Origin of the sequence: Halanaerobium sp. MA284_MarDTE_T2 (genome assembly GCF_003337245.1) — a bacterium.
Classification (GTDB): domain Bacteria; phylum Bacillota; class Halanaerobiia; order Halanaerobiales; family Halanaerobiaceae; genus QPJE01.
In genome coordinates, this window is sequence record NZ_QPJE01000010.1 from 25,872 (window position 1) to 73,243 (window position 47,372).

44 protein-coding genes and 1 pseudogene are annotated in these 47,372 nt (G+C 31.5%); 7 read left to right on the forward strand and 38 right to left on the reverse strand.

Annotated elements, in window-relative coordinates; all coding sequences use genetic code 11:
• The 3 genes from DFR78_RS12150 to DFR78_RS06275 all read left to right on the forward strand — a co-directional run.
• Positions 1–231 (forward strand): hypothetical protein (locus DFR78_RS12150; protein ID WP_233487002.1); only part of this gene is annotated, 231 nt, incomplete at its 5' end.
• Positions 232–264: 33 nt separating this feature from the next.
• Positions 265–531, forward strand: a complete 267-nt coding sequence (locus tag DFR78_RS06270; RefSeq protein WP_114457981.1) for a type II toxin-antitoxin system Phd/YefM family antitoxin — start codon at positions 265–267, stop codon at positions 529–531.
• Positions 524–841 carry a type II toxin-antitoxin system RelE/ParE family toxin gene (locus DFR78_RS06275; protein ID WP_114457987.1) on the forward strand — a complete coding sequence of 106 codons (318 nt, stop codon included), beginning with the start codon at positions 524–526 and terminating at the stop codon, positions 839–841. The genes DFR78_RS06270 and DFR78_RS06275 overlap by 8 nt, the downstream gene beginning before the upstream one ends.
• 299 nt (positions 842–1,140) lie before the next feature.
• Here DFR78_RS06275 and DFR78_RS06280 read toward each other — a convergent pair whose 3' ends face one another.
• Both DFR78_RS06280 and DFR78_RS06285 read right to left on the reverse strand, forming a co-directional pair.
• Positions 1,141–1,887, reverse strand: coding sequence for a DUF3307 domain-containing protein (locus DFR78_RS06280; RefSeq protein ID WP_114457988.1), 747 nt, complete (start codon positions 1,885–1,887; stop codon positions 1,141–1,143).
• 3 nt (positions 1,888–1,890) lie between these two features.
• A complete protein-coding gene (locus DFR78_RS06285) occupies positions 1,891–2,517 on the reverse strand; it encodes a SatD family protein (protein ID WP_114457989.1) in 627 nt (208 codons plus the stop codon).
• A gap of 332 nt (positions 2,518–2,849) precedes the next feature.
• Here DFR78_RS06285 and DFR78_RS06290 point away from each other — a divergent pair, with 332 nt between their 5' ends.
• Positions 2,850–3,074 carry an AbrB/MazE/SpoVT family DNA-binding domain-containing protein gene (locus tag DFR78_RS06290; protein ID WP_013405740.1) on the forward strand — a complete coding sequence of 75 codons (225 nt, stop codon included), beginning with the start codon at positions 2,850–2,852 and terminating at the stop codon, positions 3,072–3,074.
• A complete protein-coding gene (locus tag DFR78_RS06295; protein ID WP_114457990.1) occupies positions 3,071–3,466 on the forward strand; it encodes a type II toxin-antitoxin system death-on-curing family toxin in 396 nt (131 codons plus the stop codon). Before DFR78_RS06290 ends, DFR78_RS06295 begins: the two co-directional genes overlap by 4 nt.
• 261 nt (positions 3,467–3,727) lie before the next feature.
• Here the strand turns inward: DFR78_RS06295 and DFR78_RS06300 are convergent, their stop codons facing one another.
• The 33 genes and pseudogenes from DFR78_RS06300 to DFR78_RS06455 all read right to left on the reverse strand — a co-directional run bounded on the left by DFR78_RS06300 (position 3,728) and on the right by DFR78_RS06455 (position 38,012).
• Positions 3,728–4,462 carry a hypothetical protein gene (locus DFR78_RS06300; RefSeq protein WP_114457991.1) on the reverse strand — a complete coding sequence of 245 codons (735 nt, stop codon included), beginning with the start codon at positions 4,460–4,462 and terminating at the stop codon, positions 3,728–3,730.
• Positions 4,463–4,633: 171 nt separating this feature from the next.
• Positions 4,634–5,668: a pentapeptide repeat-containing protein gene (locus tag DFR78_RS06305; RefSeq protein WP_114457992.1), complete on the reverse strand. Its 1,035-nt coding sequence runs from the start codon at positions 5,666–5,668 to the stop codon at positions 4,634–4,636.
• 194 nt (positions 5,669–5,862) lie between these two features.
• Positions 5,863–7,230, reverse strand: a complete 1,368-nt coding sequence (locus tag DFR78_RS06310) for a hypothetical protein (RefSeq protein WP_114457993.1) — start codon at positions 7,228–7,230, stop codon at positions 5,863–5,865.
• 187 nt (positions 7,231–7,417) lie between these two features.
• On the reverse strand, positions 7,418–8,659 hold the full coding sequence (locus DFR78_RS06315) for a hypothetical protein (protein WP_114457994.1): 1,242 nt from the start codon (positions 8,657–8,659) through the stop codon (positions 7,418–7,420).
• A 268-nt stretch (positions 8,660–8,927) separates the two neighbouring features.
• Positions 8,928–10,541, reverse strand: coding sequence for a hypothetical protein (locus tag DFR78_RS06320; RefSeq protein ID WP_114457995.1), 1,614 nt, complete (start codon positions 10,539–10,541; stop codon positions 8,928–8,930).
• Positions 10,542–10,791: 250 nt separating this feature from the next.
• Positions 10,792–11,871: an endonuclease NucS domain-containing protein gene (locus tag DFR78_RS06325; RefSeq protein WP_199505569.1), complete on the reverse strand. Its 1,080-nt coding sequence runs from the start codon at positions 11,869–11,871 to the stop codon at positions 10,792–10,794.
• A gap of 164 nt (positions 11,872–12,035) precedes the next feature.
• Positions 12,036–12,869, reverse strand: coding sequence for a hypothetical protein (locus tag DFR78_RS06330; protein ID WP_114457997.1), 834 nt, complete (start codon positions 12,867–12,869; stop codon positions 12,036–12,038).
• A 163-nt stretch (positions 12,870–13,032) separates the two neighbouring features.
• Positions 13,033–13,869: a site-specific tyrosine recombinase/integron integrase gene (gene xerA, locus DFR78_RS06335; RefSeq protein WP_114457998.1), complete on the reverse strand. Its 837-nt coding sequence runs from the start codon at positions 13,867–13,869 to the stop codon at positions 13,033–13,035.
• A 32-nt stretch (positions 13,870–13,901) separates the two neighbouring features.
• Positions 13,902–14,096: a hypothetical protein gene (locus tag DFR78_RS06340; protein ID WP_114457999.1), complete on the reverse strand. Its 195-nt coding sequence runs from the start codon at positions 14,094–14,096 to the stop codon at positions 13,902–13,904.
• A gap of 254 nt (positions 14,097–14,350) precedes the next feature.
• A complete protein-coding gene (locus DFR78_RS06345; RefSeq protein ID WP_114458000.1) occupies positions 14,351–16,336 on the reverse strand; it encodes a methyl-accepting chemotaxis protein in 1,986 nt (661 codons plus the stop codon).
• Positions 16,337–16,421: 85 nt separating this feature from the next.
• Entirely contained in the window at positions 16,422–16,856 is a 435-nt protein-coding gene (locus DFR78_RS06350; protein ID WP_114458001.1) for a hypothetical protein, read from the reverse strand.
• Positions 16,857–16,899: 43 nt separating this feature from the next.
• Positions 16,900–17,913: a UDP-2,4-diacetamido-2,4,6-trideoxy-beta-L-altropyranose hydrolase gene (pseG, locus tag DFR78_RS06355; RefSeq protein WP_114458002.1), complete on the reverse strand. Its 1,014-nt coding sequence runs from the start codon at positions 17,911–17,913 to the stop codon at positions 16,900–16,902.
• A 9-nt stretch (positions 17,914–17,922) separates the two neighbouring features.
• On the reverse strand, positions 17,923–18,612 hold the full coding sequence (locus tag DFR78_RS06360; RefSeq protein ID WP_114458003.1) for a PIG-L deacetylase family protein: 690 nt from the start codon (positions 18,610–18,612) through the stop codon (positions 17,923–17,925).
• Positions 18,605–19,300: a formyltransferase family protein gene (locus DFR78_RS06365; RefSeq protein ID WP_114458004.1), complete on the reverse strand. Its 696-nt coding sequence runs from the start codon at positions 19,298–19,300 to the stop codon at positions 18,605–18,607. The genes DFR78_RS06360 and DFR78_RS06365 overlap by 8 nt, the downstream gene beginning before the upstream one ends.
• Positions 19,300–20,352: a pseudaminic acid synthase gene (pseI, locus tag DFR78_RS06370; RefSeq protein ID WP_369834935.1), complete on the reverse strand. Its 1,053-nt coding sequence runs from the start codon at positions 20,350–20,352 to the stop codon at positions 19,300–19,302. Before pseI ends, DFR78_RS06365 begins: the two co-directional genes overlap by 1 nt.
• 78 nt (positions 20,353–20,430) lie before the next feature.
• Positions 20,431–20,826, reverse strand: a pseudogene (locus tag DFR78_RS12395) (GNAT family N-acetyltransferase); the annotation flags it as partial.
• Positions 20,827–20,861: 35 nt separating this feature from the next.
• Complete coding sequence (locus tag DFR78_RS06375; RefSeq protein WP_114458006.1) at positions 20,862–21,659, reverse strand: SDR family NAD(P)-dependent oxidoreductase; 798 nt, start codon at positions 21,657–21,659, stop codon at positions 20,862–20,864.
• A gap of 19 nt (positions 21,660–21,678) precedes the next feature.
• Entirely contained in the window at positions 21,679–22,551 is an 873-nt protein-coding gene (locus DFR78_RS06380) for an aldo/keto reductase (RefSeq protein ID WP_114458007.1), read from the reverse strand.
• A gap of 3 nt (positions 22,552–22,554) precedes the next feature.
• Entirely contained in the window at positions 22,555–23,304 is a 750-nt protein-coding gene (locus tag DFR78_RS06385) for a cytidylyltransferase domain-containing protein (protein ID WP_114458008.1), read from the reverse strand.
• A 12-nt stretch (positions 23,305–23,316) separates the two neighbouring features.
• Positions 23,317–24,477 (reverse strand): UDP-4-amino-4,6-dideoxy-N-acetyl-beta-L-altrosamine transaminase, encoded by a 1,161-nt coding sequence (gene pseC / locus DFR78_RS06390; RefSeq protein WP_114458009.1) that lies wholly within the window; start codon positions 24,475–24,477, stop codon positions 23,317–23,319.
• Between the two features lie 26 nt (positions 24,478–24,503).
• Positions 24,504–25,415 carry a class I SAM-dependent methyltransferase gene (locus DFR78_RS06395; RefSeq protein WP_114458010.1) on the reverse strand — a complete coding sequence of 304 codons (912 nt, stop codon included), beginning with the start codon at positions 25,413–25,415 and terminating at the stop codon, positions 24,504–24,506.
• 44 nt (positions 25,416–25,459) lie between these two features.
• Positions 25,460–26,434 carry a UDP-N-acetylglucosamine 4,6-dehydratase (inverting) gene (gene pseB, locus DFR78_RS06400; RefSeq protein ID WP_114458027.1) on the reverse strand — a complete coding sequence of 325 codons (975 nt, stop codon included), beginning with the start codon at positions 26,432–26,434 and terminating at the stop codon, positions 25,460–25,462.
• Entirely contained in the window at positions 26,434–27,033 is a 600-nt protein-coding gene (locus DFR78_RS06405) for a hypothetical protein (protein ID WP_114458011.1), read from the reverse strand. The genes pseB and DFR78_RS06405 overlap by 1 nt, the downstream gene beginning before the upstream one ends.
• A gap of 21 nt (positions 27,034–27,054) precedes the next feature.
• A complete protein-coding gene (locus tag DFR78_RS06410) occupies positions 27,055–28,962 on the reverse strand; it encodes a 6-hydroxymethylpterin diphosphokinase MptE-like protein (protein ID WP_114458012.1) in 1,908 nt (635 codons plus the stop codon).
• A 160-nt stretch (positions 28,963–29,122) separates the two neighbouring features.
• Positions 29,123–30,547, reverse strand: coding sequence for a flagellar filament capping protein FliD (gene fliD / locus DFR78_RS06415; RefSeq protein ID WP_114458013.1), 1,425 nt, complete (start codon positions 30,545–30,547; stop codon positions 29,123–29,125).
• A gap of 15 nt (positions 30,548–30,562) precedes the next feature.
• Entirely contained in the window at positions 30,563–30,928 is a 366-nt protein-coding gene (locus DFR78_RS06420; RefSeq protein ID WP_114458014.1) for a flagellar protein FlaG, read from the reverse strand.
• Between the two features lie 86 nt (positions 30,929–31,014).
• Positions 31,015–32,061, reverse strand: a complete 1,047-nt coding sequence (locus DFR78_RS06425) for a flagellin (RefSeq protein WP_114458015.1) — start codon at positions 32,059–32,061, stop codon at positions 31,015–31,017.
• A gap of 183 nt (positions 32,062–32,244) precedes the next feature.
• A complete protein-coding gene (gene flgL / locus DFR78_RS06430) occupies positions 32,245–33,483 on the reverse strand; it encodes a flagellar hook-associated protein FlgL (RefSeq protein ID WP_114458016.1) in 1,239 nt (412 codons plus the stop codon).
• 11 nt (positions 33,484–33,494) lie between these two features.
• A complete protein-coding gene (gene flgK / locus DFR78_RS06435; protein WP_114458017.1) occupies positions 33,495–35,198 on the reverse strand; it encodes a flagellar hook-associated protein FlgK in 1,704 nt (567 codons plus the stop codon).
• A 14-nt stretch (positions 35,199–35,212) separates the two neighbouring features.
• Positions 35,213–35,704, reverse strand: coding sequence for a flagellar protein FlgN (locus DFR78_RS06440; RefSeq protein WP_114458018.1), 492 nt, complete (start codon positions 35,702–35,704; stop codon positions 35,213–35,215).
• Complete coding sequence (flgM, locus tag DFR78_RS06445) at positions 35,682–35,981, reverse strand: flagellar biosynthesis anti-sigma factor FlgM (RefSeq protein ID WP_114458019.1); 300 nt, start codon at positions 35,979–35,981, stop codon at positions 35,682–35,684. Before flgM ends, DFR78_RS06440 begins: the two co-directional genes overlap by 23 nt.
• Before the next feature lie 283 nt (positions 35,982–36,264).
• Positions 36,265–37,407, reverse strand: a complete 1,143-nt coding sequence (locus tag DFR78_RS06450) for an iron-containing alcohol dehydrogenase (RefSeq protein ID WP_114458020.1) — start codon at positions 37,405–37,407, stop codon at positions 36,265–36,267.
• 194 nt (positions 37,408–37,601) lie between these two features.
• Positions 37,602–38,012: a flagellar protein gene (locus tag DFR78_RS06455; RefSeq protein ID WP_114458021.1), complete on the reverse strand. Its 411-nt coding sequence runs from the start codon at positions 38,010–38,012 to the stop codon at positions 37,602–37,604.
• A 146-nt stretch (positions 38,013–38,158) separates the two neighbouring features.
• On the opposite strand from DFR78_RS06455, the gene DFR78_RS06460 reads away from it, so the two are divergent.
• Positions 38,159–39,172, forward strand: coding sequence for a chemotaxis response regulator protein-glutamate methylesterase (locus DFR78_RS06460; protein ID WP_114458022.1), 1,014 nt, complete (start codon positions 38,159–38,161; stop codon positions 39,170–39,172).
• Positions 39,173–39,175: 3 nt separating this feature from the next.
• A complete protein-coding gene (locus tag DFR78_RS06465; protein ID WP_114458023.1) occupies positions 39,176–39,964 on the forward strand; it encodes a protein-glutamate O-methyltransferase CheR in 789 nt (262 codons plus the stop codon).
• Between the two features lie 11 nt (positions 39,965–39,975).
• On the opposite strand, the gene uvrC is transcribed toward DFR78_RS06465, so the two are convergent.
• The 3 genes from uvrC to uvrB form a co-directional block, all read right to left on the reverse strand.
• Entirely contained in the window at positions 39,976–41,817 is a 1,842-nt protein-coding gene (gene uvrC, locus DFR78_RS06470) for an excinuclease ABC subunit UvrC (RefSeq protein WP_114458024.1), read from the reverse strand.
• A 142-nt stretch (positions 41,818–41,959) separates the two neighbouring features.
• Positions 41,960–44,770, reverse strand: coding sequence for an excinuclease ABC subunit UvrA (gene uvrA, locus DFR78_RS06475; RefSeq protein WP_114458028.1), 2,811 nt, complete (start codon positions 44,768–44,770; stop codon positions 41,960–41,962).
• Between the two features lie 110 nt (positions 44,771–44,880).
• Positions 44,881–46,896 carry an excinuclease ABC subunit UvrB gene (uvrB, locus tag DFR78_RS06480; RefSeq protein ID WP_114458025.1) on the reverse strand — a complete coding sequence of 672 codons (2,016 nt, stop codon included), beginning with the start codon at positions 46,894–46,896 and terminating at the stop codon, positions 44,881–44,883.
• Between the last annotated feature and the right edge of the window lie 476 nt (positions 46,897–47,372).

Consider the following 47,372-nt stretch of genomic DNA (forward strand, 5'->3'; position numbering starts at 1 on the left):
GCAGGCACTGGCGTAAAGCTTGCTTCAATATTTCTTGCTGCTATTATTGCAAGCTTTATGACAGAAGGAATGGCGCTAATCCCATGTTATCTGATCGTTGAGCGATTATATTTTTATTTTAAAAAAGTCATTATAATAAAATTAAAGCTAAAGAAAATAATCCCTGCAAATTATTATTTTTTTAGCTATTTATCATTATATTATGTATTTATTATCATAATTATGATATAATATTGATATAAAAACAAGAAAGGGGATGATTTTATGCCAACTATTAGACCTGTTTCTGACTTAAGAAATAACTTTAAAGAAATATCCGAAGTTTGTCATGAAAATGGAGAACCTGTTTTTTTAACGAAAAATGGTCGTGGTGATATGGTTGTTATGAGTATTGCTCAATTTGAAAAGCAACAGGCACTTTTAGAACTTTATAAAAAATTAGGAGAAGCTGAAAAAGAAAGTGAAAATAATGCTCCTACTACTTCCCATGATGATTTAATGAAGCAAATGAGGAAGAAATTAAATGAGTAGTTCACAAAAATATGAAGTTATCTATCTTCCAGCTGCCAAAAAGGATCTTAATGAAATTATTTCATATATACAAATAGAAGTTCCTGAGGCAGCATTAAACTTTTTAGACAAGATTGATGAAAATATATCACAGTTAAAAGATTTTCCTTACAAAGGTAAAAAGCCAGACGATGAAAATTTAATTTATAAAGGCTACCAGATACTTGTTATAGGAAGTTATCTTGTGTTTTATGTAGTATTTGAAAAAGATAAAATTGTTGAAATCAGAAGAATCATACATGGTAAACGAAAATATAAATTTTTATTATAGATAAGCATTATTGGTTAGCTCAATATCAGATAACGTCCCGAGTATTCCCGACGTGCCTGTGCCTCGGGCCTGTTACGATGTTTGTCTGATATTTGCTACCGGTTAAATTCATCAGTAACTCTCGCAAATACCGTAACAGAAGGCATGTCCTAAACGGGTGTGGCCCGTTCTGTGGGCGTCCACGGGAACACTGTGTTATACGACGTTAAATCCGACTTCACCCTATATTAGGTGAAATAATGATTTTCACCCTTTTAACGGTGAATTTTAATAATACACCTTATATACGGTGAAATAATTTAATTAAATAAATTTTTTAAAAATAATCCTCCTATTAAAGCAATAAATATACTGGATAAAGTACCCAGAAGATAATATTCGACAAAATGTTTTTTATCATCAAACTTTTTAAATCGTGCAATAGATTTTGCAGTAAAAATTATTCCAATAGATGAAGTCGAACCAAATGTAACTAACGTTAATATTAATGCTCTTTCAATAATTCCAATATATTTACCCATACTTATTCCTTCTGACTGGTTATCAATCTGTATATCTATTATATTTAATATTTTCTCTAACAAAACTGCGCCTGCAAATAAAACTATCAAATAAACGATTACTAATATTAATACTTCCTTTATGCTTGTATCAAAATTAAATAAATTCGAATCAAATGAATTTGACGCTGTGAAAACAGGTATCGTAAGATGATTTATAAAACGTTTCCAAACAAAAAATATGATAAGAAAATGTAACAATTGATCAGTAATAAAAGTGGCTAATTCTATTTTTGGAGAACATATAGATATTTTCCCTTTTATGTAATCTAAAACAATATGTGAAATACTTATAATCAAAGCAAATCTAAAGGCAATATTAATACCATAAAATAGTGTCAAACAAAAAGTAAAGGTAAATACTATAAGACTATGAATAAAATATCCTTTTATATTTTTATCTATCTTCAAGTTTACAACTTTATTTGACTGGAACATAAAATCGCTCATTAAATGAGAAATTATTCCTAATAAAAGTAAATTCATTTGTTAATCACCTTCTGACAGTATAAATTTTTTTATTATTTTATTAACACTTCTTTCAGCAAAATTAATTTCTTTCCATTTAGCAGCCCTACATCTTTTTTCTACATTTTGAAAAGCAATATTTAATTCCTGAGCAGCTTCTTTATATGTACCCTTTTCTTCATAATAATATATAGCTTCCCATTGGGAATCTGTCCAGTCTGATTGAAAAGTATCAATCAAATATAGTATGGTATTTATTGCTTCATCAATTTGGTTATTACTTTTAAATCTTGTCTTATATATATTATCTTTTTCAATGCTCTCCAAAGCTTCTCTTGCATAATAAAATGCAGGTCCATTCATACTCCAGGAACTTATTTCATCACTTTTTTCATCAATATTTCCAAATCCTATTCCAAAACGTATATCTAAATTTAATAATTTATATCTTATTTGCCTTATAAATTTAGGAAATGACATATGTCCTTTAAAAACAGCCTGAATTTCATCTCCTCTTGAGATTTTTAATGGAACAAGCGTGTTCTCTGGATATTTAATATTTTTGAGTCTTTCGTTTAGTATTTTATTTATATTATTATAATTTCTTGATTTGATTACATCACCAGTAATAACCGTATATTGGGACATTATTATAACCTCCGTTTTTTATATGATATTATAATAATAATAACACAAATTAAATTATGTTACCAAATAATATAAAACCAAGGACTTAATGTCGTATAACGTTACTGTGATTTGCGTTCGTGCTTGGTTCCACAGGCACTGGCGTAAAGCTTGCTTCAATATTTCTTGCTGCTATTATTGCAAGCTTTATGACAGAAGGAATGGCGCTAATCCCATGTTATCTGATCGTTTGCTTCTTTTGAACTTCTCTTTATATAATTATTTATTCTTTTTCTTTTACCTGCTTTCTTTTTAGTAATACAAATGTTATAATATAGTCGAGGTGATAAACTATGAAAACTATAAAATTAAGAAAAGTTGGTAACAGCTATGGCTTTACTATTCCTAAAGAGCTTAAAGAAAAATATAATCTTAAAGAAGGGGAAGAACTTCATATCATTGAAAATGAAGATGGTTTTACAGTAACCCCTTTTAATCCAGAATTTGAAGAATGGGCTAAAGCTTTTGATAAGACTAACCAAAAATATAAAAATACTCTTAAGGAATTAGCTAAATGAATGACATTAAATTTATACCTAAAGACATAATTCTTTTTTTCCATGAACAACTTGTTAAAATTTATGGTGGTAGTTTTGGTATTAGAGATGAAAATTTATTAGATTCAGCTCTTGAACAACCTAAAGCAACTTACCAGGGTGAATATTTGCACGATTCATTGTTAAAAATGGCAGCAGCTTATGGCTATCATCTTTGTAATAACCATCCATTTATTGATGGAAATAAAAGAATAGCTTTTGTAGCTATGGATACTTTTTTACAAAAAAATGGTCTAGAAATTACAGCTTCTGAGAAAGAAGCCTATAAAATGATGATCCAGGTATCTTCTGGTCAGTTATCAAAAAAAGAACTAACTTTATGGCTTGAAAATAATACAAATTCAATAGAATGATAAACCTTCTGAATTCATTAATCAGGAGGTTTTTTGTTTCGCAATCTACTAATCGGCAAATGTCAGATAACGTCCCTGGGATTTCCGACGTGCCTGTGCCTTTAGGCCTGGCGGAAAGCTTGCCTTTAAATTTCTTGCTGCCTGAGATTGCAAGCTTTGTGACAGAAGGCATGTCTCGAAGGGTAGGCTTGTTCTTTAGCCTAACGGCAATCCCATGTTATGCGCAGTTTCTATCTTTTTTTACTTTTTTAAAGTTCCAAATTACTCACGTTCTCTAATAATAAATTTAGTATCTTTTGTGTTCTCGTAATTACTTATATTACTTCTTCCGAATATATAAAATAGTAGTGTAATAATTATTAAAAGAATAATTTCTATAATAATAATGTCCCAAACTTTTGTTGTTAAAACAAATTTATGTTTTTTATAAATCTGATATGATGGTATAAATATTAGTACCAACCATGACAACGAAATAAAAAAACTTAATATCTGATTTATTTTTGATACAGACATTGGAAATTCACGTGTTGGTTTTAAAAAACTTATTTTATTTGAATAACGAACTGTTTTATACAATTTTCCTATAACTTCATCTTCTAAATAATCAACATGTCTTTCCCAATTATTTTGCCAAAATTTGCTTCCTTTGTTAACAAAATACCAACTATATGAGAAAACAAATCCCAGTATCCCCAAAATTAAAAGTGATGTATCTTTGCGCGTTATACTTTTACTAAGTATTGTAAAATATCCAGCAAAAGAGGCTGCAATAAATGCCCAAAAATATGTGGCTCTTTTCCAATATAATTCAATTTCAAATTTTCTTATATCAAGTGACTTTTCTAAGGCCTTCTTTTGTCTTTTTTTAAGATTTTTATTTTCGTCTTCATCCAAAAAAGTTTCATCTTTATTATTATCATTACTCTTTTCACCCAATGTTTTTTCAAAATACTCTTTTCTATTTTTAATAATGTTCTTTTTATCTGCTTTCATAATTAACCTCCTAAGAAATTGCGCATAACGTCCCGAGTATTCCCGACGTGCTCGTGCCCTAGGCCTGGCATGCCTTTTGCCACTCTTTGCAAAAGGCATGCCAGAGAGCATGTCCGAAGGATAGCCGGTCTTTGGCGTCACGGGAATACTCTGTTATCTGAAGTTGCACTTCTACCTTTCAGAAAACCAAACATTTACAAGTGTAGTTAAATATAAACCTAAAATAAACCATCCAAAAATTCCTTCAGTTACATATAATATCTTATAATCTAGAAAGAAAGAGGCTGGATAATCTCCTGAAGTGAAAAAGGCACTAACACTTGTTAAGAATGACTGACTTATACTGTTTAAATTAAAATAATAAACAAAAGAAAAAACAGTAATAATTAATATCCCAGCTCCAAATGCTCTAAAAGGTTTAATTCCATAACCAGTTAATAATTCTATTAAAAATTTTTTATATAAATAATCTATTAATCCATTATTGTTATGATTTGTTCCTGCTTGTTTTGATTTAAAAAAATATTTTCTTTCTTTATCGTAAACATTAGCTGCTTTAAATGCTTGCCGGATAGAATTATAAAAATCACTCAAAAATGAATAATTATACTCTGATTTCTTCGATCGTTTATGTGCAACAAAATATGTAACAGGTTCCTCAATATTTACTGTAGAATTAAATTTACAATCTGAAAACAAATTTTCTTCTGTAAAAAAATGTTTAAATTTTGTATTAGAAAAACTGCAGTTTATTAATTTACAGCCTTCAATAAAATCACAATTAATAAATTTACATTTTTCAAATTTTGCCCCTAACCATACATTATTATGAAAAATACAATTGTGAAAAGTAACTTTATGAAATTTGGCAAATTTAAAGGAACAACGAAAATATCCATTTTTAAATTCACTATGATAAAAATGTGAATAAGAAAAATCCATATTTTCAAAATTATCTTTTTTGGGGAAATCAATTTCTTCTCCAGTAATCGTTATCCCTCTTAAATCATACATATCATCTAAAAAGTCCTTTAATATCCCATATTCATATTCCTTTTGAAGAAAATCTTCGCCTGCACCATTTCTAATCTTTTCTAACACGAGTTTATAAGCTTCTTCGCCTCCATTTATTGGCTCCCATCTATCACTATATTTTATTCTTTCTTTAGTATTGTATAAATTTAATTGATGTATCGGAATAAACATTACTATCACCTCAAATTTTAAGTGCAATTTCAGATAACGTTACTGGGATTTGCGCTCGTGCCTGGTTCCGCAGGAACTGGCGTAAAGCTTGCGTTTTCGTATCCGTGATTAGTTTAAATGCAAGCTTTATGACAGAGGGCATGACGCCAATCACATGTTAGACGATGGAGCCCCTTTTTTTAAAAGTTGATCTATTATTCTAAATAACATTTTTTTGGATTCGCGGGAGTTGACCAATCGATATATTCGCCACTATATCCTATTATTTTTAGTAAAATTTTATCTAGCATATTTATCATAAAAAAATACTCTTCCGTTGGATCCGAAAATGGTGTACCTCCAAAATTGACTTGGCTATAAAATTTTCCTTGATGAACTAAGTGATTTCTGCTTTTTTTGAACAAATTTATTTCTTTATAATCAAAATCTAACTTTATATATTTAAATAGTTTTTTTATTAAGCTGATAAAAGATCTTCTATTTAATTGTTTCAATTTATTCTTACCGGTAAATGCTTGAATCTCATTAGAATTTAAATTCAAATCTTCTAATTTATTTTTGAAACAGATTTTTAATTCTTCCGCAATAGAATTATACATATCTTCTGATATAATATTATCTATTCCTTTATTATTATTTGAAAATGAATTAACTATCATTTCTAAAACAATAGCCACTTTTAAACCTCTTAACTCTAAAAAATCATGCATTGTTCTTGCGTCTAAATATGCATCAATTGTTCCTTTATCTAAATTAAACTCTTCACCTCTAATTAAATAATTATTATAGGTTTTATCTATAAATTCGGAAATTAGCATTGTACTATTTACATCAATAACTTCCAAAAATACATATGGTTTAGTAACATGATTAAAATGTTTAACTTTGCAAATATCCCCTTTTTTATTTATCTCTTTGCAATATACCCATTGGATTTTTGTACCACGAGCCAAAGATAATAAATAACATAAGTCATCTATTATTTTAGTAATATCATCAAAACCATTGTCATTGCTATTTTCTATCGCAATTTCAGCAGTAACATTAATTCCTTTAGATATTTTTAAATTATGAATAATATCACTGTAATTATTTTTCTTTTTAATATTTACATCTATTCCATCCTCAAGAGAAAATTTTTGTTCATGGTTAGATGTAATTCCAAATTTAAAATTAGTTATTCCAAATACATATTTATCTAATGTATATTTTTTTGTTTTAATTATTTCTATTTTTCTACTATGAAATAAATCACAATTGCCGAAAAAATCAGAGGGTATTTCTGGATTAAAAAAAACTGCATCAAATGGTGCTATAGCTTTTATGTCCCAATTCTCTTTAGTAGTTCCCAAAAATTTTTCAATTGATAGTTCTTTAGATGAATCATCAAAGTTTATATAATTATTTGAAAATGAAAAAGCTATAAGTGATTCTCCAGTTTCTAGTTGTGTAGCATAAAATTCAGCTTTGTGTTTTTTACCATCTTTAGTAAATAAGATTCCTTCACCTTCATATGAAAAATTTTTATTTCCATATGGGTCTACTTTATGACTTAAATTCATAATTCACCTCTAACTTATAAGATTTTATTGTTGGGGCTCTTTCGTCTAACGTTACTGGGATTTAAGAAGTTCATGAGGTTTAGGGCGACCGCCCTTACCAAATGAATTTGCAATGGAGCGTAGCGACATCTTTAATCCCATGTTATACGAAGTTGCTTTTTTTCAGCAAAGTATTAAAAATATAACTTTATTTTTTATATAACATATCAATCTTTTGTTCTATCGATTTATTTTTTTGGGTGCTAATTTTTTGAACTAACTTTTCTAATTCTAATAGTGGATTCATTTTATGATAAAAAATTTTTTTAGATCCTTTTTCCCATTTATGTTTATCAAATAATAACTTATCTTCATTTGCTAATGATTCTTTTGATAAAGTTTGTGCTGCTCTATTCATAAAACACTTATCCCAATTATTTCTATTGTATTTTTTATATTCAGAAATTCCCTCAGTATAATATTCCATTATATTTTCAGGTTTGTCAAAATAATCTATTGGATATTTTTTATAAGGATCATATGTATATTGTATTAAAATTTCTCTACCAAGCCTTTCTTGAATCAACTTTTTATTAGATAGATTTAAGATAACTATTGAATAACATATTATTCTAAATTCTCTTACCAAAAATTTTTCTTTTTTAAATAAATTTTCATTTTTAAAAGAATATTTTATGTCAATATTTATGAATTTTCCAAAAAGAAAACCTAAAAAAGAATTAATTTTAGTTTGTTTTCTTATTTTGGGTACTGTTTCGAATCCAAATTGTTTCCAAAGCCAATCAAAATATATATAAAAATCTGGTAAATATGATAACTGATTAAATCTATTAAAAAATTCATCTCTATTTCCGGATTTAGTATGAAATCGTCTCTCAAGAGCACTAGTAGAATTAAGTTCAAACTCCCTTATACTTAAATTTTCTAGAGATTCTTTTTCTTCTAAAGTGAATGTCTCCATTAATAATTTTTTATTTTTCTTAAATAAATCAGCTAAAATTTTTATTGATAGTATTTTAATATAATCAAACCAATAATTTTCAACATATTTTACCTTTTCCCAATCAAATTTTTTCTTAAAATTTTTTGTACAAATGTTGAATTCCTTTTTTATCCTATCAATATTTATTTCTATATTATAGTCGTTTTTTAAATAATTAGTTAAATTATGTTTAATACAATAATTAAGAATATTGAAAATTAAATATTGAATTGAATCAGACTGGTGCATTATTGCAAAAGAAGGTGGAACAAAACTTTTATATTGTTTAATATTAATCAAACAAGATCGATAAATATCATTGTAAAATCCCTTCAAAACAATGTTGCTTTTTACTGAACATTTAGGGCAATCAATATTTTCTTCATAAGGTATATAAAAAGACCCACAATTTTCACAAAAGTATTCTGTTTCTAGATGTAAAGTCAATTTTTTCCCTCCCATAAAAAAATACATTACGTCAAATCTAATAGTTTTTTAAAAGTATTAATATATTAAAAGCTATTTCGTATAACGTCCCTGGGATTTGCGCTCGTGACTGGTTCCGCAGGAACTGGCGTAAAGCTTGCGTTTTCATATCTTTGATTGGTTAATCTGCAAGCTTTATGACAGAAGGCATGACGCCAATCCCATGTTAGCCGAAGTTGTCAAGATGCAGTAGAAATAACATACAAAAATTTTATAATATCAAAATCATTTATAATTTGATATTATTATATTCTAATAATACATTTCCATAATCAATTATTGGCTTACTATTTTTATTTAATAAAGTTTGCATTATAGAAAATGAATTTAAAATATATTCTTTACCTTCTTCTGCATTTTTTAAAAGAATATTAGCTTGTTTATTAGAGTAATCACCTTCAGGTAAAATGACTCCATTTGACTTATAATTAATTACTTTTTTATTGTTTTTATTCTTTTTATCAAGGATAATGATTTTTAATTCAATTTCTTCTGGCAAATCATGATCAATATATGCACAAGTCACGAATTCTAATGTATTTAGTGAAGCTAATAATTCAATTTCATTATTATTTATCATTTTTTGTAATATTTTTGCTCTATAATCACCGTGCTTTTTATCTAATATATATAATTCTTCTAAAGCTTCTGTTTTTTTGTTTAATTTAATATATCCCCAAGCTAATTTTATTCTTGTCGAAATATCATCAGAATTATCTAAAAGATAAAGTTTTAAATCTGTTATTGTTTTATGGGTTAGTAATTTCTCTTGAGAAAAATTACTAATATATTCAAATTCACAATTTATTGAATTAATGTCATTTTCATTTAAATCTAAACGATATAAATATGAAGGGTCATCACTTGGTGAATAAGCCGGATTTTGTACTTTATTTTTTAAAGTTGGTCCTTCAAATTTTTCACATTCTTTTTTAAACTTCTTTAGAACTTCTTTATCTGGAAAAGGAAGTAGTTCATTAAATTGAGTGCTTCTTTGTATTTCATTATCAAATTTCGGTAAATTTCTGTCTTCTAAAACAGAATTAAAACGTTTAAGTTCAATCTTGATTTTATCTTGAACTATTGTATAAAGATAAACCGCAAAAGAAGAAAATTTTTCTGGAAATTCATATACTATCTCAATTTTTGGTCCGTTAATTCCAATATACTTCACATATAAATGTTTGAAATGATGCATATAAGAATAAGAACTAGGATTAAAAGTTGAAAATTTTCGTTCATCAGTTCTAATCATTGATATATCTAATTCATCACATATCAATAATAGTCCTAACAATAAATCACCTTTAATTTTTTTATTATTTACAATTAGTGGGTTTTGTTTTATTTTATTATAAACATCTTTGTAATTAGTAGAAGAATGACCAGAACATAAAGTCGATATAGCTTGTATATATCCTCTGTTTAAAGAATCAAGTCCTAATGAATATGACATTGATTTATCATCTGGAACTGGAAATTTTCTTTTTAATATTAATTCTTCTGTTTTTAATGCATGTTTCTTTCTAATTTTTTCATATTCATTATCCGTAAGATCTTCTATGCTAATTTCATCTACATTTAAATATTGCATTCCAATATCATGTAAATAAGCACTAGCTAAAAATATAAAAATTTCATCCTCATTTAAACTAAAATTATTATGCTTTGACAAATAAGAGATGATTTGATTTGCATTAGATATGATTTGCTCAGAATGTGATAACCCATGGTCTGTAAACCAAGGCAATAATGGATTTGACCATATTTTTTTAACTTTTCTTTCTATCTCGTTAATTTCATCTAAACAGCTATCATTTAATTGTTCTTTTAAGAATCCCATTTTTATAACACTTCCCTTATTCTAAGTTTAAAATATCCTTATAATTATTTTTACATGACAATTTCGGCTAACGTCCCGAGTGTTCCCGACGTGCCTGTGCCCCTCGGCCTGTTACGATGTTTGCTTAAAATTTGCTTCCGGTTTGTTTCATCAGTAACTTTTGCAAACATCGTAACAGAAGGCATGTCCCGACAGGGCTGGCTGGTTTTTAGCCAAAGCTGGAACACTCTGTTATGTGACGTTGGGTCCTCTAATTATTATCAATTAATTCTTTTACAAAATCTATATATTCATCACGGATTTTATAATTATCTTTCTCCCATGAATGATTTGGATAATCATAAGAGATAATTTGCCTTAGAAAATCATTTTTTTCCATTCCAATTTGATTTGAAATTAATGATACAAAATATCCTTTATTTTTTTCTGCATTTGGTTCATTATAATCTAAAAATGCTTGCTTTAATTCCTCTCTAGTAACCGTGCCTTTTTTTAGACATTCAGGTAAAAGGACATTTTTAATTCTTCGAGGTGTCTTTAGATCTTTTTTAAAATAATTTATTAATAATTCTTTTAATTCATCTTTATCGTAATTACCGGGTTCATCTGACATTGGAATAGTAAATTTTTTCTTTGTTCTTTGTTTCTCTACTTCTTCTGGTATAGTTGTGGTTTTACTTAATAATTCTGCTCCAGATTGAGTTTTTACATAGTGAAGAATTACCGCATTTATACTAACACTAAAATTATCTGAAAGCCACTCAATCATTCTATTTAAAGAATCTTCTATTTTAAAGCCGACAAGAAGAATCCTTTGAGTTTGGTTTATATTTAAATTTTCTAAAGTGATCTCTTCAAAAGTATCAGATAAAAAATCTTCCAAGTTCTTACCTATTTCTTCACTGAGCTGGTCTATATCCCATTCAGCAACTGCAGCCGCATAATCTATTGCTTGCGCTAATGCCTCTCTAGGAAGTTTATCTCTTTTAATTTCTATTATAACTGTATTACCGTTTTTATCTATGCCAAGTAAATCAAGAGGTCCAGAACGAGTATTAATTTGTCTTCCTATTATAGCAATTCCTTCACCAAGAATCTCGGAATTTGATAATATCCATTCTTCTAAGTCATATGACTCAGTACGCCCTTCGTCAGCTAAATTAGTATTAATTTCTTCCAGTTTTCCATTTATTATTTCCCAAGATGTAATTTTAGTAGCGATATAAGTCACCTCCAAGAATTTTATATTTGGCCCAATGTCACATAACGTTACTGGGATTTGCGCTCGTGACTGTTTCCGCAGGAACTGGCGTAAAGCTTGCTTTTCCATATCCGTGATTGGTTAGCCTGCAAGCTTTATGACAGAAGGCATGACGCCAATCCCATGTTATATGATGGAGTAGGCTGTTTTATTAATTATTTGTTATTGAGCAAAGTAATTTTGGCATATTTTCCTATATAATAAAAGTTTATCTTTTTTAAAATAAATTAAGATTAAGTATATTTCTTATCAGTTATATGAATTGAAACACTATTATTTTTTTCTCTTATTCCTACATCTAATCCGTTTTCTGTTTCACCTAAATACTTATAAGTATTTGATTTTAAACTTATTTTATCATTATCCCAATTAACAAATATTAAATTATCTATATAATGTTTTATTTTATTTATGGTATAATCATTGTCAAATAATTGAATCCTAACATTAGCTAAACTAAAATCTACAAAATCAATGTCCAATTCTCCAATTTGTGATTTACTTTCATTGAATTTAAAATATTTATTAGAAAAATTATCATACTTTTTTTCAAATGATTTATTACTAATTTTATTTAACATTTTTATTTCATCAGTTTCGGTAATATCTTTAAAACTGTTTCTTGGTAAATATGAAAATAAATCGTTCATTGAATTAATATTTTTAAATTCATTTATGAAAACATCAAGTATTTTATTAATAGTAATATTGTCATTTTTATTTTTTCTTAATTCACTTTTAAAATTTTTTGTTAAAGCATCTATATCGGTTGAATCAAATTTATTAACACTTTTTGTTTTATTCGAACTATATCCTAGCTTTTTAAAAATGAAATATACTATAGCATTTGCAAGAAAATGCCAAATAAATAATAAAAAGAATACAAACAATAGTAAAAAAGTTATACTAATAAAGTTAATCAAAATACCTGTTAAAATAAATTCGATCCAGAAAAGAACTTTTAATATACCACTTTTTTTCAAACTGCCATGTCCAATATTAATAATTCTACGAACTAAATCTACTATTAAAACTAAAAAAATAATAATTTCTGGTACAAAATTCATTTTTACCTCCCTATAGATTTGTATTAATAAAATATTTTATATTTTAAATAATAACCATAAATTAGCCTACTCTTTCATATAACTCTTTTCTTTACGTATAAAAATTCATAAATATATTTACTCTTTAAATCTTCACGACTGTTATTTCATTAAGATATCCATTCTATAAATTATCAAAAGGATTGGTGATTTCAATAAAATTCTTATTACTTACATGAGTATAAATTTCAGTTGTAGTAGAACTTTTATGACCCAGCAGGTTCTGTATATATCTCAAATCAACTCCCTGTTCCAGCAGATGGGTAGCAAAAGAATGTCTCAAAGAATGAATACCAACATCTTTATTTATTCCTGCTTTTTTACAGGCTCTCTTAAAAACTTTCTGTGCACTTCTTTTTGATAAATGCCTATCCTTATTCTGACCTGGGAAAAGCCATTTTTTATCATATTTATGTACCTGAAAAGCTTTTAGATAAAATTTCAACTTTACTAAAACGTTTTGAGATAATAATGTATACCTATCCTTATATCCCTTTGCAGAGCGGATATAAATCAGCATTCTATCTGTATCAATATCAGATATTTTTAATCTCACAACTTCACTTACTCTCAAACCCCCCGAATAGGTTAAAATTAAAATAAGCTGATGTTTTAAATTACCAACAGATGCAATAATCTCTTTAATCTCTTTTTTATTCAATACCTTGGGCAGCTTCTTTTTCTTTTTGGGTCGAAATAATTTTTTATTAATTCCATCCAGTTCTAAAATTAAATTATTGAACATTTTAAAAGCACTGATAAACTGGTTGGCAAAAGAATGAGTATTCTCTTTTTCTTCTATGAGGTATAAAATATAATCATTAAGATCATCCATTTTTATAGAAAATAAATTTTTCTGAATATAAATTATAAATCTTCTATTATGATTAATATAAGCTTTGATAGTACTTCTGGTATAACCTTTCAATTTTAGCTTTTTTTCAAATAAAAAAGGCAACAACTTAAATAAAAAAGTTATTGCCCATAGTTCAACTAAACGCGCACATTTATATATTGTCCGCGGTTAATACCAGCTGCCTGTTGAACAGCCTCTGTGTTTTCTTCCATTCCTTCTAACAGTTTGCTTACTACTGCTGCATCCTGACCCATTGCTTTCTGCATTGACATCATGCTCAATGCCTGCTGTACACTTGCAATCTGATCCTGCATAGCAGAATTGACATTCATTTGCTCAACTCCTTTTTTTACAATTATAATTTATTATAGCGTGAACCTCTTCTCCTAAATCACATATTTAGATGGAGTTTTCTTGGCTGATTTAGATATAGAAAACCACTGTTTAAAAAACCTTTACTGACAATTTCATCAGCTCTTATTATTATTGTCGTTTAAATAGCTATTTTATTAAACACCTTCAGCTTTGATTTAAGACAATAAAATTAAGAATAATCAAACTTAAACCTATTTACAAGTTTATACAACTATATTTCAAATTGATCTACAGCTATTTTAAGTTCTTCCGCATATTCTGCCAACTTTTCCGCAGAAAAAACAATCTCCTTTGTAGCTGCAATCTGTTCCTGACTGGCAGCGGCAACTTCCTCAGAGTTACTAGCTGAAGTTTCACTTACTGCTGCAATATCATTAACACCTCTTTCTACATAATCACTATTTTCTTTCATTTTATTAGAATCATCTGCTACTTGATTAATTAGAGTCAATAAGTCTTCAGCAGATCTTTCAATTTTACTGAATACTTCTCCAGTTTCTTTAACCATCTCAACATTTTCTTCTATATTTTTTTGCCCTTCTTCATTATTTTCTATTACATCAGCTACGCTATTTTGAATAGATTGAATCAGTTTGTTAATTTTTTCAGTTGCACCTGCTGATTCTTCTGCCAATTCTCTAATTTCATCTGCAACAACCGAAAATCCACGACCTGCTTCTCCTGCCCTAGCAGCTTCTATTGCAGCATTTAAGGCAAGTAAATTAGTTTGATCTGCAATTTGATTAATCAAATCAACAATTTCACCAATTTCTTTAGATTTTTCTCCCAATTCTCTAACATTAGCAGCTACCAGCTTGTTTGATTTTTCAACCTGATTGCTCTGCCTAATGGAAGAATTAATATATTCATTACCCTGTTCAATATTCTCTTTAACACTTTCTGCTTCTTCTATCATCTTGTCTGATTTGACTGCATTAGCAGTTATAACCTGGTTAAGATTTGTGATATTGCTTGAAATTTCTTCAATCTGAGCTGATTGTTCTTCAGCACCAGAAGCAACATTTTCAATTGAGCGACCAACATCTTCAGCATTTTTCTCAACCTGAGAACCATTGGCACTTAATTGCTCACTGGAAGTGGCAAGTTCCTGAGCAGTTGTTTTTACCTGATTAATTATCTGCTGTAAATTAATTACCATCGAATTAATAGACTTAAGCAGCTGGCCAAGTTCATCTTCTTTGTTAACCCTAAATTTTTCTAAATCAAGCCTTTGAGTTAAGTCTCCAGCAGCTACCTTATCAGCTACTTCAGCTGCACTCCTGATTGGATTAACAATTGAGCGAGTAATTAAATAGCTAACTAAAATACCAATTAAAATAGCTATTACTGCTGAAAAAATACTGCTGTTACGAATAATATCTAATGGAGAAAACATCTCTGCCTCTTTTGCTGTTAAAGCAACTGTCCAGTTAACAGACTCAACGGTTGCGTAAGCAAGATTCCACTTATTACCCGCTTCTATATAACTATTATAACCACTTTTATTTTTGAGAACAGTATTTATTGTTTGCCTAAATTCTTCTCCACTTTCTGCAATTAGATCTTGATTTCCTAAGTATTTGTCGTCCGGATGAGCAAGGATGTTTCCTGACTGATCTAAAATCATTCCATAACCACTACCATTAATATCCATATCAGCTATTAAATTTTGCAGGATATCAAGAGCTACAACAGCTCCTACAATTCCAACTAATTTCTGTTCTCTGAAAATTGGACTGGCAATAATAGTAATTGGTCTGCCGGTCTCAAAACTTTCTGTCGGTTCTGAAAAAACTTGCTCTCGATTTGCCATAACTTCTTGAAAATAACTCTGATGAGCTACACTAGTTTCAAACTGATTTGTGTCTTTCATTATTCCCTCAGGATCAACAATAAATAATGATTCAATCTGATGATCATCATCTGAAATAGGCTTTAAATCATTGTACTGCCGCTCCCAGTTCATACTTTTAATACTTTCTAAATAACTTAAGTTTTGAACTATCTTTCCTTTTTCCTCTGTCCAGAGACGGATAGTTTCTACTGATTTTTGAGCATTATTCTCTGCCTCAGACTGCAGAGTATTACTTAAGATATTTTCTGACTGCTGAAAAGCATAATATGAGCTGCCAGCAATTAATAAAAATAGCATTAGACTGATTAAAAAAATCATCTTTGTTTTAATACTTTTAAACATAGACTTCCCCTTTCCCAAAAAATCTAAAATTGTAATCTAAAAAAATTATATTATAAAAATTTAATAAAGGCAATTTAGTTCATAGCTAAATCTGCTCATCCAGAACATGCTCTTCTTTTTTATCTTCGGCATAAATAAAGCGATCACTACCTGAAGCTGTTATTTTAAGACTAACTTTACCTATTCCAAATTCTTCGTTAACCTGCTGCTGAATGGCAGACTGAATCTCTGTTAAATTATATTCTCCCGGATCAATTTTTACAGCTCTATTGCGGTCATTGTGGTTAATAAAGAAAATGTTATTGCTATCATTAATTCTTATTGGCCTTTTAACAGCATCCTGGACTGCAATATCTTCTAGGTTATAGGTAACTTTTTCTGGCTGCTGTGACTTGGTAAATCTGTCACTTTTTAGATCCTGATTGTTTTGTTCGCTGCTCTGCTTAGACTGATTTAGTTGATTCTGAATTACATTTTTGATTTGGGTTAGGACAGAATTATTTTTTTCTACAGCAGACATTTTTGGTCACCTCTTTTATTATTATTATTGAAATTTAACATAACTAGATATTAAAATTCATTTTCTTACTGTTTATGAAATCATTTATATAATCATTTTTGTTTCTCATTAATCCAATAATACCTTCAGAAATATTTGTGATGTTCTCTTCATATCCTAAATTGACAACACTTTTACCATCCAATTTTTCAGCAACTCTAACTTGATTTTCTGCCTGCAGCATTACCAACGCTGGAGTCTTAGTTACTGCTAATTCATAAAGAGTACTCCCACCAGAAGAAATAGCAATATCACTTTTCAACATTAATTTACTCATCTTTTTGACATTAAAGTTTAATGAAATATCCAAACTGCTTTTTTCAACTTCTGCTACTATCTGATCTACATTATCAAAAGAAGGACCTATTACAACATCAATATGCAAATTTTCATTATCAATATATTGATCATCTATTTCATCAAAATCAATAGAATTTAAAGCTTTAATAATCTTTGGTGTTAAATTCCTAGTATCATAACCACCAACAGTAACTAAAATATTTTGCACTTTATCTCTAACTTCTATTTCAGGCAAATTTCTGAACTCTTCTCTTAAAAGTAGGTAATCCGTTCCCAGTCGAAACTCAGTGTCTCCATATAAAGATTCATAATCTAAATCTTCAGCATAAGCATTTCCATTGATAACAACATGAGAAGGAAAGGCAAAAGGGGCATAATCATGGATAGTAACTAACTTATCAACTACTTTTCTCATTTCAATTAAATAGTTCTGATCTATTTTATAAGAATCAGTAATTAACTTATTAACTTTCTCTTTTTTTATGATTTCTTTAACTTTTTCTATTTCATCATCATAGCTTAAATTTTTATCTAAAGTTATAACTTCAAAATCATTTTCTTTTAATTTATTAACTCCAGATGGATAATTTATAGTAATATAGAAAACTCTTTCTACTTCTTTATCTTTTCTTAAGTCATTAGCTAAAGCCATTGAACGCATGATATGTCCCATGCCGATATCTTTACCACCATCTACTCTTAATGCTGCAACTGACATCCTATCACCTTAATCTTCTACTTTTCTTATTAATTCAAAAGCTTCGACATATTCTTTTCCTACTACTGTACCCCAGCGAGCAGCAATAGTCTTCAGAGCTTTTAATGATCTTGGATGAGGATAATCTCTTTTTTCAGAATCATAGCAATCCATTCCCTTTAATTTAGCCTCAATAGTTTCACTAATGTCTACAAATAAATTAGGCTTAAATGTATTATCTCCATACTGAAAGTTCCATTCAGTTGATGAAGGTGTCTCAAAAGCATATATTTCTTTTACTCCATACTCTCCTACCGGACGACAGGCAGTAATAACTGCTTCAAATGTTCTTTGATGATCAATATTTAGATCTCCATAATGATGAGTATAGATTATATCGGGTTGAACTTTCTTTATAATCTTTTCTATCTCTTTTATAATATCCAGCAAATCAACTGAATCAAAACGGTTATCAGGTAATTTAGAAAAGTATAGATTATCATATCCAATAAATTCAGCAGCCTGATAGGTATCAGAATATAATTCTTCTAAAGATTCTTTACTAACCTGTTCACGATCATTTCCACGTGAAGTTAATCCTTCGCCCAGGATTAAACAATCAGCTTTATCTCCATCATTTACTCTTTTGCGAATTGTTCCACCCAGACCTAATAATTCATCATCTGGATGAGCAGCAATTGTTAAAATTTTATTAGCCATCTAAATCATCCTCATTTAATCTCTTAATTTTAACATCAGCAACAATGCCATCAGCTGTTAACTTTGCTCTAGAAAACTCTAATTTTATATCTCCATATTCAATAAATGCATCTGGATAGCCTTCAGCATCAAGCATTCTTATATGATCATAAACTTTTGAAAGAGAAAAATCATTTTTTATTTCACTCTGATAGGGTTTCCTTCTTTTAAATTCAACTACTTCACCCTTTTGCTCTTTTGGTATAATTTCATTATTAATAATTTCCGGAATCATTTCATTAAAGATAAGACTAGAAGATCTTAAAAAAATTTCTTCTGCAGTTCCATTAAGATTTAAATCTTTTTTTAAATAAATAGGGCCGGTATCTAATCCTCCATCAACTTTTAATGCTGAGATTTTAGTATTTTCAATACCTCTTACAATAAGGTTCTGTAAAGGACTACCTCCTCTTCCATAAGGAAGATCAGTCATATGGAACACAACACAGTTAAAATTATTATATATATTATCAGGTATTATCCAGGACCAGTGAGGAAAAAATATATATTCCGGATTGAAACTATTTAATTTCTCATAGTTTAATTCATTTTTGTCAGTTATTAATTTAATCTGGTGTTTACTTTCTTTAATCATTTCTTCGGCTTTTTTTATATTCCATGATTTTATAGTAGCAATAACAAATTTCATTATTTAATCAAATCCCAGTTTAAAGGAGTTCCCTCTTCTATATCTTTTAAAGCTTTTTTATGCAGAACTTTCTCCCAGTTTTTTGGTTTAAGTCCATAGCCAGGACGTATAACTCTGATGTTCTCTTCAGTCAATTCTTCTCCTGCTTTGATATCTTCAACTGCAAAGATCGACCTTCTAAACAGTCTGCTATTTTTTTCCTTTTCAGAAATAGAATAGTCAATCTTACCGATTGCTTTTTCTGCAGCTCTTATATCATCAACCATTTTTTTAAATTCATCCGGTTCCATAGAAAAAGATGCATCAGGATTTTCAATTTCTCTGCTCATACAGAAATGTTTTTCTATTATCTTAGCTCCCATTGCTACAGAAGTTACAGCTGCAACAGAACCTAAAGAATGATCAGATAACCCAACAGGTACACCAAATGTTTCTTCTAAATTTTTTATGTTCTTCAAATTCATATCATCTGCAATAGATGGATAAGCACTGGAGCAATTTAAAAGTGCTAATTGATCATTTCCAGCTTCTCTGATAGTTCTAACAGCTTCATCGATTTCTGCTAGAGTCGCCATACCAGTTGACATGATTATGGGTTTGGCTTTTTGAGCGAGATACTTTAAAAAAGGAAGATTAGTTATACTAAAAGATGCAACCTTATAAAATTCAACTCCTAAATCTTCTAAAAAATCAACTGCTGTATTCTCATAAGGAGTAGAAAAGAAATCAATACCTATCTTTTCAGCTTCTTTTTTCAAATCTTCCTGCCATTCCCAGGGAGTATAAGCTTTCTGATAAAGATTATGTAAATTCTCACCTTTCCAGGTTCCTTTATCTATTTGAAACCACTTTTTCTCTGAATAAATTGTCATAGTATCAGGAGTATATGTTTGAACCTTAACACAATCAGCACCTGCTTTTTTAGCAGCATGAATGATTTCTAAAGCTCTATCTTTGCTGCCTGCATGATTAGCAGACATTTCAGCTATTATATAAGCTGGTTTGTTTTTCCCTATTGTTCTATCAGAAGTTAATTTAATTTGTTCATTCATATTATAACCCTCTTTTATTTTATAATAAAAAATATCATAATTTTTGTTTTCTTTTTTGATTTTATTAAAATCAGCTTTAATAAATACTTTTTTAGAAGCCATGTTTTTCTTTTTTACTTTTCCAATAAGCTTATATATATCAAAAGAATTATTATTTATTTTGTCGATTAATAATTCTAATAATACGGTTCCAAAACCATTACCTCGTTCACTCTTAGCAATACTAAAGTCGATCTCACCAACTTTATTATCAATATCTACTCTAATTTGACCTACATCCTTATTATTTTTAGTTAAAATATAAATTAAAGTGTTTTTATCTTCTAATCTACTTTTAAACCATTTTTTGTGTTCCTGATATTCTATTTTTTCTTGGTTAAAAGCATTATTCCTTACTGCAGAATCATTTGCCCATTTGAATATCAAATCCATATCTTCATAAGTTGCTTTTCTTAAAAAAATATTATTATACATTATTTAACCTCTTCCAGAAAATTATATATTTAATTTTATGATATTGTCCAACCGCCATCAATTTTAATGTTTTCACCATTTATATAACTTGAAGCTTCAGAACACAGCAATGCAACTGTACCTTTCATTTCATGATTTTTACCAATTCTATTTAATGTATTCTTTTTAGAAAGACTATTTATAAACTCAATATCATTAAGAACATCTCCATGCGGAAAAGGACCTGGACTTATTGCATTGGTTCTAATACCATATTGCGAAAGAAAACTCGCTAAATATTTTGTTAATTGAATAATACCAGCTTTGGCAGCACCGTAACTTGGAGGGTTGGTATAATCATTATTCTCATATAACTCAGGATCTGGAGCTATATGGCCATACATTGAAGCTACATTTAATATTACACCATGACTTTCTTTCAATAATGGCAAGCAATTTTTAATGACATTAAAAACTGAATTTAGACCAGTATCTAAATTATTATCCCAGTCTTCTTTTGATATGCTTTCTAAAGAATTTGTTTGACCAGAGTAAGCATTATTGACTAAAATATCTAAACCTCCATAATCTTTTTTTATATCTTCAACTAATTGAATTATAGATTCATCTTCTGAAATATCTAATCTATGAGAATATACTTCAACTTCATTATTAAAATCTTCAGTTATTTCACTGGCAACTAAATTACATTTTTTTAGATTTCTACTAGCTATTACTACTATTGCACCTAATTCAGCTAGAGCCTCAGTAATACTTCTTCCTAAGTAACCAGCTCCACCAGTAACTAATGCCACTTTACCATTTAAATCGAATAAGTCTTCTAATTTTTCCAATTAATACACCTACCTTAAACTACCATTTTCGTGGATCAATTATTGTTGAATCATCAGAGATATCTATGTTTTTTATTAAACCATCAAAATCATTTAAAATACTTTCATCTATCTCCTTTTTGAAATTTAAAATATTTTCCAGAAGTTGTTTTTTGTCATCAATTCCCATCAGAATATAATCTCCCAAATCATTATATTTAAACCAGGAAAATATTAAATTTGTTAGGCTAATATTATTCTCATTAATAAATTTATTAATAATATCCAAATATTTTTTTGCTTCTAGAAGATTTAAAGGTAATTTATTTTCATCCATGAAAAATAAACCCTGCAAAAATATAGATCTTATGAAAATATCTATATTATTTCTTTTTAATAATTCTAATTTACCCTGTTTTATCATTCTTCTATCGAAAATACTTAAAGGTAGTTGTACTGCTTCAAAATAGTCTTTTTCTATAATTAAATCAATTTCATTGGGTTCATAAACTGAAACACCCAGCTTCCCAATCAATCCCTTTTTCTTTAACTCAATTAAATCTTTAATAACTTTATTATTATTTATGTCCTTTAAATCATGCAAAAAATAATAATCTATATAATTCGTATTCAACCTTTGTCTAGATTCATTAAAAATTTCAAAGATATTTTTATTTTTTCTCATATCTTCAGAAGGTAATTTGCTGCATATTTTAAATTCATCAAGATTATCATATTCGCCTAATATTTTTTCGCTTTCGCCATATGCATATGCTGTATCTAAAATATTAAGATCCTCTTTTAAACAAATATCTAATATTTCTTTTGCTTTTTTTGTTTTGAATTTCTCTTCTTTATTATTTATACCATATTTTAAACCAAATTGAGCTGTTCCTAACACAAGTTTAGTCATAAATCAAACCCCATCTTTAACACTTTTTTGTTTTATATCTTCATTTATTTTTCTTATCTGAGGATTCTTTTTTAAAAAACTAATAATATCTTTAAAATAAAAGTTATGTTTTCCATTATATAAGTTATTATATATTTCTTTCATAAATTTATAATCTTCAATTGTATCTAATGTCCATCTGAAATCAGAATAATCATCAGCATTATGATATATATATATATCATTTCTAAAGTTTTCATAAATATAAGGGGTTACATGTTCTCTCTGATATTTCTCTGCTGCATTATTGTATGCTTCTTTTAAAACATTAAAACTAAAAATTTCTACATCTAATCCAATCGGAAAAGTTCTTTTTTCTTCACTGGAATTAGTAACTAAGGAATATTCCTTATCATTAAAACATCCAATTAAATTATCAACTATAAATGGATCAACTAAAGGATCGTCAGATGTTATTCTAACAATTGTATCTGTCTCATAATTATTAGCAGCTTCATAATACCTTTCTAAAACATCTTCTTCACTGCCTCGATAGGCTTTAACTCCCCATTCTTTAGCTTTTTCAAAGATTATTTTATCTCTCTCATGGGTTGTTGTAGCTATTATAATTTCATCAATATTCTCAGCCTGTTTTACTCTTTCAATTACATGCCATAAGACAGGCTTAGCTTTTAAATTTTTCATTACTTTACCAGGTAAACGGGTTGAACCCATTCTAGCCTGGATAATAGCTGCTGTTTTTTTAGATTTCATATCTATAAACACCTATTTCTGATATTTATTTATTATGCTTTTAATTCTTTTAATTACTTCATCAACCTGCTGATCATTCATTTTAGGGTATAACGGAATAGTTATTATTCTTTCATATAACTTCTCTACCTTAGGACAGATTCCTTTTTGATAGCCTAAACTTTGATAATATGGATGGAAATAAACAGGTATATAATGCACATTCACACCCAGATTCTTTTCTCTTAAAGCATTAAATATTTCTTTTCTATCTGCAGTTAGTTTTTCTAATTTCAGCTGTAAAACATAAATATGCCAGGCTGAATTAGTGTTTTCTAACTGTTCAGGAATTATTAGTCCTTCAATATCTTTAAATTCATTGTTATATCTATTAACTATCTCTATTCTTCTTGCTAAAAATTTATCTAATTTTTCAAGTTGAGTAATACCCAAAGCAGCCTGAATATCTGTGATACGATAATTATATCCCAGTTCCTGCTGTTCATGATACCAGGGTCCATCAGAGGAGTTTAGATATTCTGATTCATCTTTAGTTATTCCATGAGTTCTAAATTTCATTAATTTATTATATAGTTCTTTAGAATCAGTAGTTATCATTCCACCTTCACCTGTAGTCATGTTTTTAACAGGATGAAAACTAAAAGTAGTCAGATCTCCAATGCTACCAATTTTTTGATCTTTATAGGTAGCTCCAACTGCATGAGCTCCATCTTCAATGATAATTAAGTCATTTCTAGCTGCTATTTCTTTTATCTCGTCCATCTCACAAGGCTGACCTGTGTAGTGAACTGGTATAATAGCTTTTGTTTTATTAGTTATTTTTTCTTTAATAGATTCTGGATCAATATTATATGTTTTAGGATTAATATCTGCAAAAACAGGCGTAGCATTTTGATAAAGAACAGAATTAGCTGTAGCAGCAAAGGTAAGTGGTGTAGTTACTACTTCATCACCCTTTTTAATACCTGCCACATAAGCTGCGGCATGTAAAGCAGCTGTTCCATTTGCAACAGCAACAGCATATTTAGCATCAACATAATCTGCAAATTTATTTTCAAATTCTTTTATCTTAGGTCCTGTTGTCAGATAATCACTTTTTAGAGTTTCAACAACAGCCTCTATGTCATGTTTATCTATCCACTGACTCCCATAAGGTATAAATTCATTACTCATAAGTTTATCCCTCTCATTTTTATTACTTAAATACTATCAAAGTCATCCATAAATTTTGTAGCAATTATTGAATTTTCTTTTAATAAACATGGAACACCATCTATAATTGGATAAACTAATAAACCATTTTCTGCATAATAAGTATTTTTTTTCTTTTTTAAAAGTTCACCTGTTACAGGACAACTAAAAGGACTTTGTAAATTTTTATTTTCATCACTATCTTTTTTGATAATTAAAAGTCCTGTGGGATTCAAAGGATTAGAGTATATATCAAACAACTTATGTTCAATTATATTAAAACCTAAAGATAATGCGGTAGAATATAATTTTTTTATATAACCGTGTTTTTCCATCCTCTTTTTTGCCTCGCTACTTGCTAACTCATAATCTGGCTCTAATAAAATTAGATATTTTTTTGTTATTCTCATTAATTCCAATAAAGCTTCTTCTTCTCTACCTCCATTTGGCTCAATTGAATGCGATGTATAAACAATTTCAATTGAATCATCTGCTAAAGGTATATTGAAAATATTGCCAACAAAAATTTCTGCATTTTTAATATGATTATTTTCACAGTAGGAACGAGCATACCTTGCCCTTGACCATGATAAATCAAATCCAAAAATTTTTTCAGGATAATCTTTTAATTTTGGAATAAGATTTGCTAATGTAGTGGCCTCCCCTACTCCAGCTTCAAGTATACTATTAAAATCAGTGTCCAAACTATTAATAACTTTCGCAATTGCTTCAGTATATTTTTTATTAAATTTGGGATTTTCTTTAACAGACTGAATATAACTTCCACTTTGAAAATCGTAACTTATCTTAACCATTTCATCTGTATTTTTCATTATATTTTTTCTTTTTTTTAACAATTCGATTATATTATATCCTTCATCATAATATTTTTTAATTTTTTTAATTTCATTTTTTAACATAAATACACCTCTTATTAATCACTCTGAAACTATTACTATAATTATTAATTAAATTCATTTATTATTTTCCTCATTTCATCAATTGTTATCCAGTAGTCATTGTTGCCGCTGTTATATTCAAATTCTTTTCCCAACTTTTTACCTTCAGTATGATTGTTGTTTTCCCACCAGTCATAATCAGGCTCAATTACATAGTGATCTTCAAATTCTATTGTATGTCTGGAGGCTGCTCTAGGGATCATTACCTCATGTAATTTTTCTCCAGGTCTGATACCCACTATTTCCTGTTTGCATTCAGGAGCAATAGCTTCAGCAAGATCAGTTACCTTCATACTTGGAATTTTAGGTACAAAGATTTCTCCACCCTGCATTTTATCTAATGCTTTTAAAACAAGCTTAACAGCATCTTCTAAAGTAATCCAGAAACGAGTCATTCTGGGATCAGTGATTGGTAGAATCCCAGTTTCTTTCATTTTTTTAAAAAAAGGAATAACACTACCGCGGCTTCCCATTACATTACCATAGCGGACAACACCAAATTTTGTTTTTTTGCCACCTGCATAGGCATTACCTGCCGTAAAAAGCTTATCTGAACAGAGTTTAGTTGCCCCATAAAGATTAATTGGATTTGCAGCTTTATCTGTACTTAAAGCTACAACCTTTTCTACTCCTTTATCAATAGCAGCATCAATAACATTCTGTGCCCCATTTACGTTAGTTTTAATAGCTTCAAATGGATTGTATTCACATTCAGGTATTCTTTTTAAAGCAGCAGCGTGAATAACAATATCCACTCCATCAAAAGCACGATATATTCTGTCTTTATCCCGAACATTACCAATGAAAAATCTCAATTTAGGATGATTATCAAATTCAGCTTTCATTTCAGCCTGCTTTAATTCTCCACGACTAAATATGATTAATTTTTTAACATCATATTCATCTAAGATCATCTGAGTGAATTTCTTTCCAAACGATCCTGTTCCACCAGTTACTAATATGGTTTTATTATCTAAGATCATAACTTATCACTTTTTCCCTCTGTATTTAATATTAATATCTTATTAAACTCAATTAAATCTTCAACAATATCAACTATCTCATATTCAAGTATATCAGCCACAAGAACAAAATCCTCTTTATTATAGGCGATCATTAAATCTGAAAGAGTTTTATTGATATCATTTATCATATTTTGTCCTTTTTTATAATACTCCTCATTGTTCATTAACGAAGTAATCCGAGATAAAGTTTCAATATACCATTCTAAACCATTTAAAATCAATTGATAATTTTGTGCTGCCTTATCATCAGAATTTCTAAATAAGCTAGCAGTCTCTTTGATTCCTTTCTTTAATCTTGGTAAATATTCACTTGCCTCATTTAAGGTTTCATTAATTAAAGAACTAGTTTTTTGAGTAAAAAATTCTATCTTTTTTATTTCATCTTTATCAATAAGTGATTCTCTAAAATATTTTTCATTTACTTTTACTTCATTAATAAAAATTTGCATTAAAATTCTATCTTCTAAACTATTTTGTATTTTATTAAATATTTCAGGGAGATTCATATCATTAAATTTTTCTCCTATAGGCTTTTCATCTAAAAATATTTTCACTATACATCCTCCCAACAAATATTATTGATTATTTTCAATATAATCTTGATATGCTTTTTCAAAAAGTTTTTTGCTATTTTCTAATTCTCTTAAATACATAACCCGATAGCTGCGGTAATATTTCATCTTTTCTTTCAGTTTCTGTTTTTTATCTAAATAAAATTTAGAAGTAACTTCTTTATAGTGCATGGATTCCACTATTAAAATTCTTTCTATAAAGTAACTAATATAATCTAATTTATTCAATTCTTTTTCAAATGAAAGAACTTCCTTTTCTAATCTTTTTGTCTCACTTTCATTAATTGAATTGATTTTAGATAGTTTTTTTTCAATAGAAGCTATTAAAGATAATTGTTCTCCAGCAATTGAGATGGCTTTTTCCAGCTCTTCTAGAGTTTTTTTAAATTGATTAATAACTCTATTATTTATACTTTCATCTCTGGTATCAAGCTTTCCTCCAAAGTTATTCTCTAAAATTTTACGTACATTTATATTATTATTAACAAGATATGTATCAATAACTTCACTGAATTCCATCACCAAAGTATGATCAATTTTAGCGCCACCTTGAGTAGCATCAATATAAGTTCTACCCGGTCTTTTAGCAAAATAATTATTAAAATAACTGATCATGGATAAAAAAGACTTGTTAGTTAAAACTGTACCTCCATCAACAGCTTCAACTTCAACTAAATTTTCTTCACCTATTTTGTTATCTTCATAAGTAGTACCACTTGCATGAGTTCTATTTTTAGAAAATGCTAGATCTTGACCCATTAATATAATAGGATCTGCTCCAAATTTATAAGCAAGATCAACCATACTGTGAGCAACAGTTCCACCAGTATTGATAGGAATATATTCCCCTTTTATATTTTCTATCCAGCCACTAAAGTTTCTTTTCATAGTAAAGAAAGTTATTTTTGAATTCCATTTATCCTGAATCTCAAAATAATTACCCAGTTCGGCAAAAAGATAAGCATCTGGAATGATTTCAATATCTTTAAAATGTTCAAAGTTTACTTTATTACCATCCATTGAAACTACAATATCGGGATTAATATTATTTTTTAAAAGAGCTTTAAGAGCAGTCCCAACACACATTATTATTGCTTTACCTTCAGCATTTTTAATATCATTTATATTTTTATCTAATGAAGGTCCAGCAGATACACATATAGCTGGTATATCTTTAAATTCACCAAAAAAATCATCAGCTTTTGGACTTTTAAATATAAATGGTAAATTTGCAATAATATTATTTCTCCATTGTCTTGCTGATTTAATATTTGTAACAAGTTCAACTTGTTTATAATTAATTCCCTTTCTAATCTGCTGATAGATATCTTTATATTTATCTTCAAAAAGATTATGAGACGGATCATGCTCCAAAAATGCTAATTCTTTTTCCAGTGTTAAAGAAAAATATTTTCTTATTACATCAAATAAAGGGTCCATAGAACCAATGATATAAATTATTTTTTGACTTTTAAGTACTTTTCTCAAATCCACAAAATTTAAAGCTGTATAAAAAATAGACATAAAAGGCTCAATGATAATTATTCTATCATATTTGTTTCTATCAGCTAGTTCATTTAAATGATACCCTAATCCAAATCCTAAAGCAAAAACCTGTTTTTTATCTTTAGGCTTAAAATTTTTTATTTTACTTTTAGCCTCTCGGACTGGATCATATTTACTGTGAAAATAAATATCTTTATCATTATTTTCAACTCTAATAGTATAGTTATCGGTACGAGTTTTTTCTACATAAATTTTTATGTTATTTTTTTTATCTTTGATGATTTTTTCAACTTCACTACTATCTTCAATTAATAACTCATCAGAATTTTTATATTCTCTTATTTTTTTATATAAAGATTTATTATTAGATTTTAGTACTCTCATATTCTTTTCAAATAACTTCATTAAATACACATCCTATACATTCTCAGATAAATTAAATGCTGATAAAATTTATGCATTATATTAATAATTCTTATTAATTACTATTTTAAATATTAATAGAGGAGACCAGTATTATTTTATCCACCTATCTCCTCAACTATAAATAATCCAGTATAATATTTTACACCATACTGTTTACATTAGATCCTCCCATATTCTGAAGCTGACTCATCATCCAGTTCTGCTGACTCTGCATTTCTGAGATAGCTTCTTCCATAGCAGCAAACTGCTCAACATAGCGCTGACGAGTCATTTCTACTCTTCTCTGTACATCTTCAATATCATCATTTAAACTATCTATTCGATTATCATAGAAGTCAAGTCTTCTGGGAATTAAACCGGTATTGGACTGCATCAATTGATCAAGGTAACTGTCCATACGAACTGCCATACCATCATATCCTTCGGATTCACTTTCAGCTTTAAAAAGATTGGCAACTTCTTCTGAAGAATTTTCCAGAGCTTCAGTAAACTTAGAACTATCAAAACTCATTACTCCATCCCTGTCGATTTCTATCCCAACCGAGGTTAAAGTTTTATAATCTCCACTATCTTTTACTTTAGAAGTTACAAGTTCTCTTAAACGCATCTGTAAGCGCATAGCAGTACTATCACCCTGTAAAACAGCACTTTTTTCTGTTTCTGCATCATAATCTGTTTTACCATCCAAAAAGCTCATTGCACTATTATACTGATCTACAAAAGCCTGAACTGCTTTAGCAGCTTTACCAGTATCTTTACTCACAGATACACTGGAAAAAGCAGTATCTGTTCCATCATTAGCAACAGCATCTGGATTAATATTGAATGTGACACCTTCTACAGCTTCAGAAAATGTATTGGTTGAACTTGTTATACCTGTAATACCATTAATATCTATTTCTGCATCAGAAGCGGACTGCACCTCAATAGCATCTGTTATTTCTCCACTAGTGCTGTCTAACAGACCAAGAGTCTTAAGTACGTCATTGGAATCAACAAAACTTCCTGCTTTAGTTGTATCTAAAGCATTTTCTACTCCTGTTTCATTTGTTTCTAAAACAAGATGATTATCTACTATAGAAGCATTTACCCCTGCATCAGCATCATTAATTTTATTACTAATATCTCTTAAGCTATCTGTATCACTAATTGTTATATCTGTATTATTAATGGTGATTGTACTTTCTGCTGTAATTCCAGCAATTGGAGCACTAGCATCATCAAATCTTATTCCAGCAAGCCGCTGAGCTTTAGCTGTACTTTTAACTGTAACAGAATAAGTAGCTTCATCAGCACTATTACTTGCAGCTGCTGTAACTACATCTTCATTGCTGCTATTAGCGGTTCTAGAATTATAGGTGGCAGAAAGTTTTAAATCTGTAATCTTATTCTCTAACTTATCAAGTCTGCTGTTTACATCTCTCCAGGCACCTTTAGTCTGTTCAAGCTCTGATATTTCCTGCTGATAATTTAATATTGGACGCTGCTCTATGGCAACTAATTGATCAATTATACCCTGCGTGTCCATACCGGTGGCCAAACCGCTTAAACTAAGATCAGCCATTTTAACACCTTCTTTCTAAACTTTCTCATCAATTAAAAGTCCTACCATCCTATGAATTCTTGCCTGTAAATCAAGCATTTCTTCGGGCGGCATTTCTTTGATAACTTCTTTAGTTTTTAAATCAACTATCTGCACCATAAGTTTATCAGTTTCATCATGTATTTTAAATGCTAAATCCTCTTTTACTTTTTTTACTATCTCATTGATATCACTTACTGATTCCTTGACATCTTCTTCAAGTTCCTTTTGATTATATTTTCTTTTTTCCTGAAGAGAGTCGGGTTTATTATTACTGCTATTATTACTACTTTTATTTGTTTGATCTTTCTGCATGCTGTTTACTTGTTTACTGGGTAGAGAATCTATCTTATCTACTTTCATAATAGCTTTTCACCCTTTCTTAATAATTAAGCCAGCCGGAAAACCGGCCGGCTTAATTGTTATTGTATATTTATCTCTTCAAGAAATTAACCGAGTAACTGCAGTACGCCCTGTGGCAGCTGGTTAGCCTGAGCTAACATTGCTGTACCAGCCTGACTTAAGATCTGATTCTTGGTAAAGCTCATCATTTCCTTAGCCATATCTACATCAGAGATTCTGGATTCAGCAGCTGTTAGATTTTCTTCAGCTGTGTTCAAGTTATTGATTGTGTGATCTAAACGGTTTTGAACTGCTCCTAGTTTCGAACGTTCAGCAGATACACTAGCAATAGCATCATCAAGAGCAGATATTGCATTATTAGCAGCTCCTTGGCTAGATACATTTATACCAGCTTTTTCTTCAAAACCAATAACTGTTCCACTACTATCGAGAATAGTAGTCAAAGCAGTAGCATCCGCTTTAGCAACTAAAGCAGTTCCGCCACTATCAGCCTCAACATCTCCTACTGAATACCAGCTACCGCCAACTTGAACAGCAATGTTATCTAAATTAGAGTCAGTTGCAACTGTTGTTCCAGATACTCCATCAATTGTTGCTGTACCTGATGTATTAATATCACCTAAATCAACTCCTAGAGCTTTAGATTGCATATTATTAATAGAGACTTCCATATTTTGATCTTTATTAGCTCCAATTTGGAATTTAATATCCGTTAAACTTCCATCCAATAACTTTTGAGTATTAAATTCAGTCGTCTCACCAATTCTGTTGATTTCTGTCGCTAACTGATCAACCTCTTTTTGAATTTCTGCTCTATCAGCATCTGTATTAGTATCATTAGCTGACTGAACAGCTAATTCTCTCATTCTCTGCAGGATTGAGTGAGTTTCTTTTAAAGCACCTTCAGCTGTTTGAATCATTGAAATACCGTCCTGGGCATTTCTCTGAGCCATAGCCAGACCTTTAGTCTGAGAATTCATCTTTTCACTGATTGCAAGACCGGCAGCATCATCAGCAGCACCATTAATTCTTTTACCTGAAGACAACCTCTGTAAAGACTTCTGTAAATTATTCTGGGTGTTGTTTAGCTGGTTGTATGAATTCAACGCAGCAACATTCGTATTAATTCTCATTATTTATTCCTCCTTGAAATTTTGTGTTTTTCCTGGCATCCTTGCCAGTTATTTTAATTCATTTTGGTTATATTAGCACCCTCCACAGCAGCACTTCGGCCGATAGTGCTGCCAGCAGCGGTGTTTTAGTAACCATTACAACTATGGGATTTTTAAACCATAGTTATAAAAGCCACTAAAAACTTATTTAATAAAATCTATTAAAGACTGCTGCATAATTCTTGATCCAGAGGCTAAAGAAGCTCTGTAAACTGTTTCTTCCATCTTTAAATTTGTTATAACTTCTGCTATGTCAACATCTTCATTATTGGACTTCAATTTCTTTACATGAACTTCATTTGCTTCCAGTCGGCTTTCTATATTTGCAGTCCTGTTTAGTTTGGCTCCAATCTCTGCTCTTAATTCAGTAAATTTATTGATAGCTTTATCCATATCAGACAGGTTTTTACCAATTGTTTCACCACTGTAGCCGTCATCACTTCCGTAAACTAAATCTTCTATACCTAAAATCCCATCAGGATCATTAGTTATTTCTATGCTGGAAGAAGCTCCAGCTTTATTGCTTTTTAAAACAATATTATTATTTTCGTTGAATTCTACTGTAACTCCATCTACTTCACCTTCTATAAAACTCTTGAAATCTTCAAAGCTTTCAAATGCATCTGCACCTGTATAATTTCCATCAAAGGTAACAACTTCTTCGGTTCCACCATCAACTTTTATGGAAAATGTTTTGTTTGTAGCTGTTGTATCTCCAAGCTCTGTATTTAAATCATTGACAGTGGGATAACTTTTAGTGCTCTGCAGTTCTGCCCTTGCTGCAGAGAGATCATTATATATTTTATTTAAAGCTTCAATCTCATCTTTAAATACTTTTTCTCCACTTAAATTAATTCCAAACTTAACATTATCATTCATTCTTCTGTTAATATCTTTATTATCACCATTATATTTTACATAATCTCCAATACCATTCTTTTCAACAGTAAATGGTTCTTTATCTGTTTTCTGGCCTGAGAAAATATAGCTGTCACCAAGTTTAGATTTAGAAATATCTATCAGTTCATCTCTCAATTCCTTAACCTCACTGGCTATCTTTTTTCGGTCATCTGCGGTCATTGAATCACTTGATGCATAAATGGTAAGTTCTCTTGCTCTCTGTATAACTTCAGTTCCACTTTTGAGAGCACTCTCAGTTGTATTAAGCCAGTTTTCTGCCTGACCTACATTTCTCTTAAATTGTTCATTTCTATTCAAAATAGAGTTGAAGTTCATACTGTCAGAAACTCTTATTGGAGCATCTGAAGGCATCTGAAACAATTTGCCAGAACTGAGCTGTCCATTTAATGTATTTAAATCACTAAAATTTGTTTTTAAATTGTCCAACATATTTTTAACCATCATCGAGTTGGTAACTCTCATTTGCTCCACTCCTATCTAACAATACTCATCAAGCTGTCTATTATTTCTTCAACTTTTGTAATATATTTTGCAGAAGCATTATATGCCTGCTGGTATTTAATAAGATTGGTCATTTCTTCATCAAGAGAAACACCGGAAACACTGCGCTCTAAATTATTGAGCTGTTTTAAAAGGACCTCTTCATTACCCCGCATCTCGCTTGCTCTCTGGGCTTCAGCTCCGATTGAAGTTATAATAGTTCTGTAATAACCATCTACAGAGGTACCTTCAACAACATCACTTTTATCAAAAATATCTGACAGATAGTTTGCATTATCTCCACTGCCGGCATTATTTTCCATACCGATGTTAACATTACCTGTATCCTGTGCTGTTAAAGTAAAGTCTATATCTGTATCTGTAAGATCTGTAATAAAGCTTCCAGTTTCTATATCAAAACCAATCTCTGTATCTTCTCCTACAGTAGTACTTGTAATTGCTTCTGTTTCACCTTTATTAAATATTTTTATTTGATAGTCACTGCCATTTTCACTAATTTCTATCTGAAAATCTCCGACAGCATCAGCATTAACTTTGTTTACTTTAAGCACTGCAGGTTCTTCACTGTAACTTCCTGCTGCTATTTTCTCCAGTCCATCTTCAGCTTCAATTTCTGGTGCAAGCTTCATCAGTGCTGCTGCACTCTGTTTTCGATCTTCTGGATCAGGTTCAATTGGTTCAAAAAAGTTCTGACCTGGCTCTCCATTTTTGTCATATCCTTCTTTGTGGCGTGTATTGAATTCATTTACAAATGTAGCTGCCAGTGTATCTAATTTTCCTCTATAAAAATCGATTTTGTCATCTCTAACAGCGATTGTCCCTGCGAGCTTACCATTTGTAGGCTCAATTTCTGTATCAGTCCTGCTGTAAAATATTTTATCCTTATATCTTTCACTTTCTTTTTCGCTCTCACGGGTTTCTAAATGATAACTGTCAGAGCCATTGACAAGCTGCATTCCACCTGTAGATACTATAAGATTACCCTGTTCGTCTTCTCTGCTCTGTACATTGATAAATTGATTTAATTCTTTAAACAGTGAATCGCGCTGGTCCAGCAGATCATTGGGATTCTGCCCACTTCCTTTAACAGACACAATCTGCTTATTTAAATTCGCTATTTTATCTGACAAAAGATTAATTCTATCAACATTTGTTGAAATATTTTCATTTAATGATGCCTTATAATCAACCAGCTGGCTGTCTATGCTTTTAAATGCATCCATCATTGTATAGGCTCTTTCTCTAACCATATTTCTTGCCGCTGTATCATTGGGATTGTTGCTTAGATCCTGAAGAGAGTTCCAGAAATCATTAAAAGCTGTGGCAAGACTTGATTCAGATGGTTCATTAAAAATATATTCGATCTTTTCTAATCCCCGGCTTACCTCTTCCCATAAAGCTGATGTCTGATTTTCTTTAAAAATCTGACCGGCTATAAACTGATCTTTCATTCTTTCTACAGTTTCTAACTCTACCCCTGTACCAAACTGCCCTGCCCCACCATGATTTGATAGTCCTGGAGGAGTATATGGGTAAGAAGCTTTATGTACTGCCCGCTGGCGGGAATAATCTTCATTATTTGCATTTGCTATATTATGGCCTGTAACATCAAGAGATTTTCTCTGAGTTTCGAGGGATTTTAAACCCACATAAAGGCCGCTAAAAATATTATTCATTAGGTTTACCACCTTTACCCCTGTTTATCTAACAATTTAGGCTGTTTTATTTTATCTTTAGAATATGTTATATCTTCATCCTGAATGCTGTTAAGAATAGTATCTATTGAAAGCTGATTAAATTCTAAAGCCTGTTTTAAAAGAGAATGATTTTCTAAGTTTATTTTCTGAAATTCATCTGTTATTTCAATTAATTCATCTCTTAATGGATCAAGATCTTTTCCCCAATCTTCAGGAAGATTTTTTATTAGTTCTGAATAGGATTTATTTTCATTATCGATATTGAACTGTTCAATTATTTCTGATACTATTTCATTTCTTTTTTCTTCTGCTGTTTCAATTTTATTGATTATATCTTTATCCTTTTCCACTGTCTGCATCAGCTTTTCTGTATTATTTTCAACTAAAGTTTCATTCTTTTCTTCAGCTATCTTCAGCAGCTTAAGATAAAGTTCTTTTTCTTCATTTAATATATTTAATAAACTATCTTTCAGTTTTTGATTCATTACTCTGCACCTGCTTAATCTGATTCAGCATCTTTTGAGCCAATTTTTTGCTGTCCACTTCATAGCTGCCGGCATTTATTTTTGCCTTTATCTCTGCAACTTTTTCTTCTCTAATTGCAGGCGATTTTTTTAGAGCCTTTTTGGCACTGGCAATTTCCTTTGCTCTATCAGAAATCTGCATTTTATCATTATCAGCTTTATCTTTATTTTCTGCCTGCTGTTGAACAATTTTGTAATATTGATTGATTCTCCCAGCTTTAAGGTCATTAATCTTCATAGCCTATACCTCCTGCATTATTATATCACTTTGACCTTCTGCTTTTAATATCGTCTATTATTATATAAATATTAAACCACAAAAAAGCTCATTTTAGGCAGCTATAGTTTATTAAATCCATTTATCTTGCTTAATCAAGCTTTTTTAACTTAATTTATCATTTTTTAAAATTTATTTTTTTATGCAAATCTCAAGAATTTTAAATATAAATAAGCCGCTCAAAAACCATTACTGCTTTTAAGCGGCCTTATAAAAATACTTAATTAGGAGGTGTTATTGTTATTTATACACCATAATAAGCTTTTTTGTAAATTTCTTTCATATCTTCAACATCAGGTTTTTTTGGATTGGTAAGAGTACATGGATCTTCAAGCGCATTTTGAGACATTCTTGCAAGTGCTTCTTCAAAATCTTCATCACTGTAATCAAGCCAGTCAATATCCTGAAACTTAGGCTTAATATCAAGTTCATTACTGAGCTTTCTTACTTCATCAGCCAGACTGTCAATTCCCATATATTCTTCTACAGTTTTAAACTGTTCTTCAGCAGCTTCATAATTGTATTCAATAACATGAGGAAGCAAAATAGCATTTGCAAGTCCATGAGTTACATGGAACTCTCCCCCAATCTTATGAGCCAGACTGTGGACAATACCTAAAGAAGAATTAGAAAACGCCATCCCGGCTAAAGTAGAAGCATTGTGCATCTTTTCTCTTGCTTCCATATCATCACCATCAGCAAACGCTCTGGGGAGATAGTTAAATACCAGTTCTATTGCTTTAAGGGCTAGTGGTGCAGAATAATCACTGGAATTGGTAGATGTAATTGATTCTACAGCATGTGCCATAACATCCATACCGGTATTGGCAGTGATATGTGGAGGCATAGTTGCCGGAATCTCCGGATCAACAACTGCAGCATCCGGAATAATTTCAGGAGAAACAATTGGATATTTTATCTTTCTTTCAGTATCAGTAATTACAGAAAAAGCTGTAATTTCAGAAGCAGTTCCACTTGTTGAAGGTACAGCAATAAACTTAGCTTTATTTCTCAATTCAGGAATAGAAGCAACCTCTATAATATCCTCAAATTTTAATTCTGGATGCTCATAAAAAACCCACATAATCTTGGCTGCATCTAATGCAGAACCACCACCAATAGCAATTACCCAGTCAGGCTTAAAATCAAGCATATCATCTCTACCTGCATAAACTGTTTTAACAGATGGGTTAGGCTCTACCCCATCGATGATCATAGTCTCCATACCAGCACCCTGCAGAAGTTCTTCTGCCCTATCAAGGAAACCAAACTTTTTCATAGAGCTGCCGCCGGTTACAAGAACAGCTTTTTCACCTTCAAGTGCAGATAAATATTCCAATGAATTTTCCCCAAACTGAATTTCTGGAGGTACTAAAAATGCATTCATAACTTCCATCTCCTTTTTAATTTTATCTTAACTTATTGAGACTTTGTTAATTATTTCACAACCATTATAACATGCAATTATTGTTTTGACAACCCCCAGAAAATAAGTTCAAATTTTGTGCAATAACTTGTTTTTAATAATATTCTGAAATATTTAGATAAATTAACATTCCCAGCTGTACTAAACAGTGATCGTTATTTCTTTCTTCTTTCAATCCTATCTTTTAAAAACATCTTTCCAGATTCATAATCCTTTTCTACATCTTCTTCCTCTTCTTCAGCATTTAGATCACTGATAACTTTATTTCTGCAGCTTGCACAGTATTCACCAGAATCAATCTCCTTACCACAGCGGCGGCAGTGTAATTTAAAATCAATTGTAAGCCCATGAGAAGCAAGCCTGTCTTCTTTCATGAATTTGATGATGGTTTCCCGGTCCACAGCAGTGCCCTCTACTACTTCATCAATTGTTGAATTGGGATTATCCCAGAGAAATTGTTTTACAAGTTGAAATTTCTTTTCCTCTTCTTCACTACAGGCTGGACAAACTTTTGAGCCGGAGGAAGCAAAAACTTTTCCGCATTTTTTACAGTTTATCAAATTCATCATTATCACCTCAGCAGTAGATTATTTGAATCAATTATATCATGTTAAAACTTTTTTTCAAAATAATGAATTGTTTTAAAAGGATTTCATCCTCTATCAGCGAATATTGAATATTGTACAAGAAAGAGAGATTGGAGGTAATGATTATGATTAAAATACTAATTTGTGATGATTCTGCCTTTATGCGGAAAATTTTTTCCGATACAATAGAAGCTGATCCTAAACTGACAGTTATTGACACAGCCTACAATGGAAGTGATGCACTGCGTAAGCTGGCCCGCTATGATGTGGATGTTCTTATGTTAGATATTGAAATGCCCGAACTCAACGGTCTTGAAACTCTGGAAATAGTTGCAGAAAGATATCCAGATTTACCGGTAATTATGGTAAGTGCACTTGATAATAGAGAAACAGTTTTTAGAGCCCTGGAAATGGGAGCTTTCGACTTTATTCCCAAACCCTCTGGATCAATATCGCTCAATATTGATTCTATTAAAGAAGAACTTGTTTTGAAGATCAAAGCTGCTGCAAAAGGCCAGAGCCCTACCCCAAAGATAAAAAAAGAAAAAAATAAAAAGTTTAAAGATGGCGGTAATTTTCCGGTCATTGCTGTTGGTGCATCTTCCGGTGGTCCCAAAGCCCTGAATAAGCTTTTTTCTGCCTTTCCAGAAAATTTTCCGGCTGCCTTTGTTATTGTACAGCACATGCCTGCCGGTTTTACAGAAACTTTGGCAGCAAGACTTGACAGTATTTCCGGCCTCAAAATAAGTGAAGCAAAACAAGGAGATAAACTGCAGCCGGGAAGAGCTCTTTTAGCACCAGGAGATTTTCATCTGAGAATTGATAATAAAGGTAGGGTAGTCTTAAGTCAGGAAGAAAGATATATGGGAGTAAGACCCTGTGTTGATTATATGATGGAAAGTACTGCCAAAATATATGGTGAACGCTTGATAGGTGTTGTTCTGACCGGTATGGGTAGAGATGGTGCTCGCGGTATGAAGAAAATAGTTGATAATGGCGGTTATGGTATTATAGAATCAAAAGAAACTGCTCTAGTTTATGGTATGCCGGGAGCAGCTGCAAAAATTGGCGGCTATCATGAAATAAAACCTTTATATGAAATAGGACCGAGAATAATAAATATTGTGGAGGGGAAGTAATAAATGGCAGTAAGTTTTGAAGAATTTAAAAACCAGGCAAAAAAAATTTTAGATATAGATTTAGACGGCTATAAGCTGGACAGAGTGGAAAGGCGGACAAAAAGCCTGATGCGCAGGCACAATGTAAAAGATTTTGATGAATGTCTCAATCTGCTCAAACATGATACTGAATTTAAAGATGCATATTTAAACCATTTTACTATCAATACCTCGGAATTTTTCCGCAATCCCGAAAACTTTGATTTTTTAAAAAATAATATATTTCCAGAAATGTTTGCCGAAAAAAGAAAGATTAAGATATGGAGTGCTCCCTGTTCTAATGGGTCAGAACCATATACACTGGCCATAATTTTAAATGAGCTAAATATTGATCCATCCCGCTATGAAATTCTGGCATCTGACCTGGACAGGTCAATTCTAGAAAAGGCCAAAAAAGGAGAGTACAGAGAAAATTCTCTCAAAAATGTTTCTGACAGATATCTCAAAAAATACTTTACAGCAATTGATGGGGAAAACAGTGCTTACCGACTAAATACAGATATAAAAAGTCAGGTCAAATTTGAACAAAAAGATCTCATAAATGCCCCCTACAGTGGCAGCTGGGATTTAATATTATGCCGCAACTTTTTTATCTATCTCACCAAAGATATGAAGAATTATCTGATAAACAAATTTACAAATGTGTTAAATACAGGTGGTTATTTATTTCTTGGAAATACTGAATATATCTTTTCACCTGATAAATATGGTCTGGAAAAAATCTTTCAATCTTTTTACAAATTTAACGGTTAAGCAGCAGTAAATTAATATGCTCTCATATTTTCTCTTAAAAAATCATATATCTTGCGGGCTGTTTTACCACTGATTCCATCCACCTTTTTAAGCTGCCATATCTCAGCTTCTCTAATTTTTGCTAGCGAACCAAAATGCTGCAGAAGTGAATTTCTTCTGGTCGGCCCCACACCCGGTATTTCATCAAGCATAGAATGAGTAAGTCTGCGGGAGCGGAGTTTGCGGTGATAACTGACAGCAAAACGGTGTGCCTCATCCCGCACACGCTGCAGAAGCTGCAGTGTTGGAGTATGATGGGGTAGTATAATCGGTTCACTCTCTCCAGGTTTAAAAATTTCTTCTTCTTTTTTAGCAAGTCCAATTATTGGCAGATTTTCTATCCCCAGAAGCTGCAGAATTTCATAAGCTGCCTTGAGCTGACCTTTTCCTCCATCAATAAGGATTAGATTTGGCAGCTCCCTATCTTCCCTCAGCAGTCTGGCATATCGTCTTTCTACTACCTCTTTCATACTGGAAAAATCATCAGGGCCTTCAACTGTTTTTATCTTAAATCTCCTGTAATCCTGTTTTGAAGGCCTTCCATTTTTAAATACAACCATTGAAGCGACAGAATCAGTTCCCTGAATATTTGATATATCAAATCCTTCTATATAAAGAGGTGGCTTTTCCATCTCTAAAATTTCTCCCAGCTTTTCCACCGCACCTGAAGTTCTCTCTTTTTCATATTTACTGCGGATCTCTTCTTTTTTTAAGTTCTGAAATGCATTTCTCTCTGCCATATCCAGCATCTTCTTTTTATCACCCTTCTGCGGATACTGAATACTAACCTTTTTACCTTTTATATCAGCCAGCCTTTCAGACAGCAGCTTTTCATAATTTATTTTAGTATTGAGAAGCAGTTCATCTGGAATTCCTGCAGCCTGTTCATAATACTGCTGCAGAAAAGACGCCATCATCTCTGCTTCTGCCTCATCATCTGTACCCTGAAGGATAAAATATTCCTGCCCGATAAGGCGGCCGTTTCTCACCAGTAAAAGCTGTGCACAGGCATTATCCTTTTCCCCCTGGACAAGTGCTACTACATCCTGATCAATATTTTTATCAGTCATAACTTTCTGGCTTTCACTCAGCTTTTTGAAAGCCTTAAGCGCATCACGGAAGTGGGCTGCTTTTTCGTAATTCCTCTCCTCAGCAGCATTTTTCATCATCTTTTCAACCTGAGTGCGGAGTTCTTCCTGACGGCCGGAAAGAAACAGGCAGACCTGATCGATCAGCTCATGATAATCCTCTTTACTGACCGCACCTATGCACGGCCCCAGACACTTATCAATATGATAGTTTAAACAGGGCCTATCTTCTGGTTCATCTGCCTTCAGCTCTTTTTTGCAGCTTCTCAGCTTAAAAATATCTTTTATAATATCAAGAGTCTTGTAAATAGCATCTACATCGGCAAATGGACCAAAATATTCTGCCCCATCATTTTTAACAATTCTAGTCTTAAATACCCTGGGAAAATCAACATTTTTAGTAACTTTTATATATGGATAAGTTTTATCATCTTTGAGACGGATATTAAATTTTGGCTGATATTTTTTTATAAGGTTTGCTTCCAGAATATATGCTTCCACTTCAGTATCTGTCATTATATAATCAAAATCATCTATATATTTAACCAGCATCCTGGTCTTATATGTTTGATCATTTTTACGAAAATATGACCTGACTCTGCTGTGCAGAGACTTAGCCTTTCCAACATAAATAATCATCCCAGTCTCATCTTTCATAAGATAAACCCCGGGCTGGCGGGGAAGCTCCTTCAGCTGTGCCTCAATATGTCCTTTTTTCTCTACCATGAATCATCAACACCTCTTTAGTCTTTAGTACCGAGTCTTTAGTACCGGGTACAAGCATACGTCATACGTACCGGGTACAAGTGAATATTTTAACTATTTCCATATGTACCGGGTACAAATGAGGGTTTTGGGTATCAGGTACTCAAAGTACTTCCTGCAGGAATTTACCTGTATATGAGCCTGCAGTTTTTGCTACTTCTTCTGGTGTCCCTACTGCAACTACTTGGCCACCCTTTTCTCCACCTTCAGGTCCCAGGTCTATTAAATAATCTGCTGATTTTATTACATCCAGGTTGTGTTCTATAACAATAACTGTATTTCCATTTTCGCGCAGTCGATGCAGTACTTTAAGCAGCTTTTTAATATCATCAAAGTGAAGGCCTGTTGTTGGTTCATCCAGAAGATAAAGTGTATCACCTGTGCTGATCTTTCCCAGCTCTTTAGCTATCTTTATCCGCTGAGCTTCGCCACCTGATAATGTTGTGGCAGGCTGGCCCAATCTTATATATCCAAGCCCTACATCATAAAGGGTCTGCAGTCGTCGTCTGATAGGTTCAATATTTTCGAAAAACTCCAGTGCTTCTTCTACATTCATATCAAGCACATCAGCAATTGTTTTACCTTTATATTTTATTTCCAATGTTTCACGATTATATCGCTTCCCTCCACATACTTCACAGGGGACATAAACATCAGGCAGAAAGTGCATCTCTATCTCTTCTATACCCTGTCCTTTACAGGCTTCACATCGTCCACCTTTGACATTGAAACTGAAGCGACCAATTTTGTAGCCCCTCTGCTTTGCCTCAGGTGTGCTTGCAAAGACATCACGAATATAATTGAACACTTTTGTATAAGTCACTGGGTTAGAACGAGGTGTTCTACCAATAGGAGACTGGTCAATATCTATCACCTTATCAATTTTTTCCTTACCTTCGATAGAATCATGTTTACCAGGATGAAGAGTCGAATCATAAATTTCTTTCATCATCTGTCTTTTTAAAGTATTGTTTATTAAAGTACTTTTACCAGAACCTGAAACTCCTGTTACACATGTAAAAGTACCCAGAGGAATATCCACATCTATATTTTTTAGATTGTGCTGCCTTGCTCCCTTTATTGTCAGCCATTCACCATTGGGACTGTAACGTTCCTCCGGTACAGGTATAACTTTTTTGCGGGAAAGATACTGACCTGTTAGAGAGCGCTCTTCTGCCAGGATATCATCCAGCGAACCTTCGGCTACAACTTCCCCCCCATGTTTACCTGCACCAGGGCCCATATCTATAATATAATCGGCTGCTCTTATAGTTTCCTCATCATGCTCTACAACAATTACTGTATTACCCAGATCTCTAATATGTTCAAGAGTATTAATCAAACGATTGTTATCCCGCTGATGAAGTCCTATACTCGGTTCATCCAGAATATATAATACCCCCATTAAACCAGAACCAATCTGTGTGGCCAGCCTGATCCGCTGTGCTTCTCCACCAGATAGAGTTCCCGCTGAACGATCAAGACTCAAATATTCGAGACCAACATCAAGCAGAAAACGTAACCTCTGTTTAATTTCTTTCAAAATTTCTCCCGCTATTTTTTTGCTGCGTTCGTCCAGCTCAATTTCCTGTAGAAAATCATATGCTTCTTTTATTGTAAACGAACTAAAATCTGCAATAGAAATACCTCCAACAGTTACTGCCAGCACTTCAGGCTTTAAACGCTGTCCGTGGCATACATGACATGGAATTTCATTCATATATCTTTCCATGCGTTTGTGAGTTCCTGGACTATCCGATTTTTCCATTCTCTCTTTTAAATATCCTGTTATTCCCTTAAAACGTGTTGTATGGTCTCTAGTTCGTCCATAGCGGTTTGTGTAGGGAAAAGTTATTTTTTTATCATCACCATAAATAAGTTTTTTCAGAATATCTTCATCCAGATTCTTAATTTTTGTTTTTAAGCTGAAATTATATTCATCTGCCATTGCCTTAAGCAGTGCAGGATAATAGCGGCTGGAAGAACTTTTCCAGGGAATAATCCCTCCTTCCTCAATCGACTTATCATATTCTAAAATGAGATCTGGATCAAATTCTTTTTTAATACCAAGACCACCACAATTTTCGCATGCACCATAGGGGGAATTAAAAGAAAACATGCGGGGTGACATTTCTTCTAAGCTAATATTGTGTTCAGGACAGGCAAATTTTTCGCTGTAAGTTGTAGTTTCTCCACCTATTACCTCAATCATCACCCGACCATCTGCATAATTAAGTGCTGTTTCAAGAGAGTCAGCCAGCCTTTCTCTAATCCCATCTTTAATAACAAGTCTATCTACAATTACTTCTATATCATGTTTAAAATTTTTATCAAGTTTTTCCGCTTCTTCCAGGAGTACTGTTTCTCCATCAACTCTTGCTCTAACAAAACCATCTCTCTGTGCCTGCATAAAAGTTCTCTCATGTTCTCCTTTGCGCCCACGAACGATAGGGGACAACACCTGAATTCTAGTCCTTTCTGGAAGTTCAAGCACCTGATCAACAATTTCATCAACTGTCTGTGATTTTATCTCTCTACCACAGATCGGACAATGAGGAGTCCCAGCTCTTGCATAAAGCAATCGCAGATAATCATGTATTTCAGTTACAGTTCCCACTGTTGAGCGAGGATTTCTACTGGTTGTCTTCTGATCAATAGAAATTGCAGGGGAAAGTCCTTCAATATATTCCACTTTCGGTTTTTCCATCTGACCTAAAAACTGTCTTGCATAGGCAGAAAGCGATTCGACATATCGTCTCTGTCCTTCAGCATATATTGTATCAAAAGCGAGTGATGATTTTCCCGAACCACTCAGCCCTGTTATAACTATCAATTTATCACGCGGTATATTCAGATCTATTTTTTTAAGATTATGCTCTTCAGCACCTTTTATAATTAAACGATCTAATCCCATCTTAAAATTTACACCTCTTTTTATTTTATATGTACCATTATATGTACCAGGCACAAGTGAAATTTTGAACTTGTACCTGGTACTATTTGCGATTTTTGTACCCGGTACCATTATAGTTTTGTTTCAATTTCTTCTATTTCATCTCGTATCTGAGCAGCTATTTCGAATTCCAGATTGTCTGCAGCTTCTTCCATCTCCATTTCCAGATCAAAGATAAGCTGCATCAGCTCTTTTCGGCTCATATTGTCAAAATCTAGCTTATTTTCTTCTTCATTATTATCATTGGTCTTATCATAATATTTTGCCTTATCCTCAGAAACAACCATTTCTACCGGCCTCAAAACATCTCTTACCGGTTTAATAATTGTTTTAGGAGTGATATTATTTTCTTTATTATATTTTATCTGAATTTTTCTTCTTCTATTTGTTTCATCAATAGCATTTTTCATAGAATCGGTCATTTTATCTGCATACATGATAACCTTACCATCAACATTCCTGGCGGCACGTCCTATTGTCTGTATCAGTGCACGCTCAGAACGCAAAAATCCTTCCTTATCTGCATCAAGTATCGCCACTCGGGAAACTTCTGGTAAATCAAGTCCCTCACGCAGAAGGTTAATTCCCACCAGCACATCAAATTCTCCCAGTCTGAGATCGCGAATAATTTCAGATCTTTCTATTGTATCAATATCAGAATGCAGGTATCTAACCTTAATACCAGCTTCCGCCATATATTCGGTCAAATCCTCTGCCATTCTTTTGGTAAGAGTGGTTACAAGCACCCTCTCATTATTTTTTACTACCCCCTGAATTTCTCCCAGCAGATCATCAATCTGTCCTTTAGTCGGCCTTACATCTATTTCCGGATCAACAAGTCCGGTCGGACGAATTATCTGTTCCACCACCTGCTGGCTGTGTTTTTCTTCATATGGCCCAGGAGTAGCAGAAACATAAACTGCCTGCGGAACAATCTTTTCAAATTCTTTAAAATTAAGCGGCCTATTGTCAAGTGCAGAAGGAAGGCGAAACCCATATTCAACCAGTTTTTCCTTTCTGGATCTATCTCCTGCAAACATACCACCTATCTGTGGAATTGTCATATGAGATTCATCAATAATCACCATAAAATCATCAGGAAAATAATCGATCAGAGTATTTGGCCTTGAACCTTTTTCTCTGCCGGCCAGATGACGGGCATAATTTTCTATCCCGGAACAAAAACCCATCTGTTCTAACATTTCCAGGTCATATCTTGTCCTCTGTTCAAGCCGCTGTGCCTCTACAAGGCGGTTTTCACTTCTCAGCTCTTCCACCCTTTCTTCCAGCTCATCTCGAATTTTCTGCACAGCACGCTGTACTTTATCTTCAGGTGTAACAAAGTGGCTGGCCGGGAATATTGTTATTTCATCCAGCTCGGCCTCAACTTCACCTGTCACCGTATTAATTCTAACCAGTCTGTCTATCTCATCTCCAAAAAGCTCAACTCTAACAGCAATATCTCTGTAAGCGGGAAAAATATCGATTACATCTCCCTTAACACGAAAATGCCCACGCGATGTATCCATATCATTGCGGCTGTACTGCATAAAAGTTAAACTCCTCGTTATCTCTTTTCTGTCCATTATCTTTCCCACTTCTAAATTGCAGGAAAGATCCAGGTAGTCCTCTGGTGAACCAAGACCATAAATACAGGAAACACTTGCTACAATCAAAACATCTCTTCTTTCAAAAAGAGAAGTAGTAGCTGAAAGTCTTAATTTTTCTACCTCTTCATTTATAGATGCATCTTTTTCAATATAGGTATCTGTTTGCGGAACATATGCTTCCGGCTGATAATAATCATAATAACTTACAAAATATTCAACTGCATTTTGCGGAAAAAATTCTTTAAACTCACTTGTAAGCTGTGCAGCCAGTGTTTTATTGTGGGCGATAACCAGTGTTGGCTTATTGACCTTTTCCACCAGTGCCGCCATTGTATATGTTTTTCCAGTACCGGTTGCACCAAGCAGTGTCTGATGGCGATATCCTTTATTAATACCCTGAACTAATTTTTTAATTGCTTCAGGCTGATCTCCTTCTGGCTTAAAAGGGGCTTCAAGTATAAATTTTCCTTCTTTCAAATTATCTCCCCCTCTGAATAATATAGTTTACATAGTTTTATTGAATAATAAACACATAGTTGTCAAATCCAATTTACCAATTTACAGCTCAAAGGTTCAAAAAACTAACTGTTTTGAAAAATTGAGCCGCAATTTAAAAGTGAATGTATGTTTACCTCTAATGTCTAATCTATTATAACAATAATGATTACTAATTTAAAGTTAAAACAATACAATTTAATAAAAAATAAATTGTATAATTAAATGCACGATTTGAATTAAAAAAATAGACACATACCTGTACCTTTTGTATAATGTTAATAATAACAAAAACATTAAGAGGTACAGAATATGTGTCAAGATAATTGTAACACAGAACGAAGCAAAGGTGAACACCTAAATTATCTGGACTTTCCCCATTTTTTATATACTGCTGCAAAAAGGGGAGATGCAGGAATATTGAAATTTTTAGTCAATGAATCTTAACGAAATGAAGG

What these genes read in the sequence shown, in the direction of transcription:
- DFR78_RS06270 (WP_114457981.1), top strand. Translation starts at nt 265, where the DNA reads ATGCCAACTATTAGACCTGTTTCTGACTTAAGAAATAACTTTAAAGAA.
- DFR78_RS06275 (WP_114457987.1), top strand. Translation starts at nt 524, where the DNA reads ATGAGTAGTTCACAAAAATATGAAGTTATCTATCTTCCAGCTGCCAAA.
- DFR78_RS06280 (WP_114457988.1), bottom strand. Translation starts at nt 1,887, where the DNA reads ATGAATTTACTTTTATTAGGAATAATTTCTCATTTAATGAGCGATTTT.
- DFR78_RS06285 (WP_114457989.1), bottom strand. Translation starts at nt 2,517, where the DNA reads ATGTCCCAATATACGGTTATTACTGGTGATGTAATCAAATCAAGAAAT.
- DFR78_RS06290 (WP_013405740.1), top strand. Translation starts at nt 2,850, where the DNA reads ATGAAAACTATAAAATTAAGAAAAGTTGGTAACAGCTATGGCTTTACT.
- DFR78_RS06295 (WP_114457990.1), top strand. Translation starts at nt 3,071, where the DNA reads ATGAATGACATTAAATTTATACCTAAAGACATAATTCTTTTTTTCCAT.
- DFR78_RS06300 (WP_114457991.1), bottom strand. Translation starts at nt 4,462, where the DNA reads ATGAAAGCAGATAAAAAGAACATTATTAAAAATAGAAAAGAGTATTTT.
- DFR78_RS06305 (WP_114457992.1), bottom strand. Translation starts at nt 5,668, where the DNA reads ATGTTTATTCCGATACATCAATTAAATTTATACAATACTAAAGAAAGA.
- DFR78_RS06310 (WP_114457993.1), bottom strand. Translation starts at nt 7,230, where the DNA reads ATGAATTTAAGTCATAAAGTAGACCCATATGGAAATAAAAATTTTTCA.
- DFR78_RS06320 (WP_114457995.1), bottom strand. Translation starts at nt 10,541, where the DNA reads ATGGGATTCTTAAAAGAACAATTAAATGATAGCTGTTTAGATGAAATT.
- DFR78_RS06325 (WP_199505569.1), bottom strand. Translation starts at nt 11,871, where the DNA reads ATGGAAAAGCAAGCTTTACGCCAGTTCCTGCGGAAACAGTCACGAGCG.
- DFR78_RS06330 (WP_114457997.1), bottom strand. Translation starts at nt 12,869, where the DNA reads ATGAATTTTGTACCAGAAATTATTATTTTTTTAGTTTTAATAGTAGAT.
- DFR78_RS06340 (WP_114457999.1), bottom strand. Translation starts at nt 14,096, where the DNA reads ATGAATGTCAATTCTGCTATGCAGGATCAGATTGCAAGTGTACAGCAG.
- DFR78_RS06345 (WP_114458000.1), bottom strand. Translation starts at nt 16,336, where the DNA reads ATGTTTAAAAGTATTAAAACAAAGATGATTTTTTTAATCAGTCTAATG.
- DFR78_RS06350 (WP_114458001.1), bottom strand. Translation starts at nt 16,856, where the DNA reads ATGTCTGCTGTAGAAAAAAATAATTCTGTCCTAACCCAAATCAAAAAT.
- pseG (WP_114458002.1), bottom strand. Translation starts at nt 17,913, where the DNA reads ATGTCAGTTGCAGCATTAAGAGTAGATGGTGGTAAAGATATCGGCATG.
- DFR78_RS06360 (WP_114458003.1), bottom strand. Translation starts at nt 18,612, where the DNA reads ATGGCTAATAAAATTTTAACAATTGCTGCTCATCCAGATGATGAATTA.
- DFR78_RS06365 (WP_114458004.1), bottom strand. Translation starts at nt 19,300, where the DNA reads ATGAAATTTGTTATTGCTACTATAAAATCATGGAATATAAAAAAAGCC.
- pseI (WP_369834935.1), bottom strand. Translation starts at nt 20,352, where the DNA reads ATGAATGAACAAATTAAATTAACTTCTGATAGAACAATAGGGAAAAAC.
- DFR78_RS06380 (WP_114458007.1), bottom strand. Translation starts at nt 22,551, where the DNA reads ATGACTAAACTTGTGTTAGGAACAGCTCAATTTGGTTTAAAATATGGT.
- DFR78_RS06385 (WP_114458008.1), bottom strand. Translation starts at nt 23,304, where the DNA reads ATGAAATCTAAAAAAACAGCAGCTATTATCCAGGCTAGAATGGGTTCA.
- pseC (WP_114458009.1), bottom strand. Translation starts at nt 24,477, where the DNA reads ATGAGTAATGAATTTATACCTTATGGGAGTCAGTGGATAGATAAACAT.
- DFR78_RS06395 (WP_114458010.1), bottom strand. Translation starts at nt 25,415, where the DNA reads ATGTTAAAAAATGAAATTAAAAAAATTAAAAAATATTATGATGAAGGA.
- DFR78_RS06410 (WP_114458012.1), bottom strand. Translation starts at nt 28,962, where the DNA reads ATGAAGTTATTTGAAAAGAATATGAGAGTACTAAAATCTAATAATAAA.
- fliD (WP_114458013.1), bottom strand. Translation starts at nt 30,547, where the DNA reads ATGGCTGATCTTAGTTTAAGCGGTTTGGCCACCGGTATGGACACGCAG.
- DFR78_RS06420 (WP_114458014.1), bottom strand. Translation starts at nt 30,928, where the DNA reads ATGAAAGTAGATAAGATAGATTCTCTACCCAGTAAACAAGTAAACAGC.
- DFR78_RS06425 (WP_114458015.1), bottom strand. Translation starts at nt 32,061, where the DNA reads ATGAGAATTAATACGAATGTTGCTGCGTTGAATTCATACAACCAGCTA.
- flgL (WP_114458016.1), bottom strand. Translation starts at nt 33,483, where the DNA reads ATGAGAGTTACCAACTCGATGATGGTTAAAAATATGTTGGACAATTTA.
- flgK (WP_114458017.1), bottom strand. Translation starts at nt 35,198, where the DNA reads ATGAATAATATTTTTAGCGGCCTTTATGTGGGTTTAAAATCCCTCGAA.
- DFR78_RS06440 (WP_114458018.1), bottom strand. Translation starts at nt 35,704, where the DNA reads ATGAATCAAAAACTGAAAGATAGTTTATTAAATATATTAAATGAAGAA.
- flgM (WP_114458019.1), bottom strand. Translation starts at nt 35,981, where the DNA reads ATGAAGATTAATGACCTTAAAGCTGGGAGAATCAATCAATATTACAAA.
- DFR78_RS06450 (WP_114458020.1), bottom strand. Translation starts at nt 37,407, where the DNA reads ATGAATGCATTTTTAGTACCTCCAGAAATTCAGTTTGGGGAAAATTCA.
- DFR78_RS06455 (WP_114458021.1), bottom strand. Translation starts at nt 38,012, where the DNA reads ATGAATTTGATAAACTGTAAAAAATGCGGAAAAGTTTTTGCTTCCTCC.
- DFR78_RS06460 (WP_114458022.1), top strand. Translation starts at nt 38,159, where the DNA reads ATGATTAAAATACTAATTTGTGATGATTCTGCCTTTATGCGGAAAATT.
- DFR78_RS06465 (WP_114458023.1), top strand. Translation starts at nt 39,176, where the DNA reads ATGGCAGTAAGTTTTGAAGAATTTAAAAACCAGGCAAAAAAAATTTTA.
- uvrC (WP_114458024.1), bottom strand. Translation starts at nt 41,817, where the DNA reads ATGGTAGAGAAAAAAGGACATATTGAGGCACAGCTGAAGGAGCTTCCC.
- uvrA (WP_114458028.1), bottom strand. Translation starts at nt 44,770, where the DNA reads ATGGGATTAGATCGTTTAATTATAAAAGGTGCTGAAGAGCATAATCTT.